We start from the raw sequence: 55,367 nt of genomic DNA, 5'->3' as shown, positions 1-55,367 counted from the left end.
ACAGGAAAGGTGTTGCGGTATCCCGGCTAGCCCGGCGGAAAACGTCTTCGCCATTGATGTCCGGGAGACGAATATCGCAAACGACGAGATCGAAGGGTTCCGACCCGCTTGCGAGCTCGCGCATGGCCTGCTCTCCCTTCGTCCACCATTTGACCCTGTGGCCCTCAAGCGAAAGGCGCTGGAGGAGCGATTCGCCCATGATCGGATCGTCTTCCACTATGGCGATGCGTCCTGTTTCACGCTGCATGGCTTGCTTCCTCCCCAGGAATTGAAATCGGTAAATGTAGTTCGATGACGGTATGTGCCGCATCGCCACTACGAACGCGGATATGTCCGCTTGTTTCGTCGACCATCCTGCGCACCATCCACAGTCCAAGACCTCCGGCTGACTGAGCTGCGGACCACGGATCTGCTGATGTGAGGACGTCAACTGCGGCCTTTGACAGGCCTGGTCCCGTATCCGCAACAGAGAGGATCAACGTCGAGCCTTCCTCCCCAAGACGGGTTTCGACAAAAATCTCACCATAGTCGCCCGCAGCGGCGCTCGCGTTTAACACGAGGTTCAGCAGTGCTTGCCGTACCGCCGAGCCGGGCAAGGCAGGGAAAGTGAGTTCGGCTGGTTTGCTCATCCAGTTTAAGGTCTGTGTACGGCCCGCAACAACCGGCCCGGCGAGCAAGCGTACATCCTCCAGATCTTTGAGGACCAATGGATGGCCGGAGCGATCCGGTCGATAGGTTGCCAGCGTTGCTTGTACTACGTCGCGAATTCCGCCAAGACCTCGTTCCAGAAGGGACAGACTGGTGTTTCGCACCCCTTCATTTCCCCCGTGTTGCTTCAACGTATCGATGGTGTTGAATAGTCCTCCGAGTGGATTATTGATCTCGTGGGCCATGCTGGAAGCAAGTCGCCCCAGACTGGCGAGTTTTTCCTCCTCGGCCAGTCGGCGCGTCAGCGCGCTGCGCTGCTGCTCAGCCTCCACGAGGGCATTGAAACCATAGAACAGATCGGCGAGCTCCCCCCTGCGATGGGGAAATTCTTCGGGCGGAATGGTATATGGCTGCCCGGCTGCGCCAGAGCGCATGTGTTGCGCAAGCGTTGCGACTGGCTTGACCATACGCCTGGTCAGAATGTAGCCGACTGCCGCGAAGACGATTGCGAGGGCAGCGTTCGTTGCAAGAAGTGTCTGGAGAACTTGGCGCCGCTCCGCAACCAAATGCGAGATGTCGAACGAGGCGTGTACGGTTCCGATCATTTTTCCCTGATAGAGGAGCTGCCTGACACCGAACCCTGTGTTCGACTGCCACTCGACGCGGATCTCACTTTCATTGCTTGGGTCCGCAAAGGCCGTCGGCAATTTGGAAAGCACCGGAATAGTGCGTGGATCGCTGGACGCGAGTACCGTGCCGTCTCGTCCTGTTACGACTGTCTCGATCGGAGAGACAGCCTCAAACATTGTGCGGGTGCGGTCGAGCAGGTCATAGGTTTCCCAGACATCCTGACGCAGCACCGCCGGGATCAGGGCCGTGGACAAGCCGTCGAAATACGTTCCTACAACACCGTTCAGGTGTAGTTCCTGCATGTTTTGAAGGCGTGCCAGAACCCGTTCCGAGATGATGACGCTTATGACAATCATCAGGGTCGCCACCATCAATGGGACCCGAACTGTCAGTGGAATACTGCGCATACGCTCGATGAGGCTCACCCCAGCCTCCGAACGCGTTCCATATTGTTGGCGATACTATCGTAATTTTGAGGTGGGACCTGCGTGAAACCGTCGAGTTGGAGTCGCTCAAGCACGGATCGGCCCTTCTCGTCCTTGTCCATTTGCAGCAGAGCGTGTCTTATCCGGGCAACCGTCTGGCTCTGCCGCTGACCTATCGCGGCTGCAACGGGCGGGAAGCCGTGCCAGTCAGACTTTACCAGTACCTTGGTCTTGGACACCAATTCCGGTTCGGTCTGTTTCATGACTTCCCAAACGTAGCCATCGACGCTTCCGGAATCGGCGAGCCCCGAAGCGACGGCCCGGATAACGTTGCGGTGCCCATAGGTAAAAAACGACTTGCGGAAGAATGCTTCTTCGGTGACACCACGCTCCGCCAAGTAGGTTTTCGTGACAAGATAGCCCGAATTGGAATCGGGGTCTGAGAAGGCGTGGATATCACCGCGACAGGCGTCAAAGGTCCTGATGTCGCGATGATGGGCAACAATGAGGTAGGACTGGTAAAGCGGTTGGCCTCGCCATAGTGGTGTCGCGACCAGATCCAGTTCGGAGCGGTACTTCATAAACGGGTAGCCGCAGATCCATGCGGCCTCAAGGTTACCCGAGATCAATAGGGCCGTGACCTCCTGGTAGGTCCGCTGAGTGACCAGTTGTACCTTTTGTCCGACAGCGCCGGACAGGTAAACCTGCAACTCGTCCAGAACTTCCAGGTCATTCGAGAGAAACACCGGTGTCAGGCCGAACCGTATCACGCCAGCCTGTGGTGCCCCGGATGATGGCTCGCTTTTAGCACTTGAGGCCGCGAAGCATATTGCAGACAAAGCTCCGCCAATCGCTGCCCGGCGCGAAATGCCATGTTCAGCTACGGGCCTACTGCGCGACTGGTGTCGAATTGGCAACGACAACCTCCTCAGGGCTCTCCTCCAGAGCCGTCATAAAACTGTAATATGATCCCGCCGTTTTTCCTATTGCTCTTGATGAAACTACGATGAAGGTCGGGTCGCTATTTTAATCCCATATCCATCGAGTATCCTGCGCCTCTGACGGTGCGAATGAGATCCGGTTTATTGGAAAAGTTGAGAGCTTTCCGAAGCCGGCCTATGTGGACATCCACGGTCCGCTCATCCACGTAAAGATCGTGCCCCCATACGCCGTCGAGCAGTTGTGCGCGCGAGAAAACACGCCCTGGCGAAGCCATGAGGAAGTCAAGAAGCCGGAACTCGGTCGGTCCAAGCCGGACCTCGCGTCGTTCCCGATGGACGCGGTGGCTCTCTCGATCGAGTTCAATGTCTGCATAGCGCAAAATGGAAGATATCAACGCTGGTTTCGATCGCCGCAACAGAGCTCGCACCCTGGCCATGAGCTCCGGAGTCGAGAACGGTTTTACCAGATAATCATCGGCACCTGTTGCCAGTCCGCGAACGCGTTCCGTCTCTTCTCCTCGCGCTGTCAGCATAATCACTGGCAATCGCTCGGTATTCGGCCGAGCGCGAAGGCGTCGGCAAAGTTCAATTCCTGAGACTCCCGGCAGCATCCAGTCCAGAACCAGTAAATCTGGAACATTCTCTTGGAGTGCGATGTCGGCTTCCTCGCCGTGACTGATCGCTTCGACGAGATATCCCTCAGCTTCGAGGTTGTATCGGAGAAGGACGCTCAGCGCTTCCTCGTCTTCGACGATCAATACCTTTGGAGACATGCGCCCGCTTTCCTAGATTTCGTTGGAGGGCATTTATTACAGTTTCAACGCAATTTTATGACGTACACCAAATATCCAGAAATCTGGAAATATGATTGCTTTAAAGGGCGCTGTGGGCTACCTTTCTCTCCTCGCTCCGTGGCGGTTTACGCTGGCAGTTGAGGCCGGCAGTTGTTAATCAATATAAATATCGAATTGGCACAAGTTTCAAGTAATTATCGCAATTTATAAATATCAATCCATCTGGATATACCATACTATACTTGATTGACATAAAAGTGTCATCGAACAATACTATGACCGCCCTGCGTTCGCGGATGTCGCGTTCAGCTTTTCTGAATTCACAGAGGGTCGTCATGACACACAACACGAAAACCTTTCGCCCGGCGCGCGCCGCCTTCGCTTCTTCCGCAGTCTCGGTTCTGACGCTCGGTCTTCTTGTCGCGCCGTCCTTCGCACAGCAGGCACCGACCGTGCTGATCGACGGTTCCAGCACCGTTTTTCCCATTTCCGAAGCCATGGCCGAAGAGTTCCAGAAGGCCCAGGCTGGCAAGACGCTTGTTACGGTTGGTTCCTCCGGTACCGGCGGCGGCTTCAAGAAGTTCTGCCGTGGCGAGACGGACATCACCGGCGCATCGCGCCCGATCCGTTCGGAAGAGATCGAGCTCTGCAAGCAGAACGGTGTCGAATTCATCGAACTGCCGGTCGCAATCGACGCACTGGCGACAATCGTCAGCCCTCAGAATGACTGGGCAACCTGCATGACGGTTGCTGAGCTCAAGAAAATCTGGGAGCCTGAAGCCCAGGGGAAGGTTAACAACTGGAACCAGGTCCGCGGTGACTTCCCCGACGCCAAGCTCGGCCTGTTCGGCGCCGGCACTGACTCTGGCACCTATGACTACTATACTCTCGCCATCAACGGCAAAGAGCACTCCAGCCGCGGCGACTACACGGCGACCGAAGATGACAACATCACAATCCAGGGCGTTGGCGGTGACAAGAATGCGATCGGCTTCCTGGGCCTTGCCTACCTGAGCGAAAACGCGGGCAAGGTTAAAGCTGTCGAGATCAAGCAGGCAGATGGATCGTGCGTGGCGCCTTCCATCGAGACTGCGACCGATGGAACCTACCAGCCGCTTACCCGCCCATTGTTCTACTACGCCTCCAAGAAGGCAGCCGATGAGAAGGAGCACGTTCGTTCGTTCGTCTCGTTCCTCTTCGACGCGAAGAACCAGGAAGAGCTCGTCAGCGAAGTCGGCTATGTGGCTCTGCCTGCCGAGGCCGCCGGCCTCGCGCTCAAGAAGTTCGAAAACCGCAAGACCGGAAGCCACTTCGAAGGCGGTTCCAAGGTCGGCGTGACGGTTTCCGATCTCGTAGCCGACGCAGCCAACTAAAATCCATATCTTTCCGGCAGCCGCGAGCGTTCGCGGCTGCCCTCACCGGAGCACATGATGCCTACAACGCTCGACCCATATCTTCCAAGTGACGCTTTTCTGAAACGGCGACGTCTCATCGATATGTCGATGCGTGTGTTGCTGTTTCTGTCTGCTGCCCTTTCGGTTTTCGTGACGGCCGCGATCATCTATGTGCTCGTCAGCGAGTCGTGGAATTTCTTCATGCAGGTCTCGCTGTGGACGTTCCTGACCGACACAGAATGGACACCCGTCTTCGCCCAGCCGCGATATGGTATCCTGCCACTACTCACGGCAACGCTTTGGGCCGCGGGGATTGCGATCCTGATCGCCATACCTCTAGGAACAAGTCTGGCAGTCTATCTGAGTGAGTATGCTCGGCCAGCCGTTAGAGAGACAGTCAAGCCGATCCTCGAGCTACTTGGTGGTGTGCCGACGGTTGTCTTCGGCTATTTCGCACTGCTCTTTATCACGCCTCTCCTTCAGACATTCATTCCCGGCCTGACCGGCTTCAACCTTCTCGCGCCCGGTATCGTACTCGGCATCATGATCATGCCCTATATCGTCTCGATCAGCGAAGACGCCATGCGCGCCGTGCCGGCCTCTCTCAGGGAGGGAGCTTACGCACTTGGCATGACCAGGCTGCAAACGTCGTTCAGGGTGATCATTCCCGGCGCTTTCTCCGGAATTACCGCAGCTTACCTCCTGGGCATGTCCCGTGCCGTCGGTGAGACTATGGTGCTTGCCATCGCGGCTGGCCAAAATCCGAACCTGACCGCAGACCCGCGAGAGGGTGCTGCAACGATCACCTCCTACATCGTTCAGATGAGCCTCGGTGATTTGCCGCACGGGTCGCTAGCATATCAGACCATTTTCGCGGCTGGCCTCGCGCTCTTCGTGTTGACCCTGATCTTCAACATCATCGGCTTCTTTCTTCGCCGCCGCTTCCGGGAGGCCTACTGATGGCTATCAGCGCCGAGAACATAACTGCGCTCCACGACACTTCCTCGCAAGTTCAACTGGTCGATCGAGCAAAACGAAACGATCTCGTGTTTGCGAGTATGGGCCTGATCATCCTGTTCATCGTCATGGCCTTCCTGCTCGCGCTTATCGTTGACCTCTTCAATGATGGACTGGCTCGGATCGACTATGCTTTTCTGACTGAGTTTCCGTCACGGCGGGCGGCAGATGCTGGAATTCTATCGGCGTGGGTGGGCACATGCCTCGTCATGTTCGTCACTGCTCTTCTGGCCATTCCGCTGGGTGTCGCTGCTGGTCTCTATTTGGAAGAATACGCGAAGAAGAACTGGTTGACAGACGTGATCGAAATCAACGTCACCAATCTTGCTGGCGTGCCGTCAATTATCTATGGCCTGCTCGCCCTCGGATTTTTCGTCTATCTCACCGATCTGGGCCGAACAGTACTAGTCGCAGGCATGGTTCTTGCACTGTTGATCCTGCCGATTGTTATCGTCGCGACGAGAGAGGCTATCCGCGCCATCCCGCAGACAATCCGCGAAGGTGCGTTCGGACTTGGCGCCGATAAATGGCAGACGATGTGGCACTATATCCTGCCCGCCGCCAGGCCTGGCATTCTCACAGGAGCGATTGTCGGGTTGTCGCGCGCTATCGGCGAAACCGCACCCATTATCACGATCGGTGCCCTGACATTCATTGCGTTCTTGCCGCCGTCACCCGTGAACGCAAACTTTCCTTTCATTAATTTCGATTGGCTGAATGCGCCGTTCACGGTGATGCCGATTCAGATGTTCAACTGGATATCACGGCCGCAGGCAGCCTTCCATGTCAATGCTGCGGCGACAGGCGTCGTGCTGATGTTCATGACCCTGGGCATGAATGCCATTGCCATCTGGATACGCTTCCGGCTTCGACGCAAGCTTGGCCTCTAACTGAGATCGGACCGAAAATGAACGATACAACAACCGCACTGCGGCCTGTAAACGCAAGCCAGCAGACAAGTTCCTCCCGCAATATTCTGATCCATCCTGAGCGCTTGCGGGCAGAGGTAAGAGATCTGGATTTCTGGTATGGAGATTTCCACGCCCTGAAAAAGGTCAATCTCCCGATCGCCGACAAGCAGGTCACTGCCTTGATCGGTCCGTCAGGCTGCGGAAAGAGCACGCTTCTGCGATCGTTCAACCGTATGCATGATCTTTATCCGGGCAACCGATACGAGGGTGCGATCGAACTGCTGCCGGAAAAGCAAAACCTAGTCTCCTCGGCAATCGATCCGATTTTGATCCGCTTGCGGATCGGAATGGTTTTCCAGAAACCCAACCCATTCCCGAAGTCGATCTATGAGAACGTTGCGGCGGGTCTAAAAGTACGCGGTATCACAAAGAAAAGCCTGCTCGACGAGCGGGTCGAGCAGGCTCTTCAGGGGGCAGCGCTCTGGAGCGAGGTCAAGGATCGCCTCCACCAGTCGGCCTACGGTTTGTCGGGAGGGCAGCAGCAACGTCTGTGCATTGCCCGCACCCTCGCTCCAAACCCGGAAATCATTCTGTTCGACGAACCGACATCGGCGCTCGACCCCATCGCCACGGCGAAAATCGAGGAATTGGTCGCTGAATTGCGGGATCAGTACACGATCGTCATCGTCACCCACAACATGCAGCAGGCTGCGCGCATATCAACATATACCGCGTATATGCACCTGGGTGAAATGACCGAGTACAACGCGACCAATGAGTTCTTCACAAACCCGCAGAACGAAAAAACACAGCACTACATCACCGGGCGCTTCGGCTGAGGAAAAAATCATGACGATGGATCACACTATTCGCGCTTTCGACGAAGAGCTGCACGACCTGACCGAACAAGTCTCTTCCATGGGGCGCATCGCTGCGACGCTCCTCGACAAGTCCGTCGATGCCCTCATTGGTAACGACAAGGCACTCGCAGAAGAGGTCGTCAAGGCTGACCTTCAACTTGATGCCATGCAGAGAACCGCTGAAACGGCAGCTGTCCAAATCATTGCCCGCAGACAGCCCGTGGCGAACGATCTGAGGCGGATCGTCGGTGCGATGCGCATGGTTTCAAATCTCGAACGCGTGGGCGATCTCGCGAAAAACATTGCCAAACGCTCTGCGATAGTCGATGCGTCACTCAACAGGGGGGTCGTTTCCGCCGGTTTCGGTACGCTGGCCGAAGCTGCTAAAACACAGCTGGCAGGCGCCCTTGACGCCTTTAGAAACAACGACGCGAAAATGGCGTCCGACGTCCGCCGCCAGGACGAGCATATCGACGTCCTCTATAACGGGCTCTTTCGCGAGCTCCTGACATATATGATGGAGGATCAGCGCTCGATCACCGTGTGCGCCCACCTGCTCTTCTGCGCGAAGAACCTTGAGCGGGTCGGTGACCATGCCACCAATCTGGCTGAGACGGTCGAATACATTGTGACAGGTGATGATGTCTCGGCCGATCGGCCGCGCGCTGAAACTGTTGTCGCGATGGAGTAACGCGCATGCCGAGCGTCGTTATCGTACAGGAAGATACGGGCGTTGGCTCAATCCTCGAGGCGAGCTTCCGCGAGGAGGGTTACGTCGCCGGAGTTTGTGGCATGGCAGACCAGTGCGAACGCATGGTCGCCGAGCGGCAACCGGATCTGGTCGTCGTTGATTCCCTTGGGCGGGTCGGCGCTCTGCACAAGTCGTTCGTCCGCATGCGATCGAACGTCAAACGAAGACAGCTGGCAATCATCGTCCTGGGTGGGGATGCCCTCCCCACCACCTTTTTCGACGTCGGAGCCGACGATTACCTGCCGAGGCCCTTTTCCGTGCAGGAGCTTCTCGCTCGTAGCAATGCCCTGATAGAGCGTTCAGGCTCGACAACAACGAGGATTTTAAACCATCGCGAGATATTCCTAAACTTGGAAACCCACCGGGTTTCGCGCAAGGGGCGGGAAATCCATCTTGGCCCAACCGAATACCGACTGCTGCAGACAATGTTGAAGGAGCCAGCTCGTCTTTTTTCCCGTCAAGAAATCCTCGAGATGGTTTGGAACGATGTCGACAGGGACGAACGCATTGTTGATGTGAGTATCAAGAGGCTGCGAAAATCGCTGAACATCGGTAGCAAAGAAGACGCCGTTCGTACTGTGCGGGGTTGCGGCTATGGACTGCAATAGCCGCCGTCAGAGCTTTGCGTCCCCAATTGCTTTCAGTTGCGTCTGGAGAGACATCCGATCGATCGATTCGATCGGAAGCGACGTAAACACGGAGAGTCGGTTGGTTATGGCATCGGCTGCCCGGCGAAAGGCGGCGAGCTTTTGGAGTTCCGAGCCTTCGACAATAGCAGGATCGTCGATCCCCCAGTGTGCGGTAAACGGCTGACCCGGCCAAGACGGACACTGCTCGCCGGTGAGGGTGTCGCAAACTGTGAACACAAAATCCATCGCAATACGGTTTTCCCCCCTGAACTCATCCCAACTCTTGGGTCGCAGGTCAGCGATCGGGCATTCCATCTTCTGCAGCGTCACAAGCGCCAAGGGATGAACTACAGTTGCCGGCAGATTACCGGCGGAGAACGCCTTAAACCGGTCGGGCGCCATATCGCGGAGGATAGCCTCTGCCATGATCGACCGTGCCGAGTTTGCCCGGCAGAGAAAAAGAACGTTGAAGACCCTCGTTGCCGGTTGGCCGGATGCGATTTCGGCTTGAGCACGCTTGCCGGGAAGGGGAGACAAGTCTGTCGCCAGAAACTCGACAAGCCGCCAGACGAGCTCCGTATTTGGACGGTAAATTATCGTGGTGCCGACACGTTGCGTCTGTACCAGACCTGCTCGCTTCAACACGTTGAGATGTGATGACATCGTATTCTGGGGAATATCAAGCAATTTGCCGATATCGCCTGACGGCAATCCGTCCACCGCGTGATCGAGAAGGAGGCGAAGTGCGTCGAGTCGAGTGGCTTGGGCAATCGCCGCAAACGCTTCTACGATAGCTGATTTTTCCATAAGTCTGGATATATCGATTTTCATGTCCGGAAGCAAGGATCGTTCACTGCCGTCACATACGATATTTCCGTATTTCTGGAAATATACAGAATTGTCATATTCCTGTAGCGGAAGTGCCGAATAAGCGGGTGACCCTTTCTGGATCAATGGAGAACCCGATGAAGAAGCTCGCGGCCGTCCTGGCTCTTTCCGTAGCATTTGCAATGCCTGCCCAGGCGGAATTCAAACTCGATGCTCGTTACACGGACGCTAATGGCGACATGGTCGCCGACATTCCGACTGACAAGGATAAGCTGGTCGATCCGGCAACGCTCGTCTTCGCCTATACGCCGGTCGAAGACCCGGCCGTTTATGCCGACGTCTGGAAGGGCTTCCTCGATCATCTCGCCGAGAAGACCGGCAAGAAGGTCCAGTTCTTCCCGGTTCAGGAGAACGCGGCACAGATCGAGGCCATGCGTGCGGGTCGTCTGCACGTCTCGGGCTTCAACACCGGCTCCAATCCGATCGCCGTCGCCTGTGCCGGCTTCCGCCCCTTCGCCATGATGGCGTCCAAGGATGGTGCCTTCGGTTACGAAATGGAAATCATCACCTATCCCGGCTCGGGTATTGAGAAAATCGAAGACGTAAAGGGCAAGAAGCTCGCCTTCACCGCAGAGACGTCAAACTCCGGCTTCAAGGCTCCTTCTGCGCTGTTGAAGTCGGAATACAAGCTCGTAGCGGGGAGCGACTTCGAGCCAGTGTTCTCCGGCAAGCATGATAACTCGATCCTCGGCGTCGCAAACAAGGACTATCCTGCTGCCGCTATCGCGAACTCCGTGATGAAGCGAATGGTTGCTCGCGATGTTGTCAAGAAAGACCAGCTTGTCTCTATCTTCAAGTCGCAGACTTTCCCGACCACCGGCTATGGCGTCGCCCATAACCTCACCCCGGAATTGCAGGAAAAGATCAAGGATGCGTTCTTCTCATACAATTGGGAAGGATCGGCGCTGCTGAAGGAGTTCCAGACTTCCGAACCGCCGCAGGAGGCGTTCATCCCGATCACTTTCAAGGATCAATGGGCCGTTATCCGCCAGATCGATGACGCGAACGGCGTATCCTACACCTGCAAATAATCACGGGCCGATCTATTGGGCACCGGGTCGTGAAGGCCCGGTGTCCTTCTATTCTGCAAAGGCAGGGAACGATAATGCTTAGAATTTCAGAGCTGACAAAAACATATAAGACCGGTGACAAGGCTCTCAAGAGCATCAGCCTCGAAATTCCAGCGGGTCAGGTGGTCGGGTTGATCGGCCCGTCGGGCGCCGGAAAATCGAGCCTCATCCGCTGCATCAACCGTTTGATTGAGCCGAGCGCCGGCAAGATTTTTCTCGGCGACCTTGACGTCACTGCTCTGTCCAGAAGTGAACTGCGTGTGGCGCGCCGCCGGATCGGCATGATTTTCCAGGAATATGCGCTGGTCGAGCGGCTGACCGTGATGGAAAACGTCCTATCCGGGCGGCTTGGCTACGTACCGTTCTGGCGCAGCTTCTTCCGCCGTTACCCCTCCGCCTATGTCGAAAGTGCTTTCGCGCTTCTGGATCGCGTCGGCTTGACGGCCCATGCTGACAAGCGCGCCGATGCCCTATCGGGCGGCCAGCGCCAGCGTGTCGGTATTGCACGCGCTCTTGAGCAAGACCCGGAACTTCTCCTGATCGACGAACCGACGGCGTCCCTCGATCCAAAAACCTCTCGGCAGATCATGCGCCTGATCGTCGAAATTTCACGGGAACGTGGTCTGCCGGCCATCATCAACATTCACGATGTCCTGCTCGCGCAGGCATTCGTCGAACGCATCATCGGGTTGCGCGCCGGAGAAGTCGTATTCGATGGCACGCCGGACATGCTCGATAATGCCGCCCTGACACGCATTTACGGCGAAGAGGACTGGGCAGCGATGCAGAAGCAGGTCGAAAGCGACGTCCAGGAAGAACGTATCGCAGCCGCAGAGCGCGAACGCGCCGACCAACGCATGGCGGGTGTGGTCTGATGGTCCATGCCGACATGAAAACCTATCCGACGACATGGCGACGCCCGCCGCTGTTCATCAGGAACGCAGGCCTGCGCTGGCTCGTCTATGGCGGAGCGCTGGCCTACCTGCTGCTCGCCACTGCTAGCATCGACGTCAACTGGTTGAGGGCCTATGAGGGTCTCGATCGTGGCTGGCGCTTCCTGCAGGGTTTTCTGGTTCCCGACTTCACCTCGCGCTGGCGCGATATCGCCGCCGGACTGCAGGAAAGCCTGACCATGACCGTCTGTTCGACGATCGTCGGTATCCTCATATCGATCCCGATCGGCGTCGGCGCGGCTCGTAATCTGGCGCCAGCGGCCATCTACTATGTCTGCCGTTCGATCATTGCCGTATCGCGCGCCTTTCAGGAAATCATCATCGCCATCCTGCTCGTCGCCATGTTCGGCTTCGGTCCTTTTGCAGGCTTCCTCACGCTGGCTTTCTCAACGATCGGATTCATCGCCAAGCTGCTCGCCGAAGCCATCGAGGAAATCGACGAAAAGCAGGCAGAGGCGATCCGCGCGACCGGTGCTTCCTGGCTGCAACTCGTCAATTACGCGGTTCAGCCGCAGGTCATGCCCCGGCTGATCGGCCTGTCGCTTTATCGTTTCGACATTAACTTCCGCGAGTCGGCTGTCATCGGTATCGTCGGGGCCGGGGGCATCGGGGCGACGTTGAACACGTCCATTGACCGCTACGAATACGACAGCGCGGGTGCCGTTCTTATTCTCATCATCGTCATCGTCATGCTGGCCGAATACGGTTCGAGCCTCATTCGCAAACGGATTCAGTAATGCCGGTTTCCAACGCAATCCACGGCGGCAAGAGCTGGCGCAAACTTCCAGCGCGCACCGAACTTCTACAATGGCTGGGCTGGTTCGCGCTCGTCGCGCTCTTCATGTTCTGCTGGCAAATTATGACGAAGGACACGATCTGGGCCTTCGTTCAGGACGCCCCGAGGCAAGGCGGCGATATCCTGTCCCGAGCCTTCCCGCCGCGCCTGTCCTATGTGAGCGAATTGCTGGTCCCGCTCTGGGACACGCTTAATATGGCGACCCTAGGCACGCTTGCCGGCACCATGCTCGCCGTACCGATCGCCTTCCTTGCTGCCCGAAACACGACGCCCAGCCTGCTTTTCCTGAGGCCCGTTGCGCTGTTTCTCATTGTCGCGTCGCGGTCCATCAACTCTCTGATCTGGGCGCTGCTTCTCGTTTCCATTTTAGGGCCGGGACTGCTAGCCGGCATCATCGCTATCGCGTTGCGCTCGATCGGCTTCGTCGGGAAACTTCTCTACGAGGCCATCGAGGAAATCGATCAATCCCAGGTCGAGGCTGTGGAAGCGAGCGGCGCAAGCCGAATGCAGGTGATCGATTATGCGATCGTGCCGCAGGTTTTGCCTTCGTTTCTCGGCATGACTGTGTTCAGATGGGATATCAACATCCGCGAATCGGCCATTCTCGGCCTCGTTGGCGCGGGCGGTCTCGGGTTGAAGCTGCAATCGTCGCTCAACATGCTGGCCTGGCCGCAGGTGACGACGATCTTCGTTCTTATACTCGTCACGGTGTTGGTCTCGGAGTGGATCTCGGCCGCGGTGCGCAAAGTGATCATGTGAGCTTCCCCACGTAGGCGCGCTGCGGCCAGCCGCAGTGTCGTCAGCTAGTTACGTTGGGGTTTTGTATCCGCGTTATCCATCGTTCCTGTGCCTCAGACTCGATTGTACCTGGCCTCACATCACGTACTAGAGTTATGGCTTCGCTGGGTTCGTATGAGAGCGCAGTAAGCAGGTCTGCGGCAATCATTCCCGTGCGGCCCAGCCCGCCCCAACAATGAATTGCGACGAACTTTCCATCGGCAATACGGTCGATAAGTATAAAACGTACCGACTTCCAATCGCTCGCTTCGTCAGGAATACTGTTTGGCATGACAGGAAGTCGTATCCATTCTATCGCACTCGACCGCATCACTTCCGAAAAGCCAGCAAGGTCCGGAAACTCTTGATCCTGCATCAGGCTGACAACGACATCTACGCCCAATTCTTTCAACTTGCTGACTTCGGCCAATATGCTGTCGCTTCTGCCGGGACATGGCATCATTCCTATGGTGCCGCCGCCTGGGACCTCGATGCGTGAAAGGGGCATTATGGGGGCAGTCGTCATTTTCCACTTTCTGCTTCTCATTGATAATTATGCGGCAGACCTGACCGGATCTGCTGCGAGCTCCTTAAAATTCCTCCCACGCCTCACTCTTGAGTGCTGAGCCTGCCGACCCGGACGAGGAAGCGCGAGTGACATTGGCTATCACGCGCCGTACAGGCAAGGCGTGCGTCACAGTCCCATTTTCAAGCCGGAGCGAACCCGCTGTCGATTTCGAAAATCGGGAGGTGCTGGTCAGATCGCTATTCAAGGCGCTTTCCAGCCTAAATCTTCCAATGAGCGTGACGAGATTGTCTGCTTCCGCCGAAAGCTTGTGGGTTGAAGCATTGGCTTCTTCGACCATAGCCGCGTTCTGCTGGGTGACGTGATCCATCTGATTCACGGCGCTGCTGACTTCGGCCAAGCCTGTCGATTGTTCCCGCGCAGCGGTGGCTATGGCCTGAATGTGATCGTTGATCTTTAAAACCTGAGTTTCAATTGTGTTGAGTGCGGAACCCGTTTCTTGTACCAGCTTGACCCCCATTGCCACTTCAGAGCCTGATTTTGAAATCAGTTGCTTGATGTCTTTTGCGGCGGACGCTGCTCGCTGCGCCAGCTCACGAACTTCCTGCGCCACAACCGCAAAGCCTTTGCCAGCCTCTCCGGCTCGTGCGGCCTCGACACCCGCGTTCAAAGCCAGAAGATTGGTTTGGAAGGCGATCTCATCGATCACGTTGGTGATCTGGCCGATCTCGACCGAAGCTTGCTCGATGCGGCCCATGGCATCGACGGCGGTCTTAACCACGGTTGAAGACTGAGCCGCGCTCTTCTTGGCATCACTGACGAACAGTGTCGCCTCTTGGGCGCGATCGCTGGACTGGCGAACCGCCGAGGTGATCTCATCCAGAGCGGCGGATGTTTGCTCAAGTGCCGCCGCCTGTTGCTCGGTTCGCTTCGACAAATCATCAGCAGCCGACCTCAGTTCAGATGAGTTGCCATTGATGGTATCGCTGGTCGTCCGAACTTCTCTCAAGGTTCGTTGCAATGTGGCGAGGGTCTCGTTCACATTCGTCTGAAGCTCTGCGAAAGCTCCCTGGAATCGGCCCGTCATGCTTTCTGTAAGGTCGCCGGTCGCCAGGGATGCTATGACTCTTCTCGTCTCGTTGATCCCGCCATCGACACTTTCTACGAGTGCATTTACGCTTCCAGCAAATCTATTCAGGTCTGGATCGTTATAGTCTTTTTCGATTCTCCCGGTGAAATCGCCTGCTGCGGCCGCGGCTACAACAGTTGCGATGCTCGATTGCAATTCGGCGCTTTTACCGCGAAGAACAGCTTCTTGCGCATTAAGGTCTCGAACAGCTAGTCCATTTCTTTTGAACACTTCAACCGCACCGGCCATCGAGCCAATCTCATCCGCCCGATCGGCAAACGGAACTTCGACGCTAAGATCACCCGCCGCCAGTGCCGCCATTTTATTTGTCAGCGTTGTGATGCGGCCGGTCATTCCCAACACCATGTAGACGATGAATGCGCCTAGCAGCGAAAATGCAACAATCGCAATCGCTGCAACTGTCAGAAACATCCGGTGCATTGGACCAAGCAATTCTGACGCTTCCTGCTCAACGACGATCGTCCAGCCGGAATCATAAAATGGCATGGAAACACCCAGCATTTCTTTCCCCGTAGGACCCGTATAAAAGCCCATTGCCTCGCGGCATCCCGTGGTGCAGTTGCCGCTCGTGACGTATTTTCCGCTGGACGAGCAAACAACTCCAGCCGTCATCATGGTCAGTTGCCATGGTTCCTGGCTACCCTTTGCGGACAATACCGCATTCGGGATGACTCGAGACTCGGTGATCATCACGTTATCTTTGTTGACGATGTAATAGTCGAACGTCTTGCCGATACCCGCAAGATAGAATGCGCCAGCTCCGCCCTCAAGGTTGCCAATCTCACCGTCGACAATGTTGCTCAACATCAGTGCGTTGGCATGGACATAGACAGTCCCGCGGTCGGTTGTGGCTGCGAAAGTCAAGACCGCGTTGCCGGAGCTATCGCGCCAAACATCGGAATAGCCTGGCTTGACGTCAATATTTTTGTCGAAGCTTTGGCCGATGCGTTTCTGGTCCGAAGAGGCCACGATCTTGTCGCCGACGATGTAGTCAATGTATTGGTAGACGTTGGTTGCCGCGATGTGCCGCGAGCCGCTCTTGATCTCATCCTTGAAAGGGTGATCTTCAATATCGAAGACATCGGATTTCACGATGCGCGCAAAGTGATCTGAGAGTTGGGCCGGGTTGAGGTGTTCGGCCAGCCCAGCCAATTGCTTAGCTTGCTTTTCGTTCTGGCCGAGAAACCGAATGACGCCCTGCTGTTTAGCATCGACGAAATTCATCAGTCCACCGAGCGACGTTCCCACTTCTTGCCAGTAAAAATTATAGGCGAAATAACCGCCGAGCCCGGCGACTAGTGGGATAAACATGAGGAACAGCGCAAAGAATCGCGTTCTCAGACTTTTCGAAAATGGAATGAGCGGCTGATTTGCGTAGTTTGACACGTGGATCCCCCTAGTTTCAGAAGGACTATATTGGGGTTCTACAGTTAATTTTTCGATATTATCGTCACAGAAGAATCATATTGATGTTGCTATATTCGTATATACGTAGCAAAAGGACAATTTTTGACCTGGTTAAGTCGGAGTAACTCAGGTTATCGGGAATTTATATTATAGCAAAAATAAATTAACTAAATAATACTGCACATAATTTCGGCATTTATTTCAGCGATGTTCGGAAATCCGAACACTTCCGGATATTCTCATCGCCGCCGTATCGCGCTTTCTGTATGTGTGCGCCATCGGCTAATTAGCAGGGCGTGCCGAGTGAGTTACCCTTTTCTAGGCATCGCACCATCGAATAAACGCCTCACGCGGTCTGCGTCGTTCGGGAGTTTCTTGCGGGGCGTTGCTGATCGCAGTCGTGGCGAGAATGTTCAAAGCGCTGAAGCAGCCGGCTCTTAAAAGAGATGGGCGCGTCGTATGGACCGATGATCCGTCCTTCGGTGTTTCGATCCTCAAATGCCTGTTCTGCTCTAATCCCATCATTCAGGACGACGCCGCACCCTTTGGCGAGAGCTAGTAAACGGCAAAATAAACGCGAGCCAATTGACTTTGTCCACATTTCCAGTAATCTGGATATATGGAACAGGAAAATGCAATTCTCGCCCTCGCGGCACTCGCCCAGCCAACCCGGCTCGAAACTTTTCGTCTTCTCGTCAAACACGAACCCGATGGCTTGCCCGCGGGCGATATCGCTCGTGCGCTCATCGTGCCACAAAATACGATGTCCGCGCACCTTAACATTCTGTCACGTGCAGGGCTGGTTTCGTCCCAGCGTCGAAGCAGGGTCATTACGTACCGCGCAGAGATGGAGAGACTGCGAGAATTGACGCTATTTCTCCTCAAGGATTGTTGTGGCGGCAACGCAGAACTCTGCGCCCCGCTTATCGCTGAACTCACTCCATGTTGCATCCCGGAAAAGGTACTCTCATGACCGAAAAGACATTCAACGTGCTGTTTCTGTGCACGGGAAACTCGGCACGCTCGATACTGGCTGAGTCCATTCTCAACAAGGAAGGTGCTGGCCGGTTTGTCGCCTATTCGGCTGGCAGTCAGCCAAAGGGCGAAGTCAATCCGCACGCTCTCAAGGAGTTGGCTGCTCTTGGTTATCCGTCGACCGGCTTCTCCTCGAAAAGTTGGGACGTATTCGCCGATCCGGGTGCTCCGCAGATGGATTTCATCTTCACGGTCTGCGACAGCGCGGCTGGTGAAGCATGTCCGGTTTGGCTCGGCCATCCAATGACCGCTCACTGGGGTATTGAAGATCCCGCAGCCGCTACAGGCTCAGAGATGGAAGTGCAGCGCGCCTTCGCCCAAGCGGCCCGTTTCCTGAAAAACAGGATCGCGGCGTTTCTTAGCCTGCCGTTGGAATCGCTTGATCGCATGGCGCTCGAGACAAGGTTGCGGCAAATTGGCACCATCGATGGGTCCACCAATCCTGAACGGACTTCAGCCTGATATCCAGACGGTAGGTTGAGCGGAGCGACAGAGCCGACGGCTCGTGCTTTTCGGTGCTGACGGCACACCTTACATGAGAAGATCGCGCCAGCCCCGGATGCTGGCGACATAGTTCAAATTCATCTGACAAAGGGTCCAATTTTAATGGGCAACCAAACTGACATCGTCATCTACCACAATCCCGAATGCGGCACCTCGCGCAACACGTTGGCCATGATCCGCAACGCGGGCATCGAACCACATGTGGTCGAGTATCTTAAAACGCCGCCCTCCCGGCCGCTCTTGGAACAATTGATTGTTCGCATGGGGATTTCCCCACGCGAACTACTTCGAGAAAAGGGAACGCCGTACTCCGAGCTCGGGCTCAGCGACACATCTTTGACGGATGCGCAACTTGTCGATGCTATGATGGAGCATCCCATTCTCATCAACCGTCCGATCGTCGTCACGCCATTGGGCGTTAAACTCTGCCGTCCATCGGAAGCTGTGCTCGATATTCTGCCGGCTGAGCAGAGGGCGGCTTTCACCAAGGAAGATGGTGAGGTCGTCGTCGACGAAGCCGGCCGCCGCGTCATCTAGTCTGAAACTTTCAATCCGAACTCGTGTCACCGCAATCTTCCTGTGAAGACTGCGGACGATGTTTCTTTGCCAGGGAGAACGCAAATGCGTCCCAAGGAACCAACACTTCGCCTTTCTTTCCTCGACCGCTACCTGACGGTCTGGATTTTCGCAGCCATGGCACTCGGCGTGCTTCTCGGCACAGTTTTTACCGGCCTGCCAGCCGCGCTCGACAGCCTCTCCGTCGGAACGACCAACATTCCGATTGCCATCGGTCTCATCCTGATGATGTATCCACCTTTGGCAAAGGTCCGCTTTGACGATCGGTATTTCCCTGCTACAGAACTGGATCATCGGTCCGGTCCTGATGTTTGCCCTGGCGGTGATTTTTCTACGGGATTATCCCGAATACATGACAGGCCTGATCCTGATCGGTCTTGCGCGCTGCATCGCCATGGTGCTGGTCTGGAACCAGCTTGCCAAGGGTGACAACCAATATGTTGCGGGCCTCGTCGCCTTCAATTCGATTTTCCAGATTCTGTTTTTCAGCGTTTACGCTTGGTTCTTCCTTACTTTCTTGCCGCCTCTGTTTGGCCTTGAAGGTAGCGTTATCGACGTGTCGTTCTGGACGATCGCCGAGGCCGTGCTGATTTATCTCGGAATCCCGTTCCTCGCGGGCTATCTGTCCCGCCGTATCTTGACCGCGAGCAAAGGTCGCGACTGGTACGAGAACGTTTTCCTGCCCAAAATCAGCCCGATCACGCTGGCTGCGCTGCTGTTTACTATTGTGGCGATGTTCAGCCTCAAGGGCGGCGATGTCGTCAGACTGCCTGGCGACGTAGTAATGATTGCGATCCCGCTGACGATTTACTTTATCGTTATGTTTCTGGTCAGCTTCTGGATGGCAAAATCGGTCGGAACCAGCTACCCGAGAACGACTGCCGTTGCCTTTACAGCCGCAGGCAACAATTTCGAACTCGCGATTGCCGTTGCCATCGCTGCATTCGGTCTGGCCTCTCCGGTCGCCTTCGCTGCGGTTATCGGTCCTCTCGTTGAGGTTCCAGTTCTGATCCTACTCGTGCAAATGGCGCTTTGGATGGGTCGAAAGTATTTTGTCAGGACGGCAGGCAGCCCCGCGGAATAAAAACGGGGAGGGATCGCAATGACTTCCGAAACTTGTGATGTCGTTGTGATTGGCGCCGGGCAAGCAGGCCTGGCGTCAGCATACTACCTGCGTCGCGCCAGCCTCAGTTTCGTGATGCTCGATGCAGACGATGGGCCGGGTGGCGCATGGAGACATGGATGGAATTCGCTCCATCTGTTCTCACCGGCATCGTTCAGTTCGCTGCCCGGCTGGATGATGCCATCGAGAACCAAAGCTAGCTATCCGGCAAAGAGTGAGGTGATCGATTATCTGACGCGCTACGAGGAGCGATATAAGTTTCCTATAGAGCGCCCCATGGTCGTCACATCCGTCAGAAGCGTTGATGGAGCTTTGGAAGTGATCGCAGATAAAGGACGGTGGCGAGCACGAGCAGTTTTGAGCACGACTGGCAGTTGGCGCCACCCGTTTATTCCAGAATATCCCAACGCCGCCGATTTTACAGGCCAGCAAATCCATTCTGCTAACTATGTTTCTGCTGACGAATTTGCGGGCAAGCACGTCGCCATTGTCGGTGGTGGAAATTCCGGTGCCCAAATTCTGGCAGAGGTATCGACGGTCGCTAAAACCATCTGGGTGACGCCTCAGCCTCCGATCTTTTTGCCGGACGACGTCGATGGGCACGTGCTATTTCAACGCGCGACCGCCCGCGCTCTTGGAAAGGACGATGGGTCTCCAACCGGCGGCCTTGGCGACATCGTCATGGTACCACCTGTCAGAGACGCAAGAGACCGGGGTGCACTCGGATCTGTACGGCCATTCTTGCGTTTTCATGAACAAGGCGTCATATGGCAGGACGGAACAAGCAGTGATTTTGATGCGGTCATCTGGTGCACCGGGTTTCGTCCAGCGCTGGATCACCTCCGTGATCTCGATGTCGTCAGGCCGGATGGTCAAGTCGAGGTCAAGGATGGACAATCGCTGAAACAGTCTCGCCTTTGGCTTGCCGGTTATGGAAGCTGGACAGGCGCAGCGTCTGCCACGCTGCTCGGAGCGGGAAGGACGGCGCGAGATATGATCCCTCGGCTGGTTGCATCGCTACAGTGATGGCGAGGGTAGAGCCGATACGATCTCGAGAAGCCTAGTAGTTGCGCCAGGCGCCACCGGATCGGTCGGCGGCTTCCAGTATCAGGAAATCGATCTGCTGCTGCGGAAGGTGCCAACCTGTCGCCAGGCCAGCCTGACCACCAGCAATGATAAGTGTCTGAAAAGTCTCCACGCTCAATTTCCGATGGTCAAATGTTTGCGAATACGAATGCAAGTAAAGCGAGCGGAGCTGTAAGCTGCTCCCGTTTTATCGGCGGCCCCTTTACTCGCGAGGCCCGCGAGGCGAAATCGTTTGCTTTGGGCAAAAAACAGTCCAACTGACGGTGCTGGTCGCACCGCCCTGGAACTAAGTTGGTAATGGAGCGACGGCCCAATAGAGCCGTTGGGCCAGTTCGATGCCTTCCATAACCCGCATACGTCTTCGACCCAGCATTATGATGGCGCTGGCTGTTGGTCACTTTTGGGGCTGCTTCTGCCAGATGGTGACAAGATTAAAGGGATTTTAGGCTAACCCGTTGTTCGAGCTTCGCAGCATCCTCTTTTCTCTCGCTGTAGCGGTCGGTCAAATAGTCGGATGCGTCACGCGTAAGTAGCGTAAATTTGACGAGTTCCTCGCAAACATCGACGACGCGGTCGTAATAGGCCGATGGCTTCATGCGGCCGTCCCCATCGAATTCCTGCCACGCTTTTGCGACCGACGACTGATTTGGGATGGTAATCATGCGCATCCAGCGACCTAAAACACGCATTTGGTTGAGGGCGTTAAACGACTGTGATCCGCCGGACACTTGCATGACCGCAAGTGTCTTGCCCTGCGTGGGACGCACAGAACCGGTCGTCAAAGGAATCCAATCAATCTGCGCTTTCATAATGCCGGACATCGCCCCATGGCGCTCGGGGCTGACCCAAACCTGACCTTCTGACCAGAGCGAGAGCTCACGCAACTCCGCAACTTTCGGATCGGTCTCCGGCGCCCCATCAGGTAGGGGTAGCCCTTCCGGATTGAAAAATCGAACTTCGCATCCGAGGTGTTCGAGAAGACGACCTGCTTCCTCGGCCAGAAGACGGCTGAAAGAAATTTTTCGAAGCGAGCCATACAGGATGAGGATGCGTGGCTTGTGCACTGAAAATGTGGGACGAAGCGCTGTCAGGTCAGGCTGGCGAATAAAGTCAATCGATGCTGCCGGTATATCGGCCATGTGTAGCTCCGTGTTTACGATACTTGTATTGTCTTTCCGACCGACGGTAGATGTCGGCCGGGTTTTGGCTTTGTTGAACAGTCAAATTTCTCACCAACACAGCAGTTTTCCATCATGAAGCGGGCGAGTTGGCGGAGAGCTTCAAAATCGGCGCTATAGACTATGGAGCGTGCCTCGCGCCGCGCTGCGATGAGTCCTGCATGTTCGAGTTCCTTGAGATGGAAGGAGATGTTGGAAGCGGAAACATTTACGGCATCTGCGATCGCGCCTGCCGCAAGTCCAGCGGGTCCGGCAATAACAAGTTTCTTTAAGACCCGTAGCCGTGTTTGCTGGGAGAGTGCGCCGAACGCGTCTAGAATTTGTTGCTCATTCATTACTGTAACTCAGCTCGCGGGAATATTATGGACAACGTAGTTTCATCAGACTGTTATTGCTCCCCGGACATACCGGTGAACGTTGCCCTTTACTTCGCTTTTCAGGTGGCCCCTCCTTGGGGCGATCTTGAAACAAAGTCGGACATCGAAATTTCAATATTGATTGAAATGTAGAAATAAATGCCTCGATGTCAATGCCTCATGAAGAACTTTGCGAATTCAACGCAACGCAGGGGTGACAAGGGTAAGCCGAACAGAGACCTCGCGCTTGGTGCACCGGAACGCTAACTAGGAATCTCAGGCGATCCTGTCGATACTGGCCGCGACAATGCGGCGACTGCAACGAATGCCACGACACTGATGGCACCAAGACAGGCGTTTGCGATAAGCGCCGAGCTCATGCCTATATTTTCTATGGCGACCGCAAACACGAATGGCGCGCCAGCACCGACTGCCAGCCGAGCCGCGGCCATCTTACCCGTGATTGCGCCATATCCATCCGATCCGAACAAATGGAGCGGCAGGCTACCCTGTGCGATGCTGTTGATGCCAGAGCCAAGCCCAAGGCAGATAGCGAAGGCGACCGCGCCCGGTAGCCAGCTATCCGTTACGAGCAGGATCAGGACACCGACGACGATCAGCAAAGCCGAGAGGACGGCAAGTCCCGGCGGTGACAGGTTCTTCCCGAAGACCATATTGATAAGACGGCTCAGCACCTGTGCCGGGCCGAAGATTGAACCAATGACGACGGCAGCCGCTCCGAGTCCCAGCGACCCAAGCATCGGCACCATGTGGGCGAGGATTGCCGCCAGCGAAAAGCCGAGGAGCGCGAATGCAGATGACACAAGGATCATTCCTCGCCGTCGGGCATGAGGAGGGATTGCCCCGATCACCGTCTCACGCTTGCGGACCGATGGATCGCCACTCGATGCAGATCTGCCAACGCGCATGATCCAGAAGTGAAGGGGCATACAAAGAAAGAGGTTCATTCCTGCAAAGACGAGGTAGATTTCGCGCCAGGACAGCCATCCGGAAAGTGCAGCCGAGATCGGCCAGAAAATCGTTGATGCGAAGCCGCCGATCAGCGTCAGGTATGTGATGCTTCGGGAGGCCGTTTTGGGATCGCTCTCAACCAAGGCGGCGAATGCCGCCTGATACTGCACCATTCCGGAGGACACTTCGAGCATGATGATCGCAACGGCGAAGATCGCGACCGATGGCGACCAGGCGCAAAGGGCAAGCGTGAGAGCCGCAAGGGCCGAGCCGAACGTCATGATCGTCGCTGCGCCGATCCGATCCATCTGTTTGCCGATATAGGTAGCTGACAGACCGCCGATGAACAGAGATGCCGAAAATACGCCGAACACTTCTGCAAGCGAAAGGCCGAGGTCTTTCGCCATATTGGGGGCTAGGATGCTGAAGCTGTAATAGAGGGTTCCGTATCCTATGATTTGTGTGAGGCCGAGAGCGGAGACAATCCCCGCAGGAATTTTCGAGTTATGCAACGTCGTCACCCTTTTTGGCTCTGATGCAGCAACCGTCGCTACGCTCGATATTTTCCCTCACTGTCGGATGTCCGGCGCAGCAGTCTTCCATTAGGAATTTGACGAGATCAGCAAGAGCGTCGTAGCGGGCACTGTAGATGATGGAGCGGGATTCCCTGCGTTGGGAGATCAATCCCGACCGCTCCAGCTCCTTCAAATGAAACGAGACGTTTGTCGCCGACACGCCCATGCGTTCCGCAATGGCGCCAGCAGCCATTCCTTTTGGGCCAGCAATGACCAACGCACGGATAATGGCGAGACGTGTTTCTTGCGACAGCGCAGCGAATGATAAAAGGGCTTGACGTTCTTCCATTATTCAACAATCCTTGAATTATTGGATATAGGGATAACCCACATGAACGCAATCGACAAGCCCACGGATCGTCATCGACGTCCGCGAGAGCGAAATGATGCGATCCGGATCAGGCGGAGGCGGAGGGTGGAAGGTTAAGCCCCACTGGCGCAGGCCGACCATTCGCACCCTTGCCGATGGCCGGAAGATTCCCGTCTCACCTTGTTGGGTCAATGCACAGGGGGATATCCCGCCGCCAGCTCGCCAATATGTGGTGAAAATGTAGGTGCGGAAATTCCGCATATGTTGCTTGACAAATGTACGGAATTTCTGTACTTAATACCCATGCACACGGTCATTGAAACACCCGCCTATCTGTCATCCGCCAAGGATGAAAATGTGAGTGAGGAGGAGCGCAACGAGATTGTGTCCTTCCTCGCGTCGAATCCGGACGCGGGCGATATCATGGCCGGCACAGGTGGAGCGCGAAAGGTCCGTTTTGGCGGTCGCGGCAAGGGAAAGAGCGGCGGCTATCGGATCATCACCTTCTATGCCGACGAGGATATTCCGGTGTTCTTGCTCGATATCTACAGCAAGGACACGCAGGCGAACCTATCGAAGGCAGATCGAAACGAGCTGCGTAAAATTCTGACAGTCCTTCCGCAAATATGGAGGGAAAGCGTCAGTGAACAGGTGAAGAAACTCAGGAGTCGAAAATGAGCAAGGCAGGATCACGAATTTTGCAGGGCGCACGGGAAGCTCTTGCTTTTGCCAAGGGCGAGGCCGATCCGGCGGAATATGTTATTCATATCCCGCCACAGGTGGACGTTCGCGCCATCCGTCAGAAAACCGGATTGTCCCAAAAGGCGTTTGCCGCCCGGTACGGATTTTCCTTCGGTCGCGTCCGCGATTGGGAACAGGGCCGGTCCAATATCGATGCTCCGTCCCGCATCCTTCTCACCATCATCGAGAAGGAACCGGAAGCAGTTGAACGGGCGCTTTCCGCAGCCTGACCGGAGGTGCGGAAATGCTGATAGTGAAACTGGATAAGCGCTTGGCAGGTAAGCCGGTAGCAACGAGAGGAGAAAAGCCATGGCACTAGCTCTCAAGCAGAAGGCCCCGGCCATCACCGCCGATGAAATGGAGCGCCGTCGCAAGATGGTTCGCAGCGCATTTCGTTCGAACGCTATGGAAGGTCTTCGCCCGAACCCGGCATGCCAGCCGGTATTTGACGCGTTCATTGCTGGCGAGATCGAGCTTGACGAGATGATGCCGCGCGTTAAGTCCATTCTCGGCATCCAGTAGGCATGTCGTTTACGCTCGCCGACGGCGAGACCCTTCGAAACAAGATAGGGGCCGAGACACACGAGGCGCTAGAAGCGGCCGAGCACCCGGTTCTTGCGATCCGGCTTCTCGAACTGCGAAGCGGTCTCGGCCCCGAACCCACTTTCGACACGGCCCATCTTCAGGCGCTTCATAAGCACCTGTTTCAGGACGTGTTTGAATGGGCGGGCGAGCTGCGCCATCATCCATTCACTTTCGCTGACGGTACGCAGGCCTCAATGCCTGCCATGCACAAGATTGGCGGTAAGGATTTCGCGATCGGCAACGAGATCGACAGAGGCTTGAATAGCCTCATGTCGGATCTCGAATCCCGCAACTTCTTGCGTGGCCTTGATCGCGAAACCTTCGCAACGGAAGCGGCCGACGCCTTCGCCCGGATGAATTCCATCCATCCTTTTCGCGAAGGCAACGGCCGGACTCAGCGTGAATTCTTCGCGGCCCTTGCCGAAAGGGCAGGGCATCCGCTCGAATTCGGTGTGATTTCCGACGAACGCATGACGTTCGTCTCAGTCGCCGCCCATGAACGCGGCGACCTGGCGCCCATGCGTCGCATGTTCGCGGAAATCACCGACCCCGATCGCGTGAACGCGCTCGAGGTCGCGCAGCAGGCTATTGAGCGCTTCCGCCCTGTGCAGGCCCCGCACGTCACGGCCTGGGACGGTATCTATATGGCGACGACCGAACCGGGGCAGGATTACAGCGGCGTCTTCAGCGGTGCGGCTGGTCGCAACTTCATGATGCAGAGGGATGATGGCGCGATCATCATAGGCAATGTGGTCGATCTGCCGGAGCCGCGACCGGAATCCGGCGCGCGGCTCTCCTTCGCCGCTTCTGATCCTCGCCAACTCCAACCGGCGCATGAGCAGGCGCAAGCGCCGCTCATTGCCGCCGTTACCGATTGGCCGCGAAGCATCGATGAGACCGTGGCGGACAGGATTTCGGCCCGGCCGACCATGCAGGCTGCGAAAAGCCGCCTTGAGACGGCGGTCTCAGCAGTCTGGCAAGATCCGCAAGCGGTCCTTGCCGAACTGCGTAACCGCATCGAGGTTGAACGCCGTCCCGTTTCCGAATTTGCTCAGGAAATGCGAACCAATCCGGAGGCCTTCGGCTCGCTTCACGGCAACCGCAGCCTTTTCGGTCGCGATGACGCGATCCGTGAAAAGGCCATTGCCGCCGTTCCGCTCGCCGTCGCTGCGCTCCATGATTTCGGGCAGGTGCATGGCTCCCTGACCGTAGACCTTCGCCGCGACGAAGAGCGCTTTCGCGCTCTTATGCGCGAGCCGGTCAACGATCTGTCAGCCGCCGCCCGCGAGCTGGTCGGCCGGGTTGAAAAGACACCCGCCCACGAGCTGGGCGCAGTGCTCGGACAGGGCGACCATAAGCAAGCCTTGACCGAATTGCGCAGCTTCATCGCCAACATTCGTGACCGCTTTGGCGCTCCCGGTTCGCTGGAGCTCGACCGGGACCGCCTTTCGCGTGCGATTCCGAATGCTTCGCCGGAACGGCTTGAGGCGTTCACGGCGGGCTTTTCGCGCGCGCAGTTCATCGTCTCACGCGCAGAAACCTTCGAGCAGGCCAACACCCTGCAGGCGGCTCACAGCCACCAGCAGGGACATGAGCAGGGCAAGACTTTCGAGATGTAGCAGATGCGGTTGATGCTTTATGCGGCATTTTGCTAAGTATCGCTATTCCCGTCAGCTATAACGAGGTTTCCGCTTATGAAGTTCACCTACATCGCCTTTGCCATGGTCGCCCTTGCAGGCTGCACGACCGCCCAAAAAAGCCCTTATGACCTGACCGCAGTCTGCCTCACTGACGAAGGAAAACCGGTTTCCAAGGGCATGACCTACAAGGGCAAGACATGCGGCCAGTCGGACATGCCGATCGCTGACGGCAAGCCTACGCCGCTCGTCTGGCGATAAATGGGAGGGGAGGGGACATGAAATCTTGCCTTGTCATCGTAGCCGCCCTCTCGGCGCTCAGTGCCTCGACAGCGATCGCGCAAACCTTCGAGACCGTCGATAGGAGCCCGGCCGGCGATCGTTTCGAGAAATCCGCCAACTTCGACATTCTCGGTATTCACCCCGGCGATACGATAGAGGACGTAAAGACGAAGCTGAAGGCCGAATTTCCGGACGGTCGTGAGCCGGAAGAAACCCGGCTGAAGGGATCGGTATCAACGCCTGAAGGCGCACGCGCCGAGATTGAGTTCGTCAACGAGATCGCTTCTGGAACTAGTGACGGAAAGAATCAGGTCTACGTGAATTTTGCTTCCGAGGTCTACGATAACAGAGCGCTTTCGATTCGTCGTATCGTGGGATTTGAGACCTTTACGACCGCAGACGTTTTCCGAAAGCAAGTTGCCGAGAAATACGGTCAGCCTTCTATTGTCGAAGATGAAGGCGGATTCCTCAAGCTATACTATCTCTACGCGAATGGCCGCTTGGTCTCGGATACCGAAGCTCCCAAAACCAAGGAAAATTGCAATCGCGTCAACGAAGGAAGCCTTTGCGATTTTGTAGAAGTCCAGCGGTCATCCGATAATCGAAACATTGAGATCGCGCAGAAGCCATGCGCAGCATTCTTTCACAGTCAATGGCAGTACTTAGGGAAATATCAGGTTGGGGAGCGAAATTCTGTTATTAAGGATGACCGGTGCGACGGGATCATGGTCGTCAGCATGAGCACATTCCAGCCCGAACTAAACTCGGCAGAATTCACCCTTGTCGATGTCAAGCGGGCCTATGGTCATCAGACCGCCCTGGATGCTGCCATAGAGGCCAAGTTGAAGCAGGGCGTCGATATGGACAAGGTTGCCAAGCCGCGTCTTTGATCTAATTGCACAGGCGCTATAATAGCATGATTGCACCGCCACCTGTATCTGACGCTCCAATTGACGTCGATCACGCATTGAACTTTGCTTTTTTTACAGGTGCGGTGTTAGCCGTGCTTTTGACGCTGAGCGCTGTTATATGCATCCAATGGCTTCGACGGCTCACGCGATGGATTTGGTGGCTCTATACACCGCAAGGACGGCGCTCCACCGCGAAACACGAAGCCGGTCACGCCCTTGTTGCATCAGTTCTCGGTGCGGAAATTGTGGGCGTATCTGTTTATCGCAGGGCAGTTGATGGCGACCTAGGATTGTCCGTTCATAGAAATCCATTGATTGCTGCAGATACGCTTGAGGATGTTTGGCAAATGTTGGTCAGAGAAATAGCCGTCTGTTTGGCCGGGGGAATGGCAGAGCGGAAATGGTCAAACATTGATGCTGTAGCTTACTCAATGGGAGCGTCGAAGGATTTGGCGAAAGTGCAGGCCATGGCCTCACTCGCGAGATTCATTACACACCGCCCTGATCCAGAGAGCGAGATTAAGAAGGCCTTATACGACGACATTCAGACGCCAAACTGGCAAAGAGCGATAAATGATCTGGCAAGCGCGCTTTTGAGGTCAAACGGAGCAGGTGTTACCTCTCTTGCGGTTGCTAAGGTCGTGGATCAATACATGTTGCAGCTACCTATGGTAAGATCGCTCGCGGAAGCCCGAAATACCACAAACGATCCCAGGAACACCGTCATCCCCTGACGATCACCGGCGCTCCGATCGGCACGCGCTCATATAGATCGATCACATCACGGTCAAACATGCGAATGCATCCACTCGATACGGATTTTCCGATCGAACTTGGATCATTCGTGCCGTGAATGCGATAAAGCGTGTCCCGACCGCCCTGGAACAGATAGAGCGCGCGAGCGCCAAGAGGATTCGCCGCACCCCCTTGGACACCGCCCGCTAGTCGGCCCTTGCCGTCAGGATCGGCGGCAATCATGTTCGCCGTCGGCGTCCACTTAGGCCATTCTTCCTTGCGGCCGACTGTCGCCCGCCCGCTGAAACTGTGGCCTGCTTTCCCGACGCCGACCGGATAGGTGAGGGCTTTGCCGCCGCCCTGTATCAGCAGCAGTTCATACCGGGATGGCTCGACAATGATCGTTCCGGCCGGCTCGCTTGTTTCATAGTCCACTGTCTGTCCGCCTCGGTTCGAAGGTGCTGGCCGATCCAATCCAACCCGCTCCGTTTCCGAGGAAGCACAGCCAGTCAGCATCGAGCCGGCTGCGAGCAAGAATATCCGTCTGTTGAATTTCATAGGTTACGACCACTTCTGAATTTGACATACGTTAGCTGCCGACCATGGGAATGGTGCAGACGGACTAAGCGATGAGCACTGAATTTCCCGGCGCTGCGTCCCCTGAGTGAAGAACCTTTGCGTAAACTCCAAGGCATGGAAATGCCCCGACATCTGGTATGTCCACGCGGTTCTGCGCATGGATTGCTCGTAATACATCTGGTTTCGGCTCAAGCCCGAGACCGTGAGCCAAAGTCGGCACGGCACATCTAGGCGTAGGCACCATGATCTCCAGCACTGCGCTGCCGATCTGCAATTTCTGGCCTGACCAACTGTTTTCGATGAAGGGATTGGTGTCGGAACTATCGATCACGATGTTGGGCCGATATCTTTCCGCCTCCAGCCCATCGAGGTTTGCCTTGCGCGAAATTTCTTCCAAGGAAGCGACAGTGACGAGATGCACGGGCGCAAAGTCGTAAAAACCTCCTTCCGGGGCGGCTGCACCAATTTCTCCCACATCCAAGGCAACATCGGCATCAAGGCCGTGAGCCAGCACTTCTTCCGGTCGTGAGCGTTCAAACTGCATTCCGGGCCGGCGCTCGGATACCAGCGAGACGTGGCGTCCGAGGAAGCTGGACAGAGCTGGATCAATATTTGCCGAGTTCGAATGAATGGTGTGGCCATTGGACAGAGAGATTGCCAATGTGCCAGTGTCTTCCGAAAGCTGAGCCGTGAGCGATAGAAGGGACCGCCAGAGCCTTGGCCTTTTCGCACTGGCGATTTTCCCGCTTTCCCTATCCAACACGGCAAAAGCCCGGTCGCCATATACACCTGTCTTTGTCAGCACCGCGTGCTGAAGCTCTTCACCAAGGGCTGATTTCAACGGATATCGACGAAGGCGTCGTATTTTTCCGATTCTCTCCATTTCTCCGGCTACTCCCTGAGATTCTTTGCCACCAGCATGACTTATGAGCGCTTTGGTCCCTATTCCACCGTCCACGCTTCTTTGCCAGATGGTGGTTCGAAGCCCCGGATGTAGCGCCGCAAACGCTCATCTGTAATTGGAAAGGCCGCGTTAGCATCTTGGCGGGAGGCCCTCGCGATCAACCGCTCGCGCAAGACCTTCTCTGGAGCGTTCATATACACGAGTTGGCAGTGATGATCGTTGCGCTGCACAAGCTCACGGTAGTCGGCCCGTGCTTTGGCGTTCCAGAAGCTAAAGTCGATTACCGCCTTGGTTCCGTGCCGCAGCATTTTGACAAGCTGCCGACGCAGGCTCTTCTCTACTGACGCTTGCAGGTCGGGATAATCGTGCTCTGAATAGTCCACACCAAATCGACCGCTTGTGCGCCAGATCTCCTCATCTATGGATAGCCGTTGGCAGCCCATCTTCTCAAGCGCTTGGGCGAATGTGGTCTTCCCTGATCCTGAGATCCCGCACATCATGAAGACGATACGGGGGTGAGCCTGCATGAGCGTGCGCGCGCACTTAAGCGCCTCGTGATGGTCCATCAGCTTGTCTTCTCCGATATTCATCAAAATAGCCGTTGGAAATCGCCCAAATTTACGCGCATGCTGTTACGCATTGTGCGAGCAACTCAGGCGACTTCGCGAAGTTCAGCGTTCTTGCAACGCCAATCGGACACCTAATGCGCAGTAGATTCCACCGACCACCTTACCCTGCCATTTCAGCACGATCGGGTTGCGGCGGAGAAAGTTGCCGAGACTTGCGGCTGACACGGCGAAGATCACCGTGCTGAGCAAGCCCAGAAGCACAAAGACGATGCCTAGCACCATCAGTTGAAGTGCAACGGAACCATTCTCTGGATGGACGAATTGAGGCAGGAACGCCAGGAAGAATAGCGCAGTCTTCGGGTTGAGCACTTCCGCCAAAATGGCCTGCCTAAATGCTTTCTGCGCGGTGATCGGAAGTGCTCTGGCGGCGGTCGGATCCGAGGGAGTTTTCGCTAAGATCGCCTGTATGCCGAGATAGACAAGATAGGCTGCACCTACATATTTCACGATGCTGAACAGAGTAGCCGATGCGGCGATCACAGCAGAGATTCCGATGATGGCCATGAACGTGTGAACAACGTCACCAGCCGCGATACCGACGCCGGTCGCGATACCGACCTTTGTGCCCGAGCTGGTCGCCCGCGCGACAGTTAAAAGTGTTGCAGGGCCAGGAATGAAAACGAAGCCAAGTACGATTGCGTTGTAGGTAATTAGTGTAGTCAAGTCGATCATATGGCGATTCCGAATGATGTTGAAGTTGGCAGCCGCTGAACTCCTATCCTGCACGAAAGCCGACAGGCAGCAAACCACCCCTACTGCGACACTCCCCCCAAGTGCCTCCGCTGCACTCATCTTCTGAGCGCTATAGGAAAGGTTCCGGTGTTAGCTAGTCTTTCAGTTCGAACACTTCGGAATTATCAGCAGGTTCTCGTAACCCTTTGAATGAGGCGTGGCGTAGTCTTGGCTCGCGCGTCCATCCGCGATATTCGATTTCCGCGAAATAGCGTGGTTCGGCAAAGATAGCATTCTTTCGCTTCAGAGCCACAGGGGCCTTTCGAGCCGAAATCCTGTCCAGTATGGTTTTCAGATCGCGCGCGGACTTATGTGTGAAGCCGGTTCCGACGCCACCGACGTAGACCAGTTCACCACTCTTGCGAGCCGCAAGCAGCAGACGGGCGACTCCGCCGCGCATCGCTTCCGACGGTTCGTAGCCGACGATCGCGAATGTGTCGCTCTGCACGCATTTGATCTTTTGCCATTCGCCATGACGGCCGGAACGATACGGACGATCGAGACGCTTTGCGATAATTCCCTCGAGGCCGAGTTCGCAAGCGCGCTCGAGGAGCTGGTTCCCATCCGCATCAATCGATTCAGAGTAGCGTATTATGCCTTCACGGCCGTTCAGTACCTTTTCGAGCGTCTGCCGCCGCTTGGAAAGGGGCTCGTGCGTAAGATCGCGACCGTCGAGATAGAGAAGATCGAAGGCGAAGAATATGGCCTCACGGGCAAAACGCCTGCCGCCACGTCCGCCGAGAGCTTGCTGCAGCAAGCCGAAGTCAGATCGGCCTTGTTCATCCAGAACGACCGCCTCGCCGTCGAGGATCATTGTATCGTGGCCGAGTTGCTGCGCATCGTCGGCAATGTGTGTGAATCTTGGCGTCCAGTCGTGTCCTCCTCGGGTCAGCACCCGGACGCCATCAGGTTCGACATGGACCGCAAGGCGGTAGCCATCCCACTTGATTTCAAATGACCAGTCCGGCCCTGCTGGTGGTTTGGACACAAGCAGCGCAAGGCATGGCTCGATGCGCCGGGGCATCGGGTCGCTGATCTTGGTTCGTGTTCTCATACCGCTCAAGTGCTTCGCCATGCCGCCCTAACGCTCGAAGAAGCGATTTGTCTCAACGCGATAATAGCGGAGCTTGCTTCGCAAGCGTGTTGATCCCCTTCAGGGGGAAAGACCGTGCGGCCGTCTCTCCCCCGCAATGGCGAAAACCGGTCTCCCCATCCTTCCGCGGGCGAGCTCGCCGGCGATGCCGGCGAACTCGCCCTTGTGCAGGACCAGGTGTGCGGATTTTGCGCGTGTCCGCGCGGATCCTCGCCACCTGTCCCTTCGGGTGGGTGATCCCCCTCCGGTTTTCACCATTGCCCCCCTCTCTCGCCGGTCGGATCGCCGACTGCTCGGGAGCAGGAGCGGGGCTCCTGCCCCTTACGGGACAGGAAGACCGCTTCGCGGGAAAAGGGAAATAGGAGATAACATCATGACCGATACCAACAACATCACAGTGCCGCTCAACAAGCTCGACCACGACCCCCGGAACGTGCGCCAGACCTACGAGGCGGCAGAAATCGCGGAAATGGCCGCTTCCATAAAGGCGCGTAATTTCCGGCTGATCCATAACCTTGTCATTCGTCCGGGCGAAAAGAAGGGCCGCTATTTCGTCACCGCTGGCGGTTTGCGTCTGGCTGGCCTCAATCTGCTTGCAGAGCAGGGCGAAATCGGAAAAACCCATGGCGTCGATTGCGGCCTGTGGGATGGCGAAGACGCGACCGAAATCAGCCTTGCCGAGAATTTCGTCAGAAAGGGGATGCATCCCGCCGACGAATTCATGGCCTTCAAGACCTTGGCCGACGAGGGGAAAAGCCCTGCCGAAATTGCAGTACGTTTCGGGACCACGGAGCTAAACGTGAAGCGCCGCATGGCGCTGGCTCGCGTGTCGCCGGTCCTGTTCGATCTCTTCCGCAATGGTGAGATGAGCTATGACGAGCTTGCAGCCTTCACCATCACGGATGACCACGAACGGCAGGAGCAGGTTTGGAATAGCCTCGCCAGTTACAACCGTTATGCCCACACCATCAAGCGCATGCTGGCTTCCGAGGAAATCCCGGCTTCCGACAAGCGTATCCGTTTCATTGGCGGCTTGGATGCCATTGAAGCGGCTGGCGGGACCGTTCGCCGCGATCTGTTCGACGGTGAGAGCGGCGGCTATGCCACCGATTCCGGCCTAGTCGAAAGGCTGGTGCTCGAAAAGCTCGAAACCGAAGCCGAAGGCGTCAAGGCTGAGGGCTGGAAATGGGTTGAAGTTCATTCCGCACAGCCGGACGACATTTACAGCATGAGCCGCGTCTATCCGGAGCCTGTAGATATTAGCGCAGAAGATCAGGAGCGGCTTGATCAGCTTGCCGAGGAATATGACAGCCTTGCCGAATTGATCGAGGCAGGAGACGCCGACGAGGACGCCGAACCGAAGCTTGAAGCCATCGAAAAGGAAATGGACAGCCTCAAGGACCGGCAGGAAGCCTATAAGGCGGAGGATTTGGCGCGCGCCGGGGCGATCGTTTGCCTCGACTACTACGGGCGGGCAACCGTGCATCGTGGCCTTGTCAACGATGAGGATGAACAGCAGGAGCAGGAGGAAGGCCAGCACAGCGGCGAGAATGAGGGTAGTAGAGAAAGCGAGGCGGCGCCGATCAAGCTGACCCATTCGGCGGCATTGGTCGAGGACCTGACAGCGCAGAAGACCGCTGCCCTTCGCGTGGAACTGGCCGACAATCCCGATATAGCCCTCGCAGCCGTGGTTCATGCCCTGCTTTTGAGCGCGGTCTACCGCTATGCGAGTGAACACACCGCCTTGGAAATCAAGCTGACCTATCAGCCCTTGGAAGGGTCCATGAAGCAGCCCGAAAACAGCAAGGCCGGGATTGCGTTTCAGGAGTTGAAGGAACGCTATGGCGATCATATCCCCGGCAATCCCGCCGATCTATGGGAATGGTGCCTTGATCAGCCTCGCGACCAGTTGCTGGTCTTGCTGGCCTTCGCCGCCTCTCATAGCCTCAATGCCGTGGAAGCAAAATTTCATGGACGCGACAAGGCTCTTGCTCATGCCAACGAAATAGGCCGCGCCCTCAATGTCGATATGCGCAACTGGTTTGAACCGACCGGCGATGCCTATCTTTCCCACCTCAACAAAAAGAGCATCGAGGCTGTGGTTGCCGAGGTGAAAGGGGAAGAAGCCGCGACGGCTATCCGAGCAGCAGGCAAGAAGGCCGAGGCCGTTGCCATTGCCGAGCGGATGGTTGCAAACACCGGCTGGCTTCCCGAACCGGTTCGCATTCCCATGACCGAGGTCGAAGCCGAGCAACAGTTCCCCGAAGCGGCTGAATAAGCCGTTAGCTGGTCGCGCTCCTCTCCGGCGCGGCCAGCTCCCCCAAAAACCCATTAGCGCCCGGCCAGGTATCGAACCTGCCCGGGCGCTTGGCGTTCCGCCAGTTTTCTCATGCCCCTTGTTCGATCCGCGCCGGAGGCGGATCGAACTTCCTCGCCAGCGGGCGAGGGGCGATGCCCCTCGTCCCGATGCTTTCAGCACCGCGCCGGCGCGCAGGCTTGTGCAAGGGCGGCCTTCGGGCCGGGACCGGAGCCACGCGCAGCGGGCAAGGCCCGCGAGCATGGCGAGGACCCATCACTTGCACAAGCCGAGCACTGGTGCATTCAATAACGGCACCACTCCATAGGATCGTGATATCCGCCGTAATAGGTTCGCCCGTGTCCGCTCTTGACCATCAGCGCCGCGACGTCTTCGCCGTCGGCGGTCCGGACAGTCACAAGCACGCGCCCATAGCGGTCATTGCCCCGGCGCTGAAACGTCAGCCCCGGTCTTTGCATAAGCTCCTGGAGCCGCACTGTGGCAGCGTCTGCCATGTTCCGCTCTTTGGCGCAGCGCGCGCCATCGCCAGCTTCAGGAGCGTTCACGCCCTGAAGACGGTATTTGACCCGATCCATCCAGAAAGTATCGCCGTCCACGATGCAGGTGATACGCTTGCCGCGACCGCAAATCGGCCAGTTCGTATCGGCGGCTTGCGCCGACATTTCGCCCGAGGGGAGGGCGAACAGGAGGGGTATACTCAACAGCAGTCGCGGCAATCTCATTCAGAGCTTCCTCTTTGCATTTTCGCTTTATAAAGCAGAATCAACTTTATGCCGCGCATGCAAGGGGGAAGATCGACGCGGCTGCGATAAGCAGCCAAAGGCGGGCGGCGCTGAGCGCCGCCCGCTTCCGCGTCAGTCCCAAGGAATGACCGCCATCAGGGTGTCGTCGTCCTGTCCCGGATAGCGGCCAAGGTTCGCATTCAGCTTCGCGAAACCGGTGTTGACCGAAAGAGTGTAGTATTCGCCGCCTCGCTGGTTCTTCTTCTTCCAGATGCCGCCAACTTCGATCCGGCGATTGCGCGGAGACTTGCCGTAAAGACGGTAGACCGGAGCCGCCGGGTTTTCGCTGTGGACCGGCTCGCCGGTCACGTCGATATCAAAGGTGATCGTGGCGATGTTACCTGCGACCTTGTCGCCGTCGATCTTGATGTAATTCACGAGGTCAGTCATCGGTATTACTCCTCTTTTCGGTTGCCGATGCGGAAACACCGGAGCGAACACGGGACATGCGTCACCCGTTAGGGCCGCAACATCGTGGAGGACGCCGAAAGGCTGGCGAATTTGCTTCGCGAGGAAGCGCCGCAGGCGCGGGGAAATTCGTCAGCGCAGGCGTTGGCGCAGGGCCGTTCGGTCCTAGATTCCGCTCCACAGGCAAACCGAATTGAGCGGAGTAATTAACGTCATGACGGATCGCGGTACGTACATCACGAACGGCGACCCTTGGAAAGCATAAGTTGTATTGCCGCATCAACTTTGAATATGACCATCCGCAGCCTCATGACAATTAGAAAAAAGCAGGGGCGTCTATTGGGCGTCTGCCTTACGGCACCGCCGCTCTATTCGCCGGTTCTGGCGCACCGGCTCACCGAACCAGTCAGGCCGCGCGCCAGCCTACACAACGGCCAGCACCGTCACGCAAGCGTGCCGATCCCGGCCTGTTCCGGACAAGGCGCGCGGCCAGCCTGTTTCGGCCCATTCGGGTAACGATCGGACTGACGCGGAATATGGTCGCTGGCCAAGGCCGCGAAGCCATTGGGTGCGGCGCGATCGCGCCGCAGGTCCCGATCCCACGCGCTGCGCGCAGCCTCGAAGAAGAAGGGCAGTTTCACCGCATTGAGGCCGTCGGGCCAGCGCAATAATGTTCCAATCCTGCCGCGTTGAAACCGGCTACGGCCGGTGGCTTGGAGGGAGCAATGTGCTTCATGCCCCGCTCCTGTGAGCTGCGTTATTCATTGCTGCGTAGACTACCACCCGGCCAGGGGCCAGCAACCTTGTCGGACATGAATTTTCCCCGCGCCTTCGGCGCTCCTCGCGCAACAAAATTCATGTCCGCCAAGGTGCTCCGCTGCGCTGCGCCCCTCCGGGTGCAAGCCCCTGTCCGGGCGTTCGCGTAACTCCGCAATAACGCAGATCACAGGAGCTACCACCATGAAGAATTTTATCCAATATCTCCAAGCCACCGGCCGCAGCCTCCGCACTTTCCTCGCGAAGATCGTCAGTAACTTCTTCCGCCGGGGCAGTATCGCCCTGAAAATCGCGGTGAAACTGCCCTTCTTCTTCGAGGCAGACCTGACGGTCAAAACCGAGTGGGATCGGGACCAGCACCGCTAACGCGGTGCAGCCAAGGCCGCTTCGGCGGCCTTGGCCCTTTCCCGGCCTTCGGCCTCGACGATGCGAGCCGCATAGCGGCTCACGCTGTTAATTAGAGGGGGAGAGATCGGCCGCCGGTCTCTCCCCCGCAACAGGCAAAACCGGTTTCCCCGTCCTTCCGCGGGCGAGCTCGCCGGCGTTGCCGGCGAACTTCCCCTTGTGCAGGACCAGGTGCGCGGATTTTGCGCGTCCCGCGCGGATCCGCGCACCTGTCCCTTCGGGCGGGTGATCCCCCTCCGGTTTTGCCTGTTGCCCCCCTCTCTCCGGTCGGATCGCCGACTGCTCGGGAGCAGGAGCCGGGCTCCTGCCCCTCACCGGGACAGGAAGACCGCTTCGCGGATCAGGAGAGAAAACACCATGCGCAAACAGTCCAAAAGCAGCACCACACAGCCCCGCGCTGACGTTTACGAGCGGATCACCAACCGGATCATTGAACAGCTTGAGCAGGGAACTCGCCCATGGATGCAGCCATGGGGCGCTTGCGGAACGCCGGTCCGCCCGTTGCGGCATAATGGCGTTCCCTATCGCGGTATCAATACCGTGCTTTTGTGGATGGAAGCCAGCGAGCGCGGCTATTCTTCGCCGTTTTGGATGACCTACAAGCAGGCGCAGGAGCTTGGCGGGCAAGTGCGCAAAGGCGAGAAATCGGCCCTTGTCGTCTATGCGAACGCCATCGAGCGCACGGAGACGACAGAAAGCGGCGAGGAAATCGAAAAGCGCATTCCTTTCATGAAAGGATATAGCGTTTTTTGCGCCGATCAGATCGATGACCTGCCAGAGCAGTATTACGCCAAGGCGACCGCGCCAGAAGGATCGGAGAGCAAGGAACGCATTCCGCAAGTGGATGCTTTTTTCGCCAACCTTGGCGCTGACATCCGCGAAGGTGGAAACAAGGCGTATTACCGGATCGATGCTGATTTTATCGGCATGCCGGTTTTTGACGCCTTTGTTTCGGCCGAGGCACATGCGACCACGCTCGGGCACGAATGCATCCACTGGACCCGCCACCCGTCGCGCCTTGCTCGGGATTTTGGCCGCAAGGAATGGGGCGATGAGGGATATTCGCGGGAAGAATTGTGTGCCGAACTTGGGAGCGTTTTTTTAGCCGCCGATCTTGGCCTTGCCATCGATCCCCGCGACGATCATGCCGCCTATATCGCGAGTTGGCTCAAGGTCCTGAACAACGACAAACGGGCGATTTTTCAGGCGGCATCCCATGCAGAGCGTGCCGTTACCTATCTGCATAGCCTTCAGCCTGACGCGGGCGAGATCACAGCCGAAGTTGACGAGATCGAGGAACGTCGCGCCGCTTGAGCGGCGCGGGAAAGGATGAGCCATGGGCACCATTGGAGAATTGGAACAACAGGCAGGCATAGGACCGGCGCGCGAGGAACGCGCCGCCTTCTGGATGCAATTCCGGCATCTCGAAGGGAGAGCCTGCCTTGAGGCCGGAGTTGCGGAGCTGCACCGGATTATTGCGGAAAAGGCGGAGCTTGCTCGCCATGCCATGAAGGAGGACGGCCTATGACTGATTTGGAGACCCTGAATTCTTTCGTGCCGGGATGGAGCGAAATCCCGAACGGGATGATGACGAACCCACATGACGCAGGCGGCATTATCGATTGCACTTTCGTAACCGGCGAATGGTTTGTGATCTTCAATGATGATCGCCCTATGCGGGACGGTTTTGCCACCCGGAAAGACGCCATCGCAGCCTTTATCGAGGCTGCCCGTCCTCAAGTCCGATAGAGGCCGGAGGCTGACATGAAGAATTCATTTCAGTGGAAGCGCTGGAATCTTGGTTACACAAAGGAGGTCATGGGCCGCGATCCTGACAGCCCTTTGACGCAGGCGCTATTATCGTGCTGGCCGCCGCGTATCCAACGGGCGCTAGTGGCCCGGTTCAAATCGCGGGCACAGGAGTTTGTCCCGGATCGACCCGACCAAACCCCTCGAAAGAGGGGGGGCAAGCCGCCCCTCTCTAACTCTCCCCCATGAGGGAAGGGCGGTCCCGCCCCTCCCTCAAACACCCTCCCATGGAAGGGGGTGAAGACCCCCTTCCAAACCATCCCCGGCCCACATGGACACGACGCCTGGTCGGCGCCGTGGTTCTCTTCTCTCTCTGACTGGCCCACGATACGCCCGGCCATCCGGCGTAAAGGACTTCGCGGTCTCCCCCAATTTTTCCGCCGCTTCGATTCTCTCCGCTCTGGAAAAATCGGTTCCCCCGCTCGCCGCATTGCGGCCGCTACGCGGTCCTTGACCCCTCTGGCCTACAGCGTGGGCTCCTTTCGTCAGTTCACGAAAGGAGATCATCATGACCAGAGTTTACGGCGGATGCGTTGAACCCGGTGGCTTCGACCTTGACAATGATCTGGAGGTCGTCGCTTGCCCCGACTGCGCCGGAGAGGCTTTTGAACGCTATTGGGAAACCTGCGAAGGCGGTTCAATCAATCAAAACCATACGATCATCTGCACCGAATGCGACTACGCAGAGGGGGATCTTCCGGACAGCTATTTCGAGGGCCGCGAAGACAATTTCGATCCCGAAATTGACGCGTTGCTCAATGAGATGAACCTTTGAGCCATTCGCAGACAGGAGCCGGCATTCGCCGTCTCCTGTCTTTGTCTTATGGGGAGCCGCGCCGATCGGATCGACCGATCGCCACAGCTTATGAAAGAGGGGCACAGGCCCCCCTCTCAATCTCACCCCATGAGGGAAGGGCGGTTCGCCCCTCCCTCAAACACCCTCCCATGGGAAGGAGGGACGGTTCCCTCCTCCTCCTTCCCAAACCCTTCCACCTCTCCCTGGCAGTGGGTAACAATGCCCGCGGATTCGCCAGCATCGAAAGAATCAGTCATTGATGATGAGTGCCGGAAGTATTCGTAAAGCCGGCCACGATGATGCGATTGCGCTTGTGCGACAATGCGATCCCACAGGCTTCGGGTTTAGGAAAAACCCTTACGACGCAAGCGCTTGTCATGTTGTGACCGGTTCGCTTGAAAGCTGTAGCTCGGAAAATTTCCCGAATCATTTTGCTTTATCAAGCAAATCGGTTAGCGTTTGCGGCTAACGCGATTGCGAGTCGTGTGATTTGGAACGAGGAGAAACCCTAACCCGGAAAAAGTAAACCCCGACGCAGCAAGCTACATCGGGGGGAAAGAATGATCTTAGAAGCGATTGGCGTCGCTCCGAGAGACCTCAAAAACTCAAGTCTCAATCTAAGGCTCCTTTCCCTCACTGTCAATATAGAGCGCAGCTTTTGCGAACGGGTGAGCTTTGCCCGGATTTCAGAAAGGAATCCGATGCAGACCATCGCCAGTTTCAGAAGGGTGACGCCTGGCATTCTTGCCAGCGCTGCCCTTGCCATGAGGGAAGACAACCGCCCCGCGACCAAGGCGCAAGTCGCGAGCGCGTTAAAGAAATGCGCCGGTCGCCTTGGCATCAAGGGCTACCCCTACCAGATCCTCGACACGCTTCTTGCTATCTCCCCGGCCGAGGACTGGACAGAGGGCAAGCGCCCCGTCGTCGCGATATCAAATGCCCGTTTGGCTTATGATCTCGGCGTCTGTGAGAAAACCGTCACCCGCGCCATTCGTTCGCTCGTGGAGGCGGGCATTGTCGCTTATCGCGACAGCCCGACCGGTCGCCGCTATGTAAATCGGGAAGGCGGGGGCAGCTTCGGCCTTGATTTCTCGCCCGCCAGAGCGCGGCTCGCGGAACTGGAAGAACTGGCGAGCGCTCATGTCGATGAGTGGCGATCGATGCGCGAGACGACACGGCAAAGCCAAGGTGTCGCCCGGCAGATCGTCGATGCGCTCGAACAGCTCCGCCGTGATGGTCATGAGACACAGGGTTTCGAGGAGATGTTCAATGCGCACGTAGTCGATTTTCACCAGCAGAGGGCAAATCCTGACTACCTTGCGCAGCTCGTCGACCTCCTAAAGGACGTACTTGCACTGTATGAGCCGTCCGAGCAACCTTCGGGGCCATCGCCACAGAATGATGATTCTGCCGATCAGAGCCGTAAAGAGTCCCCCGCGCAGGACAATTCTGTCCCCCCATATACAACTACAACCCCCACGACATTAGTAAGAAGAGAACGGCATCGCGCTAACGCGCGATCGATTCAGTTTAGTCCTGAGATCGGCTCCGCCGATCAATGGGCTCTCGAAAAAGAGCCTGTGCGAGCGGAACCGTCTGCGCAAGACCGGGAACGTCGTGATGATGATCCTGCAACCACCCTTGAACTGCTACGGCTAGCTTGCCGCCAGCTTCAGGCCGAATATGGCATCAGTTTCTCGTCCTGGCGCGATTTGGAGGGGCAGGCCGACACAATTCGGGCGCTCATACAAATACCGCGCGAAACATGGGTCGCGGGCGTACAGGTCGCCGGCCGGATGAACGCGGCCGCGGCGCTCGCGATCGTGGCTGAGAAGCTGGTGCGGTCCGCCGCGCTGAAGCCGGGCGCGGCCGAGATCGCGAAGCCGGCGCGCTACTTCCTGTCAATGCTGTACCGCTCGCCGAAGGGTGAATTGCACCTCGCGCCGACACTGCGGGCCTTGGCGAAATCTGCCATGAACTAGGGCGCTCGAATTGTTGAAGGCGAAAGGGAAGCCCCCGCCGAAGCAGGCCGGGGGGACGGCGCGAATACCGATGATGGTCATTGGCATCGAGGTCCTGCCGGCAAGATGTAGGGAGCTGTGCACACTTTGCAAAGCCGGCGCTGACAGTTTGAGGTGAAGGACCAAGCTACCGGCCTGGTTCATGTTCCAGATTGCCTACTGTCATTTCGATAGACGGGCGCGAAAGCTGTGTGGCGTTGCTGGCGGCACGGAGCAGGAAGCTTCGGCGCGCGCCGCCTAGGCCATTGATGTCAATGTCGTCGGGACGAGCACTGTGGAAGCCGTGCCGGTCAAAATGCCGGTTTCGGCTATGGAATGAAATGGGACGAGAGCAAAGACATAGCGATCAAATCCCTTTGCATGGCAGCGTTGTCGATCGAATAGGCCACTAGGACCGTCCGCCCGGCCAGCAACAGCATAACCGAACGATTTTCCCCGCGCCTGCGGCGCTTCCTCGCGAACCAAAATCGCCCGCCAATGCCGTCCTCCGCTGCGCTGCGGCCCTTCGGGTGCAGCCCGTTCTTTGTGCGGTCCTTTCTCGTGTCCATCGACAACGCAAGCAAAGGAGATCGCGCAATGTCTGACCTCGTAAACTTCATCCAGATCGACGCCGAAACCGACACGCTGACCGGCAACCTCGCAACGCTGACCTTCGACATCGACATCACCGGCGAGCCGGTTGAGAGCACCAACCCTCAGGCTCCGGTCTACCGGCTTTACGCGAAGTCCCCGCGCAACCGCCGGATCGAAATCGGCGGCATCTGGAAAAAGAAGAACCAGAGGGGCGGCGAATACTATACGCTCACCGTCAACACCGGCTTTGCAAAGCTGAACGCGAACCTGGGCCGCTATCCGGGGCAGGATGACGAAAGCCTGATGGCGGTCATCCCCTGGGATTGATCCACCCGGCCCCCGCTTCGGCGGGGGCTTCCCTTTCGCCTTCCCTGAGACGGAGAGTTCAATGACTGATTCCCAAACCCGCCTGTTTCGTGTGGAGCTCGAACGCCCAAATGGCGCCCTGGATTGCTATCCGTGTGTATCGCTCGATACGCTCCCCGAGCTGATCGTTCCGCTCATCTCGAGCGCTGATGAACCCGCCGGCACCATTGTCCGCGTCTACGACTATCAACGCTGGACGCCCGACAGTGAAAACGGGCTCATACGTGCCCTGTCTCTCCTCGAATAGGACTTGCCCCTTGTTCGATCCGCGCCGGAGGCGGATCGAACTTTCTCGCCAACGGGCGAGGGGCGATGCCCCTCGTCCCGATAGGTCAGGACGGCACCGAACCGCCCGATCCGGTCAAATTCGGTCGCTTGCGACCGGAACCGGAGCCACGCGCAGCGGCGAGCCCGCGAGCATGGCGAGGCTCTGCAATTTGACCGGATCGAGGATCGGTGCATTTCAACAAGGAAATAGTCGCCGGCGAAGCCGGCCTTCCATGCAGTAAGGGTTTTTCCAGCCCGGAGGGCCGAAGCCTGCTTTCGAGGGAAAGCAGGCGTAGCAGGCGGAGGCCTGAGCGCGCCCCCAATAGCGCCGTAGAGAAGGCCGGAGCCTGTGGGAAAACCCTGCGGCCGAAGGCCGCCGTAAAACGCTGTCCCAAAACTGACGTTTTTGATATGTTGTTTTTGCTACGGGTTTTCTGACAGATTCGGGAGGTGATATGGCACACACTGACATTTGTCCCAAAAATGACCGTTTTTGGCACAGGGGGCTGAATGCTAATCGGGTACATGCGTGTATCGAAGGTGGACGGCTCGCAGAGTCTCGACCTGCAGCGTGATAGTCTCGTGCAAGCGGGAGTCGATCTGAACAACATCTATCAGGACCTGGCGTCGGGGAAACGCGACGATAGACCGGGCTTTGCGGCGTGCCTGAAAGCACTGCGGCGAGGTGATACGCTTGTCGTGTGGAAGCTTGACCGGCTCGGCCGCGATCTGCGCAACCTGGTGAACACGGTTCATGATCTTACGGCCCGAGACGTAGGCGTGAAGGTCCTAACCGGACATGGCGCGTCGATCGACACGACCACGCCGGCGGGCAAGATGATTTTCGGGATCTTCGCCGCTCTGGCTGAGTATGAACGCGAACTGACAATAGAACGAACTGTGGCGGGCCTTTCTGCTGCGCGAGCGCGGGGCAGAGTAGGAGGGAGACCGCCGAAAATGACCAAGGCGAAGTTACGTTTGGCTATGGCTGCGATGAGCCAGCCGGGAACCAAGGTCGGGGAACTGTGCCGAGAATTAGGCATTACCCGATCAACCCTTTATCGGCATGTCGGGCCAGACGGCACCTTGCGGACTGAGGGGAAAAAGCTCCTGCCAAGCTAGTCGCATTTGACATTGAAAATGTCGCAGGATTCATTGTGAAATGATTCTGCTGGATGGAGTAAAACATTGACTCCCCACAAGGAAATGATAACGGTTAGGACGCGTTCCTTGCATAAAAGTACACCAATAAGCGCACCCAATAATAACGAACCTAGGAACCACAGACCGGCGGAACAGATGAAGGGCATCTCAAAGGTAGTAACGTTTGACGGCCCGCCTGAACCAGAGCAGATAAAACCCGGTGAAGCCGGTGTGAACCTCTCTTGGTTGACAGAACTCGCGGACAATCCACCCCCGAAAAACAAGCATTGGCCAAGTATGCTTCGGGAGCTGGTTTTAAATCCGCGCGCGGACGGGACGACACCAACAAACGACGAAATGGCGGCTAAACTCGGCGTGTTTCGAGACACGGTGATGAGAGCCAAAAAGCGTTGGCAAAAGATCGGCGTGATTTACCGCGTCAATTACAACGGCGTTTATGCTTACAATCCCAAAATGCTTGTTGCGAAAGACAAGGACGGGAATGTCATTAAGCACGTGTCGATTGATGTGCGGGCGGCGTCCGATATGGAGGCCTACCACTAGGACGACTAGCGGTACTTCTCAAAAAGATCGACCTGTTCGGACTTGTCTCCTGCCGTCTCTGGATGTGCCGGAGCACTCGCATTTTCGCGTGCGGCCGCGGCCGCAGCTTTGAAGGCTTCTTCAAGCGGCAAGTCCTCTTGTTCGGTATCTTCGGTCGAAGGGAGCGCACCTCGTGGCGGCGGCGAGTTCTTACCGAGAACCGCCTTCACATAGACGTCGATATCGGCGTCACTGGTGAAGGTGCCGGTTGGTTTAAAGGTGTAGGTCCACTCGGCCGGAACGTTCGACGGGCGATGATCCTTTGCGTCTTCAGGGAAGGGGAATTTGACCTGATAGACGTTCTTGCCGATCCCGGTAACGAAGGCGGTCACACCTTTATCATCGACGCCCAATTCCGTGCTGAATTCCGATCGTTCGATAGGGCTGGCGCGATGCGTCTCCTTTAGCCATTTCGTCGTGCCATCGGTCATCATGTCCCGGCGATACTCATAGAATGTCGTCTCGCCCAGGTCACGTTCCATGCGTTCGGCTGTGGGTCCAAAGTTGATGCGAGTTATGACCTTTGTGCCAACAGACGCTATGAGGACGTCGAGGACTTCCTGTCCGTAGTTTTTGGCGATCTGTGACAGGTCTTGCAGACCAAGTACGGCGCAGACCCCCTTGGACCGACCGAGAGTAACGAAGCGCTCGAAATCCTGAATTTCAGGAAGCTGCCCCCATTCATCGAGAAAGAACCAAATGCGGCGCAGGTCATGATCTGAAAGCAGGTTGCTGTCCGTGACGGTTGAGACAGCAACAGCGTATAGCGCGGAAATCCAGCCGTCGGAGAGTTCGGCATACCGGCCGGAGTGTTGGACAATAACCGTTCTCTGATCGGTCTTGTTGACCAACCATTCACGTAACCGGAAGCGCTGCCTTCCCTCATAGGTGGGCCATGCTGTCGCCAGCATTTCGAGCAGACGCATATTCGTTTCGAGCTGTCCGAGAGTAGACATGACCTGCTTGTAATCGGCGGTCAAAAATATGTCGGCTCCGCGCTGATACTTGAGCATGATCCGGAGCAGTTTTTCCTGATCCTGACGCGTTTCATTGAGCAGATCGAGCCATGTCCATTCCTTCGGTTTTTCCGCCATCAGCTTGATAGCGCAGCCGGCGAGGACAGCGCGAGCGCTCTGCGTAAAAAACGGATGTCCGTCATCGGGAATGATACGTTGCGCCAATTCAACAGCGTCCTGTGACACGATCAAATCGGCCGCAATATCCCAAACCGCCGAACGGTCATCCTGTGGCGCCAGAAGAAGCGGAGGAACCTCTTTTCCATCACGAAACGATGGAGGTGTTATGCGGGTATAGTCACCCTTCTCATCGAAGATGATAGCTTTGTCCCCGCGTTCAACAACGGAGCCGATCATCCGACGAAAAGTTACCGTCTTGCCACCCCCCGGAGCGCCAAGGATGAATGTGTGATTTGTCTCGCGAGGGAGCGTGTAATGCCATCCATTGAACATATGGATTCCGCGAGTCTTAGGATAGCGATTGTGCTTCTGCTCGTAACGAGCAGCACGCAACAAAGCGTCCATTCCCTCTACGACCATTCCCGAGATAATGACGCGTTGCCGAACCACGAGCCACTTCTGATAAATGAATACTCCGAGGAGGGCGAGAGCGACTATAAGAGGCGCAATAACGACTACCTGGTTGCGAATAGCTGAACCGGCGAGGGGGCTTCCGATCGCTTCAAGATGGGATCGGCAAGCGCCCCATTTCCATATCGTCAGGCAATCCCAAGCTTGCGATAGTGAGAGCTGGACGAAATGACCACTCGCCGTAGGCCATGATGGGTTCACGAAGCGGAAGTACCACAAGAGCGGCGTCATTACCGCCGCCACAATAGCGGCGATAACGAGAACTCCAACAGCAGGTTCAGGCGGTTTCCGTATCATTTCTCAAAAGCCTTCCTGCCCTTTTCAATCATCGCAGTGCGAAGCTTCTCGTTATCCTTTTGCTCGAAAGCCGTCAGCAGCACACCGAGGATGAAGGCGGGGTTATCATTGCGAAGACCCGCCTTCACGACGAGGCCGCCAAGCATGATTTTCTCATGCGCATCCTTCTGTCGATTTGCTGCCATCCTGTCTCGATACTCCCTATGTCGCTTCCCAAGCAGGAGTGCTAAGCGCCCTGCTTCACTCAGCGGGTGTTTGTTGAAATCGGTCGGCCACTTCCTTCAGAGCCTTGAGTAATTCGCGGTCGGACACATCGACGTCAGCAAGGCCAGCTTTGACAGCCAGTCCACCTAGCCGTTCAGCCTCCTTTGCGCGTTCTGCATCGAGCTGTTGTTGCAAGCGTGCGATCTCTTCCTGAATCTTCGATACCTTTGAGGTGCGTGCCACGAGTAGCCTCCATTGTTGCGCTGTACACTCGTCATTGATACCGCCAGTTGCTCTATGCGGCAAGATTGAAATCCACTCGATAAGCTGTCGAGCGATAGCGAGCCACTAAGAAAAACAAAGTGTTGGCGGAGCCAACGCATTGTCAGTCCCGTCCGGAGCCGCGCAGCGCTCCGGTTTCTAAGGGCGCACTTATGTATCGACAAGTCGATACCTGCTTGTTATGTGTGTTTACATGGCGATATTTCATCTTCATGCGAAGGTTTTGAGCAGGGCGACCGGGCAAAGCGCGGTCGCGGCAGCATCGTACCGCCATTGTGCCGCAATGACCAATCAGACCTATGAGCGGTCTTACGATTTCTCGAACAAGCGTGGGAACGTTCACAGCGAATTCGCGATACCGGCTAATGCGCCTGATTGGGCGCGGTCCCTAGCCAACCTTTCTCCGGTTCAAGCGTCGGAGGCCTTTTGGAATAAAGTTGAGGCATCCGAGAACAGGAAGGACGCGCAGTTTGCTCGCGAAATGACACTTGCCCTGCCTGTTGAGTTTTCGCGAGAACAGAACATTGCCTTGGTCCGCGAATTCGTGGAGGAGAACTTTTCAAAGAAGGGGGTAGTGGCGGATTGGGCGTATCACGAGATCAAGGGCAATCCGCACGTTCATATCATGAGCGCTTTGCGGCCTCTAACAGATGAGGGATTTGGAGCAAAAAACGTTCGCGCGGTTGATGAGAATGGTGAGCCGAAATTCTCGAAGAACGGCCATGCCCTATATCGCCAGTTCGCCGGAGACAAGGAACTAATCCCTGCACTGAGAGAAGCATGGGCGGATGTGCAGAACCATCATCTTGCCTCACACGGTTTCGATATTCGTGTTGACCACCGCTCCTATTCAGAGCAGGGAATTGCGATCGAACCAACCATGCACCGCGGGCCTACCGCCGAGGGGATGGACCGGAAAGGGGTGAAGTCGGATCGCATAGAGATCAATGCAGAGATTGAAGCGACACGCCGCCAGCAGGTGATGGCAGATCCTTCCATCATCCTGAAGCTGATCACCGCTGAAAAGTCTGTCTACGATGAGCGCGACGTTGCGCGAACAGTCCATCGCTACACCGATTCCTACGAGGATTTTCAGGCGCTGTTCCTCCGCGTAGGCGCGCTTGAAAATCAGGTGATGATCGCATCACCGATCTTCGATCCTATGACAGACAAGATCATTGAGCGCGCAAAATATACAACGACGGAAGTGCTCGATACCGAAAGAACTATGATCGCTTCTGCGCGGTCGCTAGTCGGTCGGGACGGTTTTGCGGTCAATCAGAAGAGCGCTGATAATGTTGTCGCAGATGTTGAGAAACGTGCCGGTTTCAAATTCGATCCAGAGCAAAAGGTTGTCATTTCTCGCCTGACTGAGCATGCGGGTATCGCCGTCATGGTCGGTTACGCAGGTGCCGGCAAATCGACTGTGATGAACGCAGTTCGCGCGGTTTACGAGGGAGAGGGGAGGCGTGTCGTAGGCGGAGCGTTGGCCGGCAAGGCTGCTGTCGGCTTGCAGGAAAGTGCGGGCATTGAATCCCGCACACTTGCCTCCTGGGAGGCGTCTTGGAAGAACGGCCTTCGCCAGTTGGGGCCGGGCGATGTGTTCGTACTTGATGAAGCAGGCATGGTCGGTTCAGCGCAGATGCAGCGATTTGTTTCTGCGGTAGAAGAAGCCGGAGCGAAGCTCATCTTACTCGGTGATGCGCGCCAGTTGCAGCCGATTGAAGCTGGTGCCGCCTTCCGGGCTATTGCCGATGACGCAGGGTATATCGAGCTTACGGGCGTTCGCCGCCAGCGCGAAGAATGGATGCAGAATGCGACCATTGAATTCGGCAAGGGGAATACCGCGGACGCGATCGGGCGCTACATCGAACATGATCTTGTCCAGCTCGAACCTGACAGTGCATCGGCTCGGAATTCTTTGATCGGCAATTGGCGGAGTGATTGGGAGGCCGGCGTCGATGTGTTGATGCTTGCGCATCGCAATGTCGATGTCCTCGCTCTGAATATGGCTGCCCGTAACGTTATCAAAGAGGGAGGCGGTCTTCAGGAGGAACATGGGTTCCGGACTGATCGGGGCCAGCGTCAGTTTGCGGTTGGGGATCGTATCGTATTTCTAGAGAAAAGCCGTGAGCTTGGCGTCGAGAACGGTTCATTCGGCAATGTTGAGGAGGCTAGTCGCGGCCGTCTCGTGATTGGTCTGTTTGATGGCAGAAGCGTCATCGTCGCACAGAACGATTACGCGAATATCGATTATGGCTATGCAGCGACGATCCACAAGAGCCAGGGCGCGACGGTCGATCGTGCCCACGTTCTAGCGAGCCCGACGATGGACGCGCACATGACGTATGTGGCGATGAGCCGGCATCGAGACAGTGCGACTCTTTATGCAGGTTCCGATGAATTCGGAACTCTGGATAAGCTGGTGGACACACTTTCACGCGATCGCATGAAGGATACCACGCTCGCTTATGAACGGACTGACGATTACCGTCTGAGCGTGAAGGAATTTGCTGAACGGCGCGGCATCCCTTCATTGAGCGAAATTGGGGATATGTTCCGTCATCAGCTTGCGGCATTGCGAGAGCGCTTCACGAAGGTTGCCGAGCGGCTGGAAGCCATTGGCAAGAAATTCGCCCATGTCGTTCGGCCCGAGCAGCAACAGGGCAAAGCCGCCGAACATCGGCCGGAATATCAACCGTCACAGCGGCAGGTCGTAACGGTTCCGGACATCACATTCCCCGAAATGACTTCTGCGGTTCGTCAAGCCCTTTCCCGATTGGAGCATAATCTAGGACATGCCGAAATCTCTGATACGGATCGAGCACGTCGGCGTTGGTTCACGAGTGCTGGATATGAATTAAGGGACGGTTCAGCCGCCGCGGATCTTCAGCGCTTCAATCGGGAAATTGCGTCCATTATTCCGCAAGCGACTGTCGTTGCCATCGGTCCGGATCTCGGCGCCGACGATCGCAATCAGGTTCAGTCGCTGATACCGGAGTCGGTTCGAGAGGCTTTCATCGACAACTGGCCGCTGATCCATGCCGGGCAGAAAGCCGGTCAGGATCTCACGCGCCTCGAACTCGCGCAGACGCTCAACAGCGAAGCGAAAGAGAGGCTGGTAGTCGAACAGTATGAAAAGAGGCAGGCGATGTTTGCGACACCAGAAAAACCCCTTGTTGCAGCAATCTCCGACTGGCGCGAAAGCATCGAGGCGACGGTTGCGGCACGGATGGAAACCCGGCCGGTCATGCAATCAGCAACACGCCGTCTCGAGACGGCGGTTGCAGCCGTCTGGCAGCGGCCGGAAGCCGTGCTTTCTGCGCTGCGGAACCGGATAGATGACGGGCGGGTTCCAGTCGCCGATTTCGCGCAGTCCATTCGGGATAATCCAGCATCTGTTGGCGAGCTTCACGGCAGCAGAAGCATGTTCGGCCGAAATGACGGCGTGCGAGAGAAGGCGCTGGCAGCGGTCTCGCCGGCGATCTCGGCCTTGCAGGATTACGGCCAGGTTCGAAGCAATCTGAGGAATGATCTGACCAAGGACGAGCAGCGGTTCCGCACCCTGATGCGAGAGCCCATTGAGGATCTTTCGCCGGCAGCGCGTGAGCTGGTTGGCCGCATTGAGCAGAGCCCGCCCGATCGTTTAGGCACTTTGGTCAGAACAGCAGATGACATGCAGGCAATGGGTGAGTTGCGACGGTTTGTCGAGACAGTTCGCGACCGGTTCGGCCTGTCGGGAACGAATGAGCTTGATCGCGATCGCCTCGCCCAGGCGATGCCCGGTGCTGATCAGCAGCGGGTTGAAGCGTTCGCAGCCGGGTACGCGAAAGCTGACCAGCTTGCGACGACCGTTCAGGCCGCTCAACAGGCGCAGAAAATCGAGATGGCACACGAGCAGCAGCAAACGCGCGGACGAGAGAAGGGGCACGGAATCTCGTATTAAGATTGCAGGAAAATGCCCGCTTTGGTGATGCTGTATATTGCAAAATCCGTCAAATTGGGTAGGACTGATTTTGAGAGGGTGATCATTCCATTGATCGCTTGTCCATAATGAGAGACAAGGCGACTTTTGATGCGGAACTCAGTAATTGTAGCTCTGGCATTCCTATTGGGTGCCTGCGCGAACAAGAAAGAGAATTTCGATACTCTATCGGTTAGAAAATATCTGGATTCGTCGTTGGCGACTGTGAACGAGGAAAAGCGATATGCTTCGCTATATCCGAGAGCACTAGAGCCTCACGCAAGTAATACTGTCAGGCTGCATCCGGAGACCGCCGGACAAGAGCTTTTACAGCCGGTCCATGCCCGTTGGAACGGTACTCTGGATGATATCACACGGAAGGCGGCCCGCATGGCCGGTTATTCCGTTAGGGCGAATGGAGAACGTTCAGGGTCTCCAATCTTGGTTTCGGTCCATTGGGCTGACATGACGCTTCTTGGCCTTTTGCGGGAAGCCTTCGGCCAAGGAAAGGGGCGTGCATGGCTGGAAATTGACCAGTTCGCACGCGTCATGACCATCCACTACGCCCGGCCTGAAAAAAGCCCGGTCCCGCACCTGGACGACACCAAGCTATGAAGCAGTTTCCAACAATCCTTGCCGCACTGTCCGTCTCCGTTGCCCTGGCCGGTTGCACCACGACCGGTTCATCAAATCCGGACGAGCCGCCTCCACCTCCAACCCTTGGCGGAGTGGACAACCTAACTGGCGGGACGGCCGCACCGATGACTTACGAGCAGTTTGCCCGTAAGACGCGCAGCGGGACCGGCGCGAACGCTGTTGATTCAGAGCGGTATTCGGCACTGCGCGACGCAGCGCTCTCATATGCCGCTCAGGCCGCCTATGAGCGCCGTTCGTGGGAGATCCTGAGAGAGCTTGAGGCGCAGTCGTCGAGGCTTTCGCAAGAGTTCAATTTCAATGATGTGGTCTACAAGGCACCGAAAGAGGCGGGCTATGTCGTTCCTCCTGTCGTGAGCAGGGCCAAGGAGGCGATCACCATCACGGACGGCGGCCGCGAAAGCGTTGCGGCTGATGAATATTACCGCATCGAGAAGCCGGGTCGCCTCGTGGCCGTGATACCGAGCTGGCGCGATTATCTGGTTATCGGCGTCGATAAGACGCCTGATCCCTCAGACCAGTTCCTTCCTTCTGGAAAGGAAGAGCGAAAGATTTGGGATCGCTATATGGCTGAAGGCTGGCGGCAGGGGCGGATGCAGGCCGAGGAAGCATTGAAGGAGAATATGAACCTTCTTCGCCGCGACTATTTGGGAATGGTCGAATATCGGCGTCTTGTTGATGCTGGCCTGGTCAAGAGCCTTGTAGTGACGTCGAGCGAGGTTCGTGCCAAGGGCACGCCGGAAGAGCTGTTTATCGGCCAGCGCCGGGTGAAGATCGAGAATGCCGCAACATTCGTTTCCGACCCGCGGCGTTGGAAACCGATCACTCGGAGATTCGAGGTCTCCAAGTGAACGGAAATTCTATATCGAGCCAGACAAGCACGGTCGATCCCGCCGACCCCCTTGGCCTTCGCAAGCAGGAAGGGGGGTATGGCGGTCTCTTCATCGTCGTAGCGCTGATTGCTGTGGTTGCTGGCTATTGGCTCTATAGGCGAGGGAAATGATTGACGAATCGCGTCTGGACGATACTCCATTCAAGCCAACCGACTCCTTCGTACCCGTTCTGAAGGAAGAGCCGACGCGGTTCGATTCCTCGCCTGAGATTTTCGACACATTCATCGTCGGCGCCGGCAAGCGCGGGGCGTCCGACATTACCATCCAGTCGGAAGCCCGACCGCGTATCCAGATCAATTCTCGCCAGCATTTCGGCACCAAGCGCATGTTACTGCGCTCAGAGGTCGATCTACTGCTGTCATACATCTGGCGATCGAGCGATGCACCGAGCATTTTGCGGCAGGGCCGTTGTCTCGATTTCTCCTATGAGGTCCAAGTCAGTCGCCATGAACGGCATCGCTTCCGCGTCAATGCAACTCCGATCACGAAAAACGGTGGCTCCGGCGTCGAATTGACGATGCGATCGTTGCCGTCGCGCACGCCGACCCTGGACGATGTTCAGTTTGAGCAAGAGTTGAGGCCGTTCCTCAATCCAAAATCCGGCATTATCGTCATCGCCGGCGGTACAGGCCATGGAAAATCAACAACCATGGCCGCGATCACCCGCCACCACCTTGAAAACCACGAAAATCCGCGAAAGATCGTGGATTTCCAGGCTCCGATAGAATTCACCTTTGCCGACATTCTTAGCGAGCAGGGCGATTCTGCGAGCCTGATCGGCCAATCAGAGATCGGGGAGGGCCGTGACCTTCCGACCTTTGCAGCCGGAATCTGGTCATCTCTTCGGCGAGCGCCGGCGATCATCAATGTCGGTGAGGCACGTGATCATGGCTCTATGAGCGGCTGCATCGCGGCCAGCATTCAGGGCCACATCGTCAATACGACCACTCATGCGGGTTCAGTTGCCGAGGGCCTACGGCGCATGGCGATGGAGTTCCCGGCCGAGGAGCAGGCAGCGCGAGCATTCGACCTGATCAGCTCGTTGCAGATATTCATAACGCAGCATCTTATCCGCACGACGGACGGCACCAAGCGCTTTGCGGTTCGCGAATTCCTTGTGTTCGATGACGATGTTCGCGACCGGTTTCTGGATAAGCCAATCGACGGATGGTCTGCCGTGGTGCGCCAGCTCCTGAAGGAAGGCATGAAGTCCGACAAGGTGATTGCACGACCGCTCGCGCAATCCACCATGAAACTCGTAGATGAAGGCTGGATCACGATGAGCGAGGCACGGAGCTTTATTCCGCGGTCGATGTTCGAGATCCTTGCATAGAGGATAAACGGGATGGCTGATCAGGATTGGTATGCGGTTAGGCCCATGACCGAGGCCCAAGAACAAGATGCGCGGGGAGACCTGACGCTGATCATACGCGGCGAAGATCGAGATTTAACCTGGGGCAGGCTGCGCACGCTCCTCGATCACGAGCTTGCTGAGATTTCACATCCTGTCGTGACGCAAGGAAGTGTGCGGTCGCTGAATCCGACCGATAAGGGACTCGCCTTTTTGGAACGGTGAAGAAATGACAAAGAACAGCGTTGGAACGCCGCCTGTGCCTAAAACAGGCCTCATCGTTGGCAAAGCACAGTCGGGAAAATCCGTGACAATGGTAACAATTCTGCGCAAGTTGATCCGCGCGGATAATAATGGGGTGGGTCAATGAACGAAATAACGGTCAATCTTTCAGATGATCAGGCTAGGGCATTCGCGGAGTTCCTGAAACGCGTCTTGCCAGAGGATTTTGAGCGGCGCTCCGTCGACAAAGCCGAAGCCAACCGTATGTGGGACGCCGGATCGGAAATCCGACGAGCATTGGCCGATAAGGGCTTTTCGCCCCGTTGAATCAAAAATATTCAGCAATATCAATGGCATAGTTCCATAATAAGGGTTATGCGACTAAGCCATATAACAGCAATATACAGATGCGACAGATGGGCAAGATAGAGATGCGACATTTTTAGGTCGCGTGCCCTGTTCAGATCGAACGAGGAAAGGAAGACTGGGCGGCTCTTCACACGTATCCGTTTAGAG

62 protein-coding genes and 1 pseudogene (1 of these 63 running past the window's edge) are annotated in these 55,367 nt (G+C 56.7%); 40 read left to right on the top strand and 23 right to left on the bottom strand.

Annotation, left to right across the window (positions count from 1 at the left end):
* The 4 genes from aioR to phoB all read right to left on the bottom strand — a co-directional run.
* A protein-coding gene (gene aioR / locus F9K91_RS19120) for an arsenic response regulator transcription factor AioR (protein WP_151678478.1) crosses the window boundary here: on the bottom strand, positions 1–247 show its beginning. The gene continues 1,082 nt to the left of window position 1, outside the view; only the first 247 of its 1,329 coding nucleotides appear in the window; it begins with the start codon at positions 245–247; the stop codon falls past the left edge of the window.
* A complete protein-coding gene (locus F9K91_RS19115; RefSeq protein WP_151678477.1) occupies positions 237–1,703 on the bottom strand; it encodes a sensor histidine kinase in 1,467 nt (488 codons plus the stop codon). Before F9K91_RS19115 ends, aioR begins: the two co-directional genes overlap by 11 nt.
* On the bottom strand, positions 1,700–2,620 hold the full coding sequence (locus F9K91_RS19110) for a substrate-binding domain-containing protein (protein WP_235913292.1): 921 nt from the start codon (positions 2,618–2,620) through the stop codon (positions 1,700–1,702). The genes F9K91_RS19115 and F9K91_RS19110 overlap by 4 nt, the downstream gene beginning before the upstream one ends.
* Positions 2,621–2,724: 104 nt before the next feature.
* Positions 2,725–3,417, bottom strand: coding sequence for a phosphate regulon transcriptional regulator PhoB (gene phoB / locus F9K91_RS19105; RefSeq protein WP_151678475.1), 693 nt, complete (start codon positions 3,415–3,417; stop codon positions 2,725–2,727).
* Positions 3,418–3,773: 356 nt separating this feature from the next.
* On the opposite strand from phoB, the gene F9K91_RS19100 reads away from it, so the two are divergent.
* From F9K91_RS19100 to F9K91_RS19075, 6 genes are read left to right on the top strand one after another with little or no spacing between them, the layout of a single operon-like run.
* A complete protein-coding gene (locus F9K91_RS19100; protein WP_151678474.1) occupies positions 3,774–4,811 on the top strand; it encodes a PstS family phosphate ABC transporter substrate-binding protein in 1,038 nt (345 codons plus the stop codon).
* A gap of 54 nt (positions 4,812–4,865) precedes the next feature.
* Positions 4,866–5,792 (top strand): phosphate ABC transporter permease subunit PstC, encoded by a 927-nt coding sequence (gene pstC, locus F9K91_RS19095; RefSeq protein WP_235913284.1) that lies wholly within the window; start codon positions 4,866–4,868, stop codon positions 5,790–5,792.
* The gene (pstA, locus tag F9K91_RS19090; RefSeq protein ID WP_151678473.1) at positions 5,792–6,739 is read left to right on the top strand and encodes a phosphate ABC transporter permease PstA; all 948 of its coding nucleotides are present in this window, start codon (positions 5,792–5,794) and stop codon (positions 6,737–6,739) included. Before pstC ends, pstA begins: the two co-directional genes overlap by 1 nt.
* 17 nt (positions 6,740–6,756) lie before the next feature.
* Positions 6,757–7,599 (top strand): phosphate ABC transporter ATP-binding protein PstB, encoded by an 843-nt coding sequence (gene pstB, locus F9K91_RS19085; RefSeq protein ID WP_167522232.1) that lies wholly within the window; start codon positions 6,757–6,759, stop codon positions 7,597–7,599.
* Positions 7,600–7,609: 10 nt separating this feature from the next.
* On the top strand, positions 7,610–8,311 hold the full coding sequence (gene phoU, locus F9K91_RS19080) for a phosphate signaling complex protein PhoU (RefSeq protein ID WP_151678472.1): 702 nt from the start codon (positions 7,610–7,612) through the stop codon (positions 8,309–8,311).
* 5 nt (positions 8,312–8,316) lie between these two features.
* Positions 8,317–8,979 (top strand): winged helix-turn-helix domain-containing protein, encoded by a 663-nt coding sequence (locus F9K91_RS19075; RefSeq protein ID WP_151678471.1) that lies wholly within the window; start codon positions 8,317–8,319, stop codon positions 8,977–8,979.
* Between the two features lie 6 nt (positions 8,980–8,985).
* Here F9K91_RS19075 and F9K91_RS19070 read toward each other — a convergent pair whose 3' ends face one another.
* Complete coding sequence (locus F9K91_RS19070; RefSeq protein ID WP_235913282.1) at positions 8,986–9,954, bottom strand: metalloregulator ArsR/SmtB family transcription factor; 969 nt, start codon at positions 9,952–9,954, stop codon at positions 8,986–8,988.
* Positions 9,955–9,965: 11 nt separating this feature from the next.
* Between F9K91_RS19070 and phnD the strand changes: the two genes are divergently transcribed.
* The 4 genes from phnD to phnE (F9K91_RS19050) all read left to right on the top strand — a co-directional run bounded on the left by phnD (position 9,966) and on the right by phnE (F9K91_RS19050) (position 13,466).
* Complete coding sequence (phnD, locus tag F9K91_RS19065; protein WP_151678470.1) at positions 9,966–10,919, top strand: phosphate/phosphite/phosphonate ABC transporter substrate-binding protein; 954 nt, start codon at positions 9,966–9,968, stop codon at positions 10,917–10,919.
* Between the two features lie 74 nt (positions 10,920–10,993).
* On the top strand, positions 10,994–11,833 hold the full coding sequence (gene phnC, locus F9K91_RS19060; protein ID WP_151678469.1) for a phosphonate ABC transporter ATP-binding protein: 840 nt from the start codon (positions 10,994–10,996) through the stop codon (positions 11,831–11,833).
* Positions 11,833–12,648, top strand: coding sequence for a phosphonate ABC transporter, permease protein PhnE (gene phnE, locus F9K91_RS19055; RefSeq protein WP_151678468.1), 816 nt, complete (start codon positions 11,833–11,835; stop codon positions 12,646–12,648). Before phnC ends, phnE (F9K91_RS19055) begins: the two co-directional genes overlap by 1 nt.
* Positions 12,648–13,466 (top strand): phosphonate ABC transporter, permease protein PhnE, encoded by an 819-nt coding sequence (gene phnE / locus F9K91_RS19050; RefSeq protein ID WP_151678467.1) that lies wholly within the window; start codon positions 12,648–12,650, stop codon positions 13,464–13,466. Before phnE (F9K91_RS19055) ends, phnE (F9K91_RS19050) begins: the two co-directional genes overlap by 1 nt.
* A 40-nt stretch (positions 13,467–13,506) precedes the next feature.
* On the opposite strand, the gene F9K91_RS19045 is transcribed toward phnE (F9K91_RS19050), so the two are convergent.
* Together F9K91_RS19045 and F9K91_RS19040 are read right to left on the bottom strand one after the other, a co-directional pair.
* The gene (locus F9K91_RS19045) at positions 13,507–14,010 is read right to left on the bottom strand and encodes a phosphatase domain-containing protein (RefSeq protein WP_151678466.1); all 504 of its coding nucleotides are present in this window, start codon (positions 14,008–14,010) and stop codon (positions 13,507–13,509) included.
* 64 nt (positions 14,011–14,074) lie between these two features.
* The gene (locus tag F9K91_RS19040; RefSeq protein ID WP_151678493.1) at positions 14,075–16,471 is read right to left on the bottom strand and encodes a methyl-accepting chemotaxis protein; all 2,397 of its coding nucleotides are present in this window, start codon (positions 16,469–16,471) and stop codon (positions 14,075–14,077) included.
* Between the two features lie 715 nt (positions 16,472–17,186).
* On the opposite strand from F9K91_RS19040, the gene F9K91_RS19035 reads away from it, so the two are divergent.
* From F9K91_RS19035 to F9K91_RS19015, 5 genes and pseudogenes are all read left to right on the top strand, one after another.
* Positions 17,187–17,540: an ArsR/SmtB family transcription factor gene (locus F9K91_RS19035; protein ID WP_151678465.1), complete on the top strand. Its 354-nt coding sequence runs from the start codon at positions 17,187–17,189 to the stop codon at positions 17,538–17,540.
* Entirely contained in the window at positions 17,537–18,064 is a 528-nt protein-coding gene (locus F9K91_RS19030) for an arsenate reductase ArsC (RefSeq protein ID WP_151678464.1), read from the top strand. The genes F9K91_RS19035 and F9K91_RS19030 overlap by 4 nt, the downstream gene beginning before the upstream one ends.
* A gap of 144 nt (positions 18,065–18,208) precedes the next feature.
* Positions 18,209–18,643: an arsenate reductase (glutaredoxin) gene (arsC, locus tag F9K91_RS19025; protein WP_151678463.1), complete on the top strand. Its 435-nt coding sequence runs from the start codon at positions 18,209–18,211 to the stop codon at positions 18,641–18,643.
* Positions 18,644–18,727: 84 nt separating this feature from the next.
* Positions 18,728–19,766 (top strand): annotated as a pseudogene (arsB, locus tag F9K91_RS19020) (ACR3 family arsenite efflux transporter).
* An 18-nt stretch (positions 19,767–19,784) separates the two neighbouring features.
* On the top strand, positions 19,785–20,831 hold the full coding sequence (locus tag F9K91_RS19015; protein ID WP_151678462.1) for an ArsO family NAD(P)H-dependent flavin-containing monooxygenase: 1,047 nt from the start codon (positions 19,785–19,787) through the stop codon (positions 20,829–20,831).
* A 34-nt stretch (positions 20,832–20,865) separates the two neighbouring features.
* Here F9K91_RS19015 and F9K91_RS19010 read toward each other — a convergent pair whose 3' ends face one another.
* The 5 genes from F9K91_RS19010 to F9K91_RS18990 form a co-directional block, all read right to left on the bottom strand.
* Positions 20,866–21,003 (bottom strand): NAD(P)-binding protein, encoded by a 138-nt coding sequence (locus tag F9K91_RS19010; RefSeq protein WP_235913280.1) that lies wholly within the window; start codon positions 21,001–21,003, stop codon positions 20,866–20,868.
* Positions 21,004–21,322: 319 nt separating this feature from the next.
* Positions 21,323–22,030 carry an arsenical resistance protein ArsH gene (gene arsH, locus F9K91_RS19005; protein WP_151678461.1) on the bottom strand — a complete coding sequence of 236 codons (708 nt, stop codon included), beginning with the start codon at positions 22,028–22,030 and terminating at the stop codon, positions 21,323–21,325.
* Between the two features lie 14 nt (positions 22,031–22,044).
* Positions 22,045–22,404: an ArsR/SmtB family transcription factor gene (locus F9K91_RS19000; RefSeq protein ID WP_151678460.1), complete on the bottom strand. Its 360-nt coding sequence runs from the start codon at positions 22,402–22,404 to the stop codon at positions 22,045–22,047.
* Positions 22,405–22,688: 284 nt separating this feature from the next.
* Positions 22,689–23,909, bottom strand: coding sequence for an arsenite efflux MFS transporter ArsK (gene arsK / locus F9K91_RS18995; protein WP_151678459.1), 1,221 nt, complete (start codon positions 23,907–23,909; stop codon positions 22,689–22,691).
* A complete protein-coding gene (locus F9K91_RS18990) occupies positions 23,902–24,261 on the bottom strand; it encodes an ArsR/SmtB family transcription factor (protein WP_111793746.1) in 360 nt (119 codons plus the stop codon). Before F9K91_RS18990 ends, arsK begins: the two co-directional genes overlap by 8 nt.
* 282 nt (positions 24,262–24,543) lie before the next feature.
* Here F9K91_RS18990 and F9K91_RS18985 point away from each other — a divergent pair, with 282 nt between their 5' ends.
* The 7 genes from F9K91_RS18985 to F9K91_RS18955 all read left to right on the top strand — a co-directional run bounded on the left by F9K91_RS18985 (position 24,544) and on the right by F9K91_RS18955 (position 29,172).
* Positions 24,544–24,960, top strand: a complete 417-nt coding sequence (locus F9K91_RS18985; protein WP_235913279.1) for a type II toxin-antitoxin system RelE/ParE family toxin — start codon at positions 24,544–24,546, stop codon at positions 24,958–24,960.
* Complete coding sequence (locus F9K91_RS18980; RefSeq protein WP_100560358.1) at positions 24,957–25,253, top strand: helix-turn-helix domain-containing protein; 297 nt, start codon at positions 24,957–24,959, stop codon at positions 25,251–25,253. The genes F9K91_RS18985 and F9K91_RS18980 overlap by 4 nt, the downstream gene beginning before the upstream one ends.
* A 79-nt stretch (positions 25,254–25,332) precedes the next feature.
* On the top strand, positions 25,333–25,545 hold the full coding sequence (locus tag F9K91_RS18975) for an antitoxin VbhA family protein (RefSeq protein WP_100560360.1): 213 nt from the start codon (positions 25,333–25,335) through the stop codon (positions 25,543–25,545).
* Between the two features lie 2 nt (positions 25,546–25,547).
* Positions 25,548–27,227 (top strand): Fic family protein, encoded by a 1,680-nt coding sequence (locus tag F9K91_RS18970; protein ID WP_151678458.1) that lies wholly within the window; start codon positions 25,548–25,550, stop codon positions 27,225–27,227.
* 75 nt (positions 27,228–27,302) lie between these two features.
* On the top strand, positions 27,303–27,506 hold the full coding sequence (locus F9K91_RS18965) for a hypothetical protein (protein ID WP_100560365.1): 204 nt from the start codon (positions 27,303–27,305) through the stop codon (positions 27,504–27,506).
* 17 nt (positions 27,507–27,523) lie between these two features.
* Positions 27,524–28,417: a hypothetical protein gene (locus F9K91_RS18960; protein WP_100560367.1), complete on the top strand. Its 894-nt coding sequence runs from the start codon at positions 27,524–27,526 to the stop codon at positions 28,415–28,417.
* Between the two features lie 26 nt (positions 28,418–28,443).
* Positions 28,444–29,172: a M41 family metallopeptidase gene (locus tag F9K91_RS18955; RefSeq protein WP_113439535.1), complete on the top strand. Its 729-nt coding sequence runs from the start codon at positions 28,444–28,446 to the stop codon at positions 29,170–29,172.
* On the opposite strand, the gene F9K91_RS18950 is transcribed toward F9K91_RS18955, so the two are convergent.
* The 5 genes from F9K91_RS18950 to ligD all read right to left on the bottom strand — a co-directional run bounded on the left by F9K91_RS18950 (position 29,162) and on the right by ligD (position 33,071).
* The gene (locus F9K91_RS18950; protein ID WP_235913277.1) at positions 29,162–29,608 is read right to left on the bottom strand and encodes a L,D-transpeptidase; all 447 of its coding nucleotides are present in this window, start codon (positions 29,606–29,608) and stop codon (positions 29,162–29,164) included. The genes F9K91_RS18955 and F9K91_RS18950 overlap by 11 nt on opposite strands.
* 187 nt (positions 29,609–29,795) lie before the next feature.
* Positions 29,796–30,635 (bottom strand): MOSC domain-containing protein, encoded by an 840-nt coding sequence (locus F9K91_RS18945; RefSeq protein WP_151678456.1) that lies wholly within the window; start codon positions 30,633–30,635, stop codon positions 29,796–29,798.
* Positions 30,636–30,694: 59 nt separating this feature from the next.
* Complete coding sequence (locus tag F9K91_RS18940; protein WP_151678455.1) at positions 30,695–31,246, bottom strand: P-loop nucleotide/nucleoside kinase family protein; 552 nt, start codon at positions 31,244–31,246, stop codon at positions 30,695–30,697.
* A gap of 81 nt (positions 31,247–31,327) precedes the next feature.
* A complete protein-coding gene (locus F9K91_RS18935; protein ID WP_113334177.1) occupies positions 31,328–31,957 on the bottom strand; it encodes a LysE family translocator in 630 nt (209 codons plus the stop codon).
* Positions 31,958–32,111: 154 nt separating this feature from the next.
* Positions 32,112–33,071, bottom strand: a complete 960-nt coding sequence (ligD, locus tag F9K91_RS18930) for a non-homologous end-joining DNA ligase (RefSeq protein ID WP_235913294.1) — start codon at positions 33,069–33,071, stop codon at positions 32,112–32,114.
* 412 nt (positions 33,072–33,483) lie between these two features.
* Here ligD and F9K91_RS18925 point away from each other — a divergent pair, with 412 nt between their 5' ends.
* Positions 33,484–35,388: a ParB/RepB/Spo0J family partition protein gene (locus F9K91_RS18925; protein WP_162757279.1), complete on the top strand. Its 1,905-nt coding sequence runs from the start codon at positions 33,484–33,486 to the stop codon at positions 35,386–35,388.
* Positions 35,389–35,711: 323 nt separating this feature from the next.
* Here the strand turns inward: F9K91_RS18925 and F9K91_RS18920 are convergent, their stop codons facing one another.
* The 3 genes from F9K91_RS18920 to F9K91_RS18910 form a co-directional block, all read right to left on the bottom strand.
* Positions 35,712–36,149 (bottom strand): thermonuclease family protein, encoded by a 438-nt coding sequence (locus F9K91_RS18920; RefSeq protein WP_151678454.1) that lies wholly within the window; start codon positions 36,147–36,149, stop codon positions 35,712–35,714.
* 132 nt (positions 36,150–36,281) lie between these two features.
* Positions 36,282–36,599 (bottom strand): DUF736 domain-containing protein, encoded by a 318-nt coding sequence (locus F9K91_RS18915; RefSeq protein ID WP_100560273.1) that lies wholly within the window; start codon positions 36,597–36,599, stop codon positions 36,282–36,284.
* A gap of 461 nt (positions 36,600–37,060) precedes the next feature.
* Positions 37,061–37,285, bottom strand: a complete 225-nt coding sequence (locus tag F9K91_RS18910; protein WP_151678453.1) for a hypothetical protein — start codon at positions 37,283–37,285, stop codon at positions 37,061–37,063.
* 292 nt (positions 37,286–37,577) lie between these two features.
* Between F9K91_RS18910 and F9K91_RS18905 the strand changes: the two genes are divergently transcribed.
* The 10 genes from F9K91_RS18905 to F9K91_RS18860 all read left to right on the top strand — a co-directional run bounded on the left by F9K91_RS18905 (position 37,578) and on the right by F9K91_RS18860 (position 45,338).
* On the top strand, positions 37,578–37,760 hold the full coding sequence (locus F9K91_RS18905; RefSeq protein WP_100560277.1) for a hypothetical protein: 183 nt from the start codon (positions 37,578–37,580) through the stop codon (positions 37,758–37,760).
* Positions 37,761–38,156: 396 nt separating this feature from the next.
* Positions 38,157–39,113, top strand: coding sequence for an ArdC family protein (locus tag F9K91_RS18900; protein WP_151678452.1), 957 nt, complete (start codon positions 38,157–38,159; stop codon positions 39,111–39,113).
* A 22-nt stretch (positions 39,114–39,135) separates the two neighbouring features.
* Positions 39,136–39,327, top strand: coding sequence for a hypothetical protein (locus F9K91_RS18895; RefSeq protein ID WP_100560281.1), 192 nt, complete (start codon positions 39,136–39,138; stop codon positions 39,325–39,327).
* Positions 39,324–39,548 carry a hypothetical protein gene (locus F9K91_RS18890; protein WP_100560283.1) on the top strand — a complete coding sequence of 75 codons (225 nt, stop codon included), beginning with the start codon at positions 39,324–39,326 and terminating at the stop codon, positions 39,546–39,548. The genes F9K91_RS18895 and F9K91_RS18890 overlap by 4 nt, the downstream gene beginning before the upstream one ends.
* Positions 39,549–40,116: 568 nt before the next feature.
* A complete protein-coding gene (locus F9K91_RS18885) occupies positions 40,117–40,383 on the top strand; it encodes a hypothetical protein (RefSeq protein WP_151678451.1) in 267 nt (88 codons plus the stop codon).
* Positions 40,384–40,964: 581 nt separating this feature from the next.
* Complete coding sequence (gene repC, locus F9K91_RS18880) at positions 40,965–42,386, top strand: plasmid replication protein RepC (protein ID WP_151678450.1); 1,422 nt, start codon at positions 40,965–40,967, stop codon at positions 42,384–42,386.
* A gap of 615 nt (positions 42,387–43,001) precedes the next feature.
* Positions 43,002–43,325, top strand: coding sequence for a DUF736 domain-containing protein (locus F9K91_RS18875; protein ID WP_100560382.1), 324 nt, complete (start codon positions 43,002–43,004; stop codon positions 43,323–43,325).
* A gap of 61 nt (positions 43,326–43,386) precedes the next feature.
* A complete protein-coding gene (locus F9K91_RS18870; protein ID WP_151678449.1) occupies positions 43,387–43,611 on the top strand; it encodes a hypothetical protein in 225 nt (74 codons plus the stop codon).
* A gap of 530 nt (positions 43,612–44,141) precedes the next feature.
* Positions 44,142–44,753, top strand: coding sequence for a recombinase family protein (locus F9K91_RS18865; RefSeq protein WP_151678448.1), 612 nt, complete (start codon positions 44,142–44,144; stop codon positions 44,751–44,753).
* A 177-nt stretch (positions 44,754–44,930) separates the two neighbouring features.
* Positions 44,931–45,338 carry a hypothetical protein gene (locus F9K91_RS18860; protein ID WP_112702147.1) on the top strand — a complete coding sequence of 136 codons (408 nt, stop codon included), beginning with the start codon at positions 44,931–44,933 and terminating at the stop codon, positions 45,336–45,338.
* Between the two features lie 5 nt (positions 45,339–45,343).
* On the opposite strand, the gene F9K91_RS18855 is transcribed toward F9K91_RS18860, so the two are convergent.
* Genes F9K91_RS18855 through F9K91_RS18845 form a run of 3 tightly spaced genes read right to left on the bottom strand, consistent with a single transcriptional unit; the run spans position 45,344 to position 47,728 of the window.
* A complete protein-coding gene (locus F9K91_RS18855) occupies positions 45,344–47,281 on the bottom strand; it encodes a type IV secretion system DNA-binding domain-containing protein (protein ID WP_151678447.1) in 1,938 nt (645 codons plus the stop codon).
* The gene (locus F9K91_RS18850) at positions 47,278–47,466 is read right to left on the bottom strand and encodes a conjugal transfer protein TraD (RefSeq protein WP_151678446.1); all 189 of its coding nucleotides are present in this window, start codon (positions 47,464–47,466) and stop codon (positions 47,278–47,280) included. The genes F9K91_RS18855 and F9K91_RS18850 overlap by 4 nt, the downstream gene beginning before the upstream one ends.
* 55 nt (positions 47,467–47,521) lie before the next feature.
* Positions 47,522–47,728, bottom strand: a complete 207-nt coding sequence (locus F9K91_RS18845; protein ID WP_151678445.1) for a TraC family protein — start codon at positions 47,726–47,728, stop codon at positions 47,522–47,524.
* Between the two features lie 220 nt (positions 47,729–47,948).
* On the opposite strand from F9K91_RS18845, the gene traA reads away from it, so the two are divergent.
* From traA to F9K91_RS18815, 7 genes are all read left to right on the top strand, one after another.
* Positions 47,949–51,713, top strand: coding sequence for a Ti-type conjugative transfer relaxase TraA (gene traA, locus F9K91_RS18840; protein ID WP_151678444.1), 3,765 nt, complete (start codon positions 47,949–47,951; stop codon positions 51,711–51,713).
* Positions 51,714–51,842: 129 nt separating this feature from the next.
* Positions 51,843–52,346, top strand: a complete 504-nt coding sequence (locus F9K91_RS18835; RefSeq protein WP_100560301.1) for a DotD/TraH family lipoprotein — start codon at positions 51,843–51,845, stop codon at positions 52,344–52,346.
* Entirely contained in the window at positions 52,343–53,236 is an 894-nt protein-coding gene (locus F9K91_RS18830; RefSeq protein WP_100560303.1) for a type IV secretory system conjugative DNA transfer family protein, read from the top strand. Before F9K91_RS18835 ends, F9K91_RS18830 begins: the two co-directional genes overlap by 4 nt.
* Positions 53,233–53,388, top strand: coding sequence for a hypothetical protein (locus F9K91_RS26025; protein ID WP_157803363.1), 156 nt, complete (start codon positions 53,233–53,235; stop codon positions 53,386–53,388). The genes F9K91_RS18830 and F9K91_RS26025 overlap by 4 nt, the downstream gene beginning before the upstream one ends.
* Positions 53,385–54,611: a type IV pilus twitching motility protein PilT gene (locus F9K91_RS18825; RefSeq protein ID WP_151678443.1), complete on the top strand. Its 1,227-nt coding sequence runs from the start codon at positions 53,385–53,387 to the stop codon at positions 54,609–54,611. Before F9K91_RS26025 ends, F9K91_RS18825 begins: the two co-directional genes overlap by 4 nt.
* Positions 54,612–54,623: 12 nt before the next feature.
* On the top strand, positions 54,624–54,854 hold the full coding sequence (locus F9K91_RS18820) for a hypothetical protein (RefSeq protein WP_151678442.1): 231 nt from the start codon (positions 54,624–54,626) through the stop codon (positions 54,852–54,854).
* Between the two features lie 141 nt (positions 54,855–54,995).
* Positions 54,996–55,178 (top strand): DUF7706 family protein, encoded by a 183-nt coding sequence (locus tag F9K91_RS18815; RefSeq protein ID WP_100560309.1) that lies wholly within the window; start codon positions 54,996–54,998, stop codon positions 55,176–55,178.
* The last annotated feature ends 189 nt before the right edge of the window (positions 55,179–55,367 follow it).

This window comes from Brucella tritici (genome assembly GCF_008932295.1).
In the GTDB taxonomy this organism is placed as follows: domain Bacteria; phylum Pseudomonadota; class Alphaproteobacteria; order Rhizobiales; family Rhizobiaceae; genus Brucella; species Brucella tritici.
Note: the sequence above shows the minus strand (reverse complement) of the source record. Positions and strands in the feature narration are given on the sequence as shown.

Excerpts from the sequence above, each read along its gene's own strand:
- F9K91_RS18965 (WP_100560365.1), top strand. The coding sequence starts at position 27,303 with ATGAAGTTCACCTACATCGCCTTTGCCATGGTCGCCCTTGCAGGCTGC.
- F9K91_RS18940 (WP_151678455.1), bottom strand. The coding sequence starts at position 31,246 with ATGAATATCGGAGAAGACAAGCTGATGGACCATCACGAGGCGCTTAAG.
- F9K91_RS19040 (WP_151678493.1), bottom strand. The coding sequence starts at position 16,471 with ATGTTTATCCCACTAGTCGCCGGGCTCGGCGGTTATTTCGCCTATAAT.
- pstB (WP_167522232.1), top strand. The coding sequence starts at position 6,757 with ATGAACGATACAACAACCGCACTGCGGCCTGTAAACGCAAGCCAGCAG.
- F9K91_RS18890 (WP_100560283.1), top strand. The coding sequence starts at position 39,324 with ATGACTGATTTGGAGACCCTGAATTCTTTCGTGCCGGGATGGAGCGAA.
- F9K91_RS18960 (WP_100560367.1), top strand. The coding sequence starts at position 27,524 with ATGAAATCTTGCCTTGTCATCGTAGCCGCCCTCTCGGCGCTCAGTGCC.
- F9K91_RS18920 (WP_151678454.1), bottom strand. The coding sequence starts at position 36,149 with ATGAGATTGCCGCGACTGCTGTTGAGTATACCCCTCCTGTTCGCCCTC.
- F9K91_RS19015 (WP_151678462.1), top strand. The coding sequence starts at position 19,785 with ATGACTTCCGAAACTTGTGATGTCGTTGTGATTGGCGCCGGGCAAGCA.
- pstA (WP_151678473.1), top strand. The coding sequence starts at position 5,792 with ATGGCTATCAGCGCCGAGAACATAACTGCGCTCCACGACACTTCCTCG.
- F9K91_RS18900 (WP_151678452.1), top strand. The coding sequence starts at position 38,157 with ATGCGCAAACAGTCCAAAAGCAGCACCACACAGCCCCGCGCTGACGTT.
- F9K91_RS18990 (WP_111793746.1), bottom strand. The coding sequence starts at position 24,261 with ATGGAAGAACGTCAAGCCCTTTTATCATTCGCTGCGCTGTCGCAAGAA.
- F9K91_RS18975 (WP_100560360.1), top strand. The coding sequence starts at position 25,333 with ATGGCACTAGCTCTCAAGCAGAAGGCCCCGGCCATCACCGCCGATGAA.
- F9K91_RS18980 (WP_100560358.1), top strand. The coding sequence starts at position 24,957 with ATGAGCAAGGCAGGATCACGAATTTTGCAGGGCGCACGGGAAGCTCTT.
- pstC (WP_235913284.1), top strand. The coding sequence starts at position 4,866 with ATGATGCCTACAACGCTCGACCCATATCTTCCAAGTGACGCTTTTCTG.
- F9K91_RS18915 (WP_100560273.1), bottom strand. The coding sequence starts at position 36,599 with ATGACTGACCTCGTGAATTACATCAAGATCGACGGCGACAAGGTCGCA.
- F9K91_RS19035 (WP_151678465.1), top strand. The coding sequence starts at position 17,187 with ATGGAACAGGAAAATGCAATTCTCGCCCTCGCGGCACTCGCCCAGCCA.
- F9K91_RS18895 (WP_100560281.1), top strand. The coding sequence starts at position 39,136 with ATGGGCACCATTGGAGAATTGGAACAACAGGCAGGCATAGGACCGGCG.
- F9K91_RS18875 (WP_100560382.1), top strand. The coding sequence starts at position 43,002 with ATGTCTGACCTCGTAAACTTCATCCAGATCGACGCCGAAACCGACACG.
- arsC (WP_151678463.1), top strand. The coding sequence starts at position 18,209 with ATGGGCAACCAAACTGACATCGTCATCTACCACAATCCCGAATGCGGC.
- phnC (WP_151678469.1), top strand. The coding sequence starts at position 10,994 with ATGCTTAGAATTTCAGAGCTGACAAAAACATATAAGACCGGTGACAAG.
- F9K91_RS18885 (WP_151678451.1), top strand. The coding sequence starts at position 40,117 with ATGACCAGAGTTTACGGCGGATGCGTTGAACCCGGTGGCTTCGACCTT.
- F9K91_RS18925 (WP_162757279.1), top strand. The coding sequence starts at position 33,484 with ATGACCGATACCAACAACATCACAGTGCCGCTCAACAAGCTCGACCAC.
- repC (WP_151678450.1), top strand. The coding sequence starts at position 40,965 with ATGATCTTAGAAGCGATTGGCGTCGCTCCGAGAGACCTCAAAAACTCA.
- F9K91_RS18860 (WP_112702147.1), top strand. The coding sequence starts at position 44,931 with ATGAAGGGCATCTCAAAGGTAGTAACGTTTGACGGCCCGCCTGAACCA.
- F9K91_RS18970 (WP_151678458.1), top strand. The coding sequence starts at position 25,548 with ATGTCGTTTACGCTCGCCGACGGCGAGACCCTTCGAAACAAGATAGGG.
- phnE (WP_151678468.1), top strand. The coding sequence starts at position 11,833 with ATGGTCCATGCCGACATGAAAACCTATCCGACGACATGGCGACGCCCG.
- F9K91_RS19000 (WP_151678460.1), bottom strand. The coding sequence starts at position 22,404 with ATGAATGAGCAACAAATTCTAGACGCGTTCGGCGCACTCTCCCAGCAA.
- ligD (WP_235913294.1), bottom strand. The coding sequence starts at position 33,071 with ATGAGAACACGAACCAAGATCAGCGACCCGATGCCCCGGCGCATCGAG.
- F9K91_RS18985 (WP_235913279.1), top strand. The coding sequence starts at position 24,544 with ATGTTGCTTGACAAATGTACGGAATTTCTGTACTTAATACCCATGCAC.
- F9K91_RS19045 (WP_151678466.1), bottom strand. The coding sequence starts at position 14,010 with ATGACGACTGCCCCCATAATGCCCCTTTCACGCATCGAGGTCCCAGGC.
- traA (WP_151678444.1), top strand. The coding sequence starts at position 47,949 with ATGTGTGTTTACATGGCGATATTTCATCTTCATGCGAAGGTTTTGAGC.
- F9K91_RS18835 (WP_100560301.1), top strand. The coding sequence starts at position 51,843 with ATGCGGAACTCAGTAATTGTAGCTCTGGCATTCCTATTGGGTGCCTGC.
- F9K91_RS18830 (WP_100560303.1), top strand. The coding sequence starts at position 52,343 with ATGAAGCAGTTTCCAACAATCCTTGCCGCACTGTCCGTCTCCGTTGCC.
- phnE (WP_151678467.1), top strand. The coding sequence starts at position 12,648 with ATGCCGGTTTCCAACGCAATCCACGGCGGCAAGAGCTGGCGCAAACTT.
- F9K91_RS18855 (WP_151678447.1), bottom strand. The coding sequence starts at position 47,281 with ATGATACGGAAACCGCCTGAACCTGCTGTTGGAGTTCTCGTTATCGCC.
- F9K91_RS19030 (WP_151678464.1), top strand. The coding sequence starts at position 17,537 with ATGACCGAAAAGACATTCAACGTGCTGTTTCTGTGCACGGGAAACTCG.
- F9K91_RS18945 (WP_151678456.1), bottom strand. The coding sequence starts at position 30,635 with ATGGAGAGAATCGGAAAAATACGACGCCTTCGTCGATATCCGTTGAAA.
- F9K91_RS18935 (WP_113334177.1), bottom strand. The coding sequence starts at position 31,957 with ATGATCGACTTGACTACACTAATTACCTACAACGCAATCGTACTTGGC.
- F9K91_RS18850 (WP_151678446.1), bottom strand. The coding sequence starts at position 47,466 with ATGGCAGCAAATCGACAGAAGGATGCGCATGAGAAAATCATGCTTGGC.
- arsH (WP_151678461.1), bottom strand. The coding sequence starts at position 22,030 with ATGGCCGATATACCGGCAGCATCGATTGACTTTATTCGCCAGCCTGAC.
- F9K91_RS18820 (WP_151678442.1), top strand. The coding sequence starts at position 54,624 with ATGGCTGATCAGGATTGGTATGCGGTTAGGCCCATGACCGAGGCCCAA.
- F9K91_RS18815 (WP_100560309.1), top strand. The coding sequence starts at position 54,996 with ATGAACGAAATAACGGTCAATCTTTCAGATGATCAGGCTAGGGCATTC.
- F9K91_RS19100 (WP_151678474.1), top strand. The coding sequence starts at position 3,774 with ATGACACACAACACGAAAACCTTTCGCCCGGCGCGCGCCGCCTTCGCT.
- phoU (WP_151678472.1), top strand. The coding sequence starts at position 7,610 with ATGACGATGGATCACACTATTCGCGCTTTCGACGAAGAGCTGCACGAC.
- F9K91_RS18865 (WP_151678448.1), top strand. The coding sequence starts at position 44,142 with ATGCTAATCGGGTACATGCGTGTATCGAAGGTGGACGGCTCGCAGAGT.
- phnD (WP_151678470.1), top strand. The coding sequence starts at position 9,966 with ATGAAGAAGCTCGCGGCCGTCCTGGCTCTTTCCGTAGCATTTGCAATG.
- F9K91_RS18955 (WP_113439535.1), top strand. The coding sequence starts at position 28,444 with ATGATTGCACCGCCACCTGTATCTGACGCTCCAATTGACGTCGATCAC.
- F9K91_RS18870 (WP_151678449.1), top strand. The coding sequence starts at position 43,387 with ATGACTGATTCCCAAACCCGCCTGTTTCGTGTGGAGCTCGAACGCCCA.
- phoB (WP_151678475.1), bottom strand. The coding sequence starts at position 3,417 with ATGTCTCCAAAGGTATTGATCGTCGAAGACGAGGAAGCGCTGAGCGTC.
- F9K91_RS19075 (WP_151678471.1), top strand. The coding sequence starts at position 8,317 with ATGCCGAGCGTCGTTATCGTACAGGAAGATACGGGCGTTGGCTCAATC.
- F9K91_RS18905 (WP_100560277.1), top strand. The coding sequence starts at position 37,578 with ATGAAGAATTTTATCCAATATCTCCAAGCCACCGGCCGCAGCCTCCGC.
- F9K91_RS18825 (WP_151678443.1), top strand. The coding sequence starts at position 53,385 with ATGATTGACGAATCGCGTCTGGACGATACTCCATTCAAGCCAACCGAC.